The 57671-nt window shown below is 28.4% G+C and carries 52 protein-coding genes (1 of these 52 running past the window's edge); 3 read left to right on the forward strand and 49 right to left on the reverse strand.

Annotated features, from left to right (window positions below; translation table 11 throughout):
• From BLP75_RS11405 to lgt, 31 genes are all read right to left on the reverse strand, one after another.
• A protein-coding gene (locus BLP75_RS11405) for a DUF512 domain-containing protein (RefSeq protein ID WP_092726183.1) crosses the window boundary here: on the reverse strand, nt 1-639 show its start. It extends 690 nt beyond the left edge of the window; only the first 639 of its 1329 coding nucleotides appear in the window; its start codon is at nt 637-639; its stop codon lies off the left edge, out of view.
• 105 nt (nt 640-744) lie between these two features.
• Nucleotides 745-945: a capping complex subunit for YIEGIA gene (locus BLP75_RS11410; RefSeq protein WP_092726184.1), complete on the reverse strand. Its 201-nt coding sequence runs from the start codon at nt 943-945 to the stop codon at nt 745-747.
• A 2-nt stretch (nt 946-947) separates the two neighbouring features.
• Nucleotides 948-1880, reverse strand: coding sequence for a YIEGIA family protein (locus BLP75_RS11415; RefSeq protein WP_092726186.1), 933 nt, complete (start codon nt 1878-1880; stop codon nt 948-950).
• A 12-nt stretch (nt 1881-1892) separates the two neighbouring features.
• On the reverse strand, nt 1893-2831 hold the full coding sequence (locus tag BLP75_RS11420; protein ID WP_092726188.1) for a YIEGIA family protein: 939 nt from the start codon (nt 2829-2831) through the stop codon (nt 1893-1895).
• Between the two features lie 91 nt (nt 2832-2922).
• Nucleotides 2923-4209: a HAMP domain-containing sensor histidine kinase gene (locus BLP75_RS11425; RefSeq protein ID WP_092726192.1), complete on the reverse strand. Its 1287-nt coding sequence runs from the start codon at nt 4207-4209 to the stop codon at nt 2923-2925.
• A 27-nt stretch (nt 4210-4236) separates the two neighbouring features.
• Entirely contained in the window at nt 4237-4926 is a 690-nt protein-coding gene (locus BLP75_RS11430; RefSeq protein ID WP_092726193.1) for a winged helix-turn-helix domain-containing protein, read from the reverse strand.
• 18 nt (nt 4927-4944) lie between these two features.
• Nucleotides 4945-5655, reverse strand: coding sequence for a peptidoglycan editing factor PgeF (gene pgeF, locus BLP75_RS11435; protein WP_092726194.1), 711 nt, complete (start codon nt 5653-5655; stop codon nt 4945-4947).
• Nucleotides 5656-5657: 2 nt separating this feature from the next.
• Nucleotides 5658-6116 carry a transcriptional regulator NrdR gene (nrdR, locus tag BLP75_RS11440; protein ID WP_092726196.1) on the reverse strand — a complete coding sequence of 153 codons (459 nt, stop codon included), beginning with the start codon at nt 6114-6116 and terminating at the stop codon, nt 5658-5660.
• Nucleotides 6117-6137: 21 nt separating this feature from the next.
• Nucleotides 6138-6401: a YlmC/YmxH family sporulation protein gene (locus BLP75_RS11445; RefSeq protein ID WP_092726198.1), complete on the reverse strand. Its 264-nt coding sequence runs from the start codon at nt 6399-6401 to the stop codon at nt 6138-6140.
• A gap of 73 nt (nt 6402-6474) precedes the next feature.
• Nucleotides 6475-8178, reverse strand: a complete 1704-nt coding sequence (locus tag BLP75_RS11450) for a bifunctional diguanylate cyclase/phosphohydrolase (protein WP_092726200.1) — start codon at nt 8176-8178, stop codon at nt 6475-6477.
• Between the two features lie 77 nt (nt 8179-8255).
• Nucleotides 8256-8375, reverse strand: a complete 120-nt coding sequence (locus BLP75_RS11455) for a cyclic lactone autoinducer peptide (RefSeq protein WP_170139179.1) — start codon at nt 8373-8375, stop codon at nt 8256-8258.
• A 74-nt stretch (nt 8376-8449) separates the two neighbouring features.
• The gene (locus tag BLP75_RS11460; protein ID WP_092726203.1) at nt 8450-9097 is read right to left on the reverse strand and encodes an accessory gene regulator ArgB-like protein; all 648 of its coding nucleotides are present in this window, start codon (nt 9095-9097) and stop codon (nt 8450-8452) included.
• Between the two features lie 4 nt (nt 9098-9101).
• A complete protein-coding gene (locus tag BLP75_RS11465) occupies nt 9102-9572 on the reverse strand; it encodes a hypothetical protein (RefSeq protein ID WP_092726205.1) in 471 nt (156 codons plus the stop codon).
• 129 nt (nt 9573-9701) lie between these two features.
• The gene (sigG, locus tag BLP75_RS11470) at nt 9702-10475 is read right to left on the reverse strand and encodes an RNA polymerase sporulation sigma factor SigG (RefSeq protein WP_092726207.1); all 774 of its coding nucleotides are present in this window, start codon (nt 10473-10475) and stop codon (nt 9702-9704) included.
• 87 nt (nt 10476-10562) lie between these two features.
• Nucleotides 10563-11285, reverse strand: a complete 723-nt coding sequence (sigE, locus tag BLP75_RS11475; RefSeq protein WP_092726209.1) for an RNA polymerase sporulation sigma factor SigE — start codon at nt 11283-11285, stop codon at nt 10563-10565.
• 26 nt (nt 11286-11311) lie between these two features.
• Entirely contained in the window at nt 11312-12154 is an 843-nt protein-coding gene (locus BLP75_RS11480; RefSeq protein ID WP_092726210.1) for a sigma-E processing peptidase SpoIIGA, read from the reverse strand.
• 433 nt (nt 12155-12587) lie between these two features.
• Entirely contained in the window at nt 12588-13739 is a 1152-nt protein-coding gene (gene ftsZ / locus BLP75_RS11485; protein WP_092726212.1) for a cell division protein FtsZ, read from the reverse strand.
• A gap of 105 nt (nt 13740-13844) precedes the next feature.
• Nucleotides 13845-14198: a small basic family protein gene (locus BLP75_RS11490; protein WP_092726214.1), complete on the reverse strand. Its 354-nt coding sequence runs from the start codon at nt 14196-14198 to the stop codon at nt 13845-13847.
• A 65-nt stretch (nt 14199-14263) separates the two neighbouring features.
• Nucleotides 14264-14953, reverse strand: coding sequence for a DUF881 domain-containing protein (locus tag BLP75_RS11495; protein ID WP_242872421.1), 690 nt, complete (start codon nt 14951-14953; stop codon nt 14264-14266).
• A gap of 3 nt (nt 14954-14956) precedes the next feature.
• The gene (locus tag BLP75_RS11500) at nt 14957-15649 is read right to left on the reverse strand and encodes a DUF881 domain-containing protein (RefSeq protein ID WP_242872422.1); all 693 of its coding nucleotides are present in this window, start codon (nt 15647-15649) and stop codon (nt 14957-14959) included.
• Nucleotides 15650-15676: 27 nt separating this feature from the next.
• Nucleotides 15677-16405, reverse strand: coding sequence for a cell division protein FtsQ/DivIB (locus tag BLP75_RS11505; protein WP_092726215.1), 729 nt, complete (start codon nt 16403-16405; stop codon nt 15677-15679).
• Nucleotides 16406-16477: 72 nt separating this feature from the next.
• Nucleotides 16478-17758 (reverse strand): UDP-N-acetylglucosamine 1-carboxyvinyltransferase, encoded by a 1281-nt coding sequence (murA, locus tag BLP75_RS11510; RefSeq protein ID WP_092726218.1) that lies wholly within the window; start codon nt 17756-17758, stop codon nt 16478-16480.
• Nucleotides 17759-17833: 75 nt separating this feature from the next.
• Complete coding sequence (murG, locus tag BLP75_RS11515; RefSeq protein ID WP_092726219.1) at nt 17834-19051, reverse strand: undecaprenyldiphospho-muramoylpentapeptide beta-N-acetylglucosaminyltransferase; 1218 nt, start codon at nt 19049-19051, stop codon at nt 17834-17836.
• Between the two features lie 14 nt (nt 19052-19065).
• On the reverse strand, nt 19066-20196 hold the full coding sequence (gene spoVE, locus BLP75_RS11520) for a stage V sporulation protein E (protein ID WP_092726221.1): 1131 nt from the start codon (nt 20194-20196) through the stop codon (nt 19066-19068).
• 35 nt (nt 20197-20231) lie between these two features.
• Nucleotides 20232-21590 carry a UDP-N-acetylmuramoyl-L-alanine--D-glutamate ligase gene (gene murD / locus BLP75_RS11525; protein WP_092726222.1) on the reverse strand — a complete coding sequence of 453 codons (1359 nt, stop codon included), beginning with the start codon at nt 21588-21590 and terminating at the stop codon, nt 20232-20234.
• A 16-nt stretch (nt 21591-21606) separates the two neighbouring features.
• Nucleotides 21607-22575 carry a phospho-N-acetylmuramoyl-pentapeptide-transferase gene (mraY, locus tag BLP75_RS11530; protein WP_092726225.1) on the reverse strand — a complete coding sequence of 323 codons (969 nt, stop codon included), beginning with the start codon at nt 22573-22575 and terminating at the stop codon, nt 21607-21609.
• Between the two features lie 38 nt (nt 22576-22613).
• The gene (locus BLP75_RS11535; protein WP_092726227.1) at nt 22614-23987 is read right to left on the reverse strand and encodes a UDP-N-acetylmuramoyl-tripeptide--D-alanyl-D-alanine ligase; all 1374 of its coding nucleotides are present in this window, start codon (nt 23985-23987) and stop codon (nt 22614-22616) included.
• A gap of 173 nt (nt 23988-24160) precedes the next feature.
• Nucleotides 24161-26140: a stage V sporulation protein D gene (locus BLP75_RS11540; RefSeq protein ID WP_092726229.1), complete on the reverse strand. Its 1980-nt coding sequence runs from the start codon at nt 26138-26140 to the stop codon at nt 24161-24163.
• 12 nt (nt 26141-26152) lie between these two features.
• Nucleotides 26153-26509: a hypothetical protein gene (locus BLP75_RS11545; protein WP_092726231.1), complete on the reverse strand. Its 357-nt coding sequence runs from the start codon at nt 26507-26509 to the stop codon at nt 26153-26155.
• A 291-nt stretch (nt 26510-26800) separates the two neighbouring features.
• A complete protein-coding gene (gene rsmH, locus BLP75_RS11550; RefSeq protein ID WP_092726233.1) occupies nt 26801-27736 on the reverse strand; it encodes a 16S rRNA (cytosine(1402)-N(4))-methyltransferase RsmH in 936 nt (311 codons plus the stop codon).
• Nucleotides 27737-27767: 31 nt separating this feature from the next.
• Nucleotides 27768-28511: a prolipoprotein diacylglyceryl transferase gene (gene lgt, locus BLP75_RS11555; RefSeq protein WP_092726234.1), complete on the reverse strand. Its 744-nt coding sequence runs from the start codon at nt 28509-28511 to the stop codon at nt 27768-27770.
• A gap of 259 nt (nt 28512-28770) precedes the next feature.
• Between lgt and BLP75_RS11560 the strand changes: the two genes are divergently transcribed.
• Complete coding sequence (locus BLP75_RS11560; protein ID WP_092726236.1) at nt 28771-29412, forward strand: GntR family transcriptional regulator; 642 nt, start codon at nt 28771-28773, stop codon at nt 29410-29412.
• Nucleotides 29413-29481: 69 nt separating this feature from the next.
• On the opposite strand, the gene BLP75_RS11565 is transcribed toward BLP75_RS11560, so the two are convergent.
• From BLP75_RS11565 to BLP75_RS11580, 4 genes are all read right to left on the reverse strand, one after another.
• The gene (locus BLP75_RS11565) at nt 29482-31029 is read right to left on the reverse strand and encodes a BCCT family transporter (protein ID WP_092726238.1); all 1548 of its coding nucleotides are present in this window, start codon (nt 31027-31029) and stop codon (nt 29482-29484) included.
• Nucleotides 31030-31273: 244 nt separating this feature from the next.
• The gene (gene yfmH, locus BLP75_RS11570) at nt 31274-32566 is read right to left on the reverse strand and encodes an EF-P 5-aminopentanol modification-associated protein YfmH (protein WP_092726240.1); all 1293 of its coding nucleotides are present in this window, start codon (nt 32564-32566) and stop codon (nt 31274-31276) included.
• A 16-nt stretch (nt 32567-32582) separates the two neighbouring features.
• Entirely contained in the window at nt 32583-33848 is a 1266-nt protein-coding gene (yfmF, locus tag BLP75_RS11575; RefSeq protein ID WP_092726242.1) for an EF-P 5-aminopentanol modification-associated protein YfmF, read from the reverse strand.
• 1 nt (nt 33849) lies between these two features.
• Nucleotides 33850-34968, reverse strand: a complete 1119-nt coding sequence (locus BLP75_RS11580) for a ferrochelatase (RefSeq protein WP_092726243.1) — start codon at nt 34966-34968, stop codon at nt 33850-33852.
• Between the two features lie 192 nt (nt 34969-35160).
• Between BLP75_RS11580 and ychF the strand changes: the two genes are divergently transcribed.
• Nucleotides 35161-36258, forward strand: coding sequence for a redox-regulated ATPase YchF (ychF, locus tag BLP75_RS11585; RefSeq protein WP_092726245.1), 1098 nt, complete (start codon nt 35161-35163; stop codon nt 36256-36258).
• 84 nt (nt 36259-36342) lie between these two features.
• On the opposite strand, the gene BLP75_RS11590 is transcribed toward ychF, so the two are convergent.
• From BLP75_RS11590 to deoC, 13 genes are all read right to left on the reverse strand, one after another.
• Nucleotides 36343-37779: a carbon starvation CstA family protein gene (locus BLP75_RS11590; protein ID WP_092726247.1), complete on the reverse strand. Its 1437-nt coding sequence runs from the start codon at nt 37777-37779 to the stop codon at nt 36343-36345.
• Nucleotides 37780-37908: 129 nt separating this feature from the next.
• Nucleotides 37909-38652: a LytR/AlgR family response regulator transcription factor gene (locus BLP75_RS11595; RefSeq protein WP_092726248.1), complete on the reverse strand. Its 744-nt coding sequence runs from the start codon at nt 38650-38652 to the stop codon at nt 37909-37911.
• 13 nt (nt 38653-38665) lie between these two features.
• Nucleotides 38666-40324 carry a sensor histidine kinase gene (locus tag BLP75_RS11600; protein ID WP_242872423.1) on the reverse strand — a complete coding sequence of 553 codons (1659 nt, stop codon included), beginning with the start codon at nt 40322-40324 and terminating at the stop codon, nt 38666-38668.
• Between the two features lie 132 nt (nt 40325-40456).
• Nucleotides 40457-41956 (reverse strand): UDP-N-acetylmuramoyl-L-alanyl-D-glutamate--2,6-diaminopimelate ligase, encoded by a 1500-nt coding sequence (locus BLP75_RS11605; RefSeq protein WP_092726251.1) that lies wholly within the window; start codon nt 41954-41956, stop codon nt 40457-40459.
• 184 nt (nt 41957-42140) lie between these two features.
• Nucleotides 42141-42860, reverse strand: a complete 720-nt coding sequence (cuyB, locus tag BLP75_RS11610) for a cysteate racemase (protein ID WP_092726253.1) — start codon at nt 42858-42860, stop codon at nt 42141-42143.
• 15 nt (nt 42861-42875) lie between these two features.
• Complete coding sequence (locus BLP75_RS11615; RefSeq protein ID WP_092726255.1) at nt 42876-44090, reverse strand: carboxylate--amine ligase; 1215 nt, start codon at nt 44088-44090, stop codon at nt 42876-42878.
• 444 nt (nt 44091-44534) lie between these two features.
• Nucleotides 44535-46592, reverse strand: coding sequence for a glucose-specific PTS transporter subunit IIBC (gene ptsG / locus BLP75_RS11620; RefSeq protein ID WP_092726257.1), 2058 nt, complete (start codon nt 46590-46592; stop codon nt 44535-44537).
• A 292-nt stretch (nt 46593-46884) separates the two neighbouring features.
• Nucleotides 46885-47727, reverse strand: coding sequence for a BglG family transcription antiterminator LicT (gene licT / locus BLP75_RS11625; RefSeq protein WP_092726259.1), 843 nt, complete (start codon nt 47725-47727; stop codon nt 46885-46887).
• Nucleotides 47728-48037: 310 nt separating this feature from the next.
• Complete coding sequence (rbr, locus tag BLP75_RS11630; protein ID WP_092726261.1) at nt 48038-48631, reverse strand: rubrerythrin; 594 nt, start codon at nt 48629-48631, stop codon at nt 48038-48040.
• A gap of 77 nt (nt 48632-48708) precedes the next feature.
• On the reverse strand, nt 48709-50670 hold the full coding sequence (locus BLP75_RS11635; RefSeq protein WP_092726262.1) for a fructose-1,6-bisphosphatase: 1962 nt from the start codon (nt 50668-50670) through the stop codon (nt 48709-48711).
• Nucleotides 50671-50766: 96 nt separating this feature from the next.
• Nucleotides 50767-51120 (reverse strand): hypothetical protein, encoded by a 354-nt coding sequence (locus BLP75_RS11640; protein WP_092726264.1) that lies wholly within the window; start codon nt 51118-51120, stop codon nt 50767-50769.
• A gap of 280 nt (nt 51121-51400) precedes the next feature.
• A complete protein-coding gene (gene nifJ, locus BLP75_RS11645; RefSeq protein WP_092726266.1) occupies nt 51401-54943 on the reverse strand; it encodes a pyruvate:ferredoxin (flavodoxin) oxidoreductase in 3543 nt (1180 codons plus the stop codon).
• 313 nt (nt 54944-55256) lie between these two features.
• On the reverse strand, nt 55257-55928 hold the full coding sequence (gene deoC, locus BLP75_RS11650; protein WP_092726268.1) for a deoxyribose-phosphate aldolase: 672 nt from the start codon (nt 55926-55928) through the stop codon (nt 55257-55259).
• Between the two features lie 497 nt (nt 55929-56425).
• On the opposite strand from deoC, the gene BLP75_RS11655 reads away from it, so the two are divergent.
• Entirely contained in the window at nt 56426-56800 is a 375-nt protein-coding gene (locus BLP75_RS11655) for a winged helix-turn-helix transcriptional regulator (protein ID WP_092726269.1), read from the forward strand.
• A 223-nt stretch (nt 56801-57023) separates the two neighbouring features.
• Here BLP75_RS11655 and pduL read toward each other — a convergent pair whose 3' ends face one another.
• Complete coding sequence (gene pduL / locus BLP75_RS11660) at nt 57024-57593, reverse strand: phosphate propanoyltransferase (RefSeq protein WP_092726271.1); 570 nt, start codon at nt 57591-57593, stop codon at nt 57024-57026.
• Nucleotides 57594-57671 lie beyond the last annotated feature (78 nt).

Consider the following 57671-nt stretch of genomic DNA (forward strand, 5'->3'; position numbering starts at 1 on the left):
TAAATCACTTATAGTTCTTGTTAGTTCCTCTTTATCATTATAACCTGGACACAATACTATTTGACAATTCATTTGAATCTGTGCATCTGCAAGTCTTTGCATTATGCTATATAATTTTCCTGCAAATCTATTATTTATCATTTTTTGTCTCAACTCAGGATTAGTTGTATGTACAGATATATTTATAGGACTTATTCTATACTTAATTATATTATCTATGTCTTCTTCACTCATATTTGTAAGTGTTACAAAGTTTCCTTGTAAAAATGATAATCTTGAATCATCATCTTTAAAATAAAGAGTCTCTCTCATTCCTTTAGGAAGTTGATCTATAAAACAAAATACACATTTATTTCTACAACTTTTTGCTTGATCTATTATAGGATTTGTAAATTCAATTCCTAAATCATCATCATAGTCCTTTTCTATTTCATATATATATATTTCTCCGTTGATTTTTTTTATTTCAACTTCTAAATACTCATCACTCAATAAAAATCTATACTCTATTATATCATGTATAGTTTGCCCATTTATAGACATAAGTAAATCTCCGACTTCAATGCCTAATTCTTCTGCAATACTATTTTTATATACTTTGCTAATTACATTATTTACTTTTTTAACGTTTACTTCCATATATTATCACCACTTTTCTTTAGTAAATACATCATATTATAATACCATGTTTTGATAAATATAGTCAATATTCCCGATAATTCAAAAGGTACCTAAAGGTACCTTTTAATGTTTGACTATAATTAGAGTTCCATTTGTCATATCATGAACCATTCCACCTACACTTTTCGCCATTAACATTGCTTTATGTTGTAGGTCATTATTATCCTCTGCATAAAATATTGGACAACCTCCACCACTTTTAAGGTTTTTATCCATTGTAATTATAGCTAATGCATATTCATTTAATCCTACATTCATTGCCATTTTTATGCACTTCCTTTCTTACCTATTGGAGTATTTTTTAATGATAAGTTTTTACCCTTTGCACTTGAAAGTATTGGGCATGATTTAACTGCCTCTATAAGTTTATCCATGTCCTTTTCCACAGGCATATACGCCAAAACTAAACTTTCCTTTTGAGCATTTCTTCTTGGTAATGGATAAAAAGCTGGTTCATTATGTTCTCTAAGTATTCCCATTCTAGAATAAATATTATACAGTATAGCTTGTCTTTGTCCTGGGTCCATTAATATACCTGCATTGCTATAGCTTTTATCTTTAGGTATTATTTCTATACCCAATCCTTTTGAAAGATATCTTTCTCTATCTGATTTTAAACCTACATTAGTTATTCCTTTTACATCTCCAACTTTCATTATAAATTCATCTACAAAAGTTATTTCTACAGGAACAACATCTGCTACATCTCCTATGCTTTCTCTTTGAAGCATTTTTTTAAGAATTAAAGCTAGCATAATACCTGCTACCGCACTTATCGTTAACGCTACATTATAACTTAACTTTAATTCAGATATTATAAGATAGTGTAATCCTACAGTTGAAAAAGATGTTATTATACACATATAATTTCTAACTTCGTATGTTCTAGCTATTTCCTCTATAAACGCTTCTCCTCTTTGAACCAATTGAACATCTTCTAAATTTTGTAATGTATTTCTTCTATTTTCTCTAACTTGTCTAAATTGCTCTGCTGCTAATGATAAAAATGTTATTGATGTATAAGAACGGTCTTTTAATGCTGGTACTAATAGTGCCCCTAATGCTGATGCAACTGCTGCTAAAACAATTTGTGTCATTAATATATTAGGTTGAGTAGGATATTGTCTTTTATCTAAGTTTAACATTATCACTCTAGATGAAATACCAATAACTAATCCTACAAAAAACACTGTATCCATTTAATCACCTCTTTATTGTTTATTTATTTTTATCTTATAATCACTCTGATGACCTTTTGCTGTTTCTATAATAGGAGTGCTTTTAATTACTTCTATCATAGAATTCATATCTTTTAATATAGGTATAAAAGGTAATACGACTGTATTTTTATCTAAATCTGTTCTTGAGATAGCTAATATATCTTTTTCATCAACATCTTTATTTATACCTAGATGTAAAAATATATTATGTAATATAGCTTCCCTTTGGCCTTCATCATTTACAATTCCAAAATCACCAAGATTATTTGGTATTATTTCCACAGCTAAACCTTCTTCAATATATTTTTTTCTAGTGTCTTCTAATCCAATATTAGTTATTACTACATTATTAACTTTTAATAGTGGTCCATCAAAATTTATTTTGGCCGGTATTATTTTAGCTATATCTCCTATGCTATCACGTCTTAAATATCTTTTAAATATTAATCCTACTATTGCCCCTCCTATAATAGCTCCTATTGTACATGCAAAAAATCTAAAGTTGTATTTTTTAGACATAAATATAAATATTAGCGATGCTGCTAATGATGAAAATAAACTTATATAGCTTCTCGCTTCATATGTAGATGCTATTTCCTCTACATATGATGATCCTTTAGGAACCATTTCTGATTTGTCTATATTTTCTAATGTTATTCTTTCCTGTTGTGCTAACCCTTGGAATTGTTGTATGGCTACTGCAAAGAATGTTAATGCAGAAAACTCTTTATCCATAAGAGCTGGTAGTGCAATAGCTCCTAACGATGCTGATAGCGCTGAGATTATTATTTGTTCTAAATAATCTTGAGGTCTTGATGGGTATTGTTTATCAGTAACCCTCAAAACTAATCCCCTGCATAATATCCCTATCACTATAGCTACTATAAATGATCTCCTAAACAATTCTTCATTTAGAAAACTCTCTTTCATCTTATCACTCCTTTTTACAAACTTATATCTATCAACACTTTTATCTTTAGCTTAGATTAGTTTGTGCAAAAACAAAAAAAAATTTCCTTTATTAAAGGAAATTTTTTTGAGGTATTATAACAATAAATTCACTACCTTTGCCTAATTCACTTTTTACACGTATATTTCCACCTAAAGATTTAACTATATGTTTTGTTATAGCTAATCCTAGACCCGTTCCACCTACATCTCTACTTCTAGCTTTATCAACTCTATAAAATCTTTCAAATATTCTTTCTATATCTTCTTCTGGTATCCCTACACCTGTATCTTTTACACTAATACATATATTACCATCTAATGAACTAACATGTACGTGAACTTCTTTATTTTCAGGAGTATATTTTATTGCATTGTCTATTAAATTTAAAAATACTTGTTTTATATAATCTCTATTAGAACAAACTTTAATAGATTTATCACTAAATTCATATGTTAACTTTATATTTTTTGATTTAGCTATATAACTAGTCATATCATAAATTTCTATAAAAACTTCATAAATATTAACACTGTCTACCAATGAATTTTCCTTATTTTCTATAAAAGATAATAATAATATATCTTCTATAAGTCTTTTTAGCCTATTAGACTCACTCTCTATAATACCTAAAAATCTATTTCTAGTTTGAGGATCAATATCTTCATTTAACTTTAATGTTTCTACAAATCCACTAATTGATGTCAATGGAGTCTTAAGTTCATGACTTACATTAGCTACAAAATCACTTCTCATATTTTCTAATCTTACTTTTTCTGTTATATCTTCTATATTAACAATAGAACCTATAATTATATTTTTAACATCTTGAAGATATATTGGGTCTAAACTGATTTTATATACTAAGTCATCATTTATCTTTAGCTCTTTGCTTTTATTTTGCTTAGAACCTTTAAAAGAAACTATTTCTTTAAGTAACTTTTCTTCATTTATTAGTACATTTACATTAAGACCTTCTATCTGCTTTTCAGAGTTACACTTTAACATTCTTTTAGCCTCTTCATTTATTAGCATTATGTTGCCATCAATATCTATAGCTAATATTCCATGAGATATACTTTTTAATATAGATGTCATTTGAAGATGGCTATATTCAACCTCACTAATTGTACTATCCATTATTTCTATCATTTCATTAAAGTTTTTAGCTAATTCGCCTAATTCTCCTTTTGCAGAAATATTTAATCTTGAGTGAAATTCTTTATTACTAATTTTTTTAGAAACATAAATAAACTCTTCTAGATACCTTCTCAATCTCAATGTATACCTAATAGATAATATTGCAACTATCACCGAAACTAATATAATAAAGAAGATTATAGTCATTAATTCTTCCATAAAATAGTTCTCCTAAATATATTTATTCTAATCAATTTTATATCCAACTCCACGTATTGTTTGAATATATTTTTCAGATGTACTTTCATCTTCTATTTTTTTTCTTAAATATCTAATATGTACATCTACAGTTCTAGTTTCTCCATAATATTCATATCCCCAAATTTTATCTAATAAATGATTTCTAGAAAGAACTTTTCCTTTGTTTTCTAAAAGTAACTTTAATAACTCAAATTCTTTAAGTGTTAAATCTATTTTTTGATTTCCTTTATACACTTCATGCTTATATAAATCAACTTTTAAATTACCTGTTGTAAGTATAATATCTCCAGGCTGAGTTTTAGTATTACATCTTCTTAATATTGTATTTATTCTTGCTAATAACTCTTTTATACTAAATGGTTTAGTTATATAGTCATCTGCTCCAATTTCTAGACCTTCTACTTTGTCATTCTCCATATTTTTAGCTGTTAACATTATTACTGGAGTTTGATTTAAATCTTTATCTGCTCTAATTTTTTTTAATACATCAATACCGCTTATATTTGGTAGCATCCAATCTAAAAGGATTAAATCTGGTTTTATTTCTTTAGCCTTTATATATCCATCTACTCCATCATACGCATATTCTACTTCATAGTTAGACATTTCTAAATTAAATTTTAAAAGTTCTACTATATGTATTTCATCATCTATTACAAGTACCTTAACTTTCATATTTAGTTAATCTCCTCTCTATTTTATCTCTAGTATCATTCCTATTCTTCCATCTGTTTTATCATGTTTTCTATAAGAATGGAAGCTGTCACATTTGCAACTAGTGCATATATTTAAATTAATTATATTTTCACTTTTAATTCCAGCGTCTCTTAAGATAATTTCATTAATTTTCCATAAATCTAGGTAATATTTACTTTCTTTTATTATATAGAAATTTTCACCTTTGTTTGTAAGAATTGTGTTAAATTTTTCAATTAATTCTTTTGAAACTTCATAGCAACAAGGTCCTATTGATGGACCTATGACACATGTAATATCTTCTAAGTTTGAGTTATATTTAGATACCATATTATTTATTGTTTTTTTTCCTATTTGATCATATGTTCCTCTCCAACCAGCATGGGCTAAACCAATAGCTTTATTTTTTTTATCTATAAATGCTATAGGTACACAATCTGCTGTAAATATCAATAACGGTACATTTTTAACATTAGTTATTAAAGCATCTCCTTCTAGCTTTTGCCCTATATTTTTTATATCTATAGAATTAACTATATCTGAATGAATTTGTATATTACTTGTTAAATTTTCAAAAGTAAAATTTCCTTCATTACATACTTTTAACATATCTTCTTTTGATTTAGCATTAATGCACTTAAGTGTTATAGCTAGGTTAACAAAATCTATATTGTCTTTTATATCTTTAACATTTATAAATTTATCCATTGTTAGTCTCCTTTTTCCATTAGTATGTTTTTTAATTCTGTTACAAATGTATTTATGTCCTTAAATTGTCTATATACCGATGCAAACCTTACATATGCAACTTCATCTACATCTTTTAATCTGTCCATAACCATTTCACCTATTTTTTGCGCTTCAATTTCAGATATGTAACATTTATTTATTTCATTCTCAATGTATGAAACAATCTCCTCTATCTGTTCTAGAGAAACAGGCCTTTTTTCACAAGATTTTAATATCCCATTTTTTATTTTTTCTCCATCAAAATATTCTCTACTATTATCTTTTTTTATAACCATTACCGGAGTTGTTTCTATTTTTTCATAGGTAGTAAATCTTTTTTTACAAGATTCACATTCTCTTCTTCTTCTAATAGATTTACTATCTGTATGTCTTGAATCTATTACTTTTGATTCTTTGTAATTACAATAAGGGCATTGCACTTTTTATTCCTCCTTAGTTTGCTATATATTAAATTCGTCTATATTAAGTTCTGAACCTATATTTACTATTATAGTATCACATCCTATTTTTATTATATCATTCCAGAATATAACTTGTCCTTCACCATTTCTAGAAAATATACCTCTTCCTAAATCTCCTGTTATAGTAAAAGACATTATCTTACCTTCATTCGTGTCCATATCTATATCAGTTATGAATCCCATTCTCTTTCCATTTTTTACATTTATTATTTCCTTTTCCATTATATCAGATACTCTTATCATTATAATCCCCTCCCTTTAAAAATTAATATGTGCTTGGACAAAAAAAAATGACCTTTCTAGGTCATTTTATATCTTAAAAGTTATCTTTATACTTTTCTAGCATTTCTATAAATTTTTCTACTAGTTCTGGATCAAATTGTGCACCTGCATTTTTTCTTAATTCTTCTATACCTTCTTCATGTGTCTTTCTTATATTATAAGGTCTATTTGATGTCATAGCATCAAAACTATCAGCTATAGTAATCATTCTAGCTAAATAAGGTATTTCATCGCCTTTTAGCTTATCAGGATATCCATACCCATCATATCTTTCGTGATGATATTTTATTATTGGCACAAATGCCTTAAATGGTTTTATATGGCTTATTAAATCTACACCTACTTGAGGATGACTTCTAAACATTTGAAACTCTTCATCTGTTAATTTCCCTCTTTTATTTAACACATTTTCTGGTATTTCTAATTTACCTATATCATGTAAATATGCAGCTACTTGTATTTGTATCTGTTCTTCTTCTTTTAAATTTAACATTTGAGCAAACCATTTTACATAAATTACAACTCTTTCTGTATGACCATAAGTATATCTGTCTTTTAAATTTATCATACTTATAAAAGTTTTTAATGATTTTATGGTATCTTCTTGTATATTCATTTGCTTACATAAATCATCTAATACACTATGATATGATTCTACTCTATTTTTATTAAATGACTTAGCTCTATATAAAGCATCATCCGCAGTATTTATAAGTTGAGACTTACTAATTGCTCTTGTTGGATAAGAAGATACGCCTATAGATATAGTTATATTTTTATCTGGCTGATTTTCCTGACCCCTAAATGTAGTATTTTGTATAGCTGTTCTTATTCTTTCACCTATTTTTATTGCATCTTGTTCGTTTGTGTTAGGAAGTACAGCTGCAAATTCTTCTCCACCATATCTAGCTACTATATCATTTTTTCTTACACTTTTTTTCAATATTCTACCTATTTGTTTTAATAATAAGTCTCCTGCTTGATGTCCATTTATATCATTATAATTTTTAAAATAATCTATATCCATAAATAATAAAGAGACTTCTTTTCCATTATTTTCAGCATTAGTAATTGAATTTTGAAGATACTCTTGAAAAAATCTATGATTATAAAGTCCTGTAAGTTCGTCTTTATTTGCTAAATTTTTAAGTTCTTCACAATGCTCTCTTTCTATATCTACATACATACCAGTTATAAATGCAACTATAAATATTGCTGTTATTAATATTAAATCTTTTTCAAAGTATATGCTTATTTGTTTTTGTGTTAATGCTGTATTAGAGAAGTCTATAAGCATTATAAAAATAAAACATAACACAGATACAGCAATACTATAATTTTTACCAAACTGTATCGCACTTATTAATACTATAAATATTCCTATTAATTTATAGTCACTTTTCTCAACACCTGTAATAACTAAAACCCCATAAAATATTAATAGCATCACAAGAGTTTCTATATAATCTATAATTCCAGGTTTAACACCATCATGCTCGATAATTCCAGAATTAATGGATTTCTTATTATCATATCGTTTTGTCATAATCACAAAATATATCATCATAAAAATTAAAATTGAACTTCCAACTAAAGATATCATGATTATATTTTTTTCATTCATTTTTGGGCTTAAATAACTAAGTATCGCTATTAAACTTAAAACAATATAAATAACCTTTAATACAACTATTATTTCAAATACTTTTTTATTTCTCACCTGATCAAAATTACTCATTTATTCCACCTAAATTGATTTTTAATAATAATTAAAAACCAAAAGAGATAGTTCTCTTTTGGTTTTTTGAGTTATATCTACTCTTCTCTTAAAGATTTTGGTACTTCTGGCTCATAAAATACAAACGCGCAGAAAGTAGATGCTCCATCGCTTACCTTTGTTAATAATTCTGAAAATGAGTTAAATAAAAAATCCATTTTTTTACCCCCTTGTAAAAACATTAATTTATTTAAAATAATACATTATTAATTAATAATCTATTATTTTATCGCTAAATTTTAAAAATATTATAAATTAATTCAAATCCGCCTATTGTTAATTCTGCTGCTTTTGTTAATGAAAATACTTGTAATAGGACACCTAATAAAATTGAAACTGTAATTGTTTTAAATACAACTACCCCAGTATATATATTTAATAAATAAAAAATAATTATAATTCCTGTATATATATTTATTAATTTAAATGCATTTTTTCTTAATTTTTTCCTCGTACTTTCTTTTTTCAATGGTTTATTTGCGCATGGTACTGGACATTTTCTATATAAAATAAAATAAGAAAGCATAATCCCTAATATTAAAATTATCCCTAAATTCATATTACTTACTTTATAAAATCCAAACTTACATACCATAGCTAAAAATAAAGAAAATATTATACCTGTAATCAAACACCTAGAAGGTGAGCTTGAATGAACGCCTCCTGAATACCTTTTCAATAAGGCTGCTATTATAGATATAATCATAATTTCGATTAATGTATTTGTTAATATACCTACAACAAATGTTGAAATTATAGCAATACTAGTATGAATAAGTATAAACAATCCATAATTTAAAACTGCTACTTCTTCTTCACTCTTATTTAATCTTTGCCCCATCTTGTTAGAAATACTTTTTGAAACTGTTTCTATTCCCATATATTTAATCCCTCGCCAATAAAATATTTAACTTATCCATTACTAACTTAATTAAAATAGCTATACCTATTAAAATTAACAATGATGGTAATGTAATTATTGCCCCATATGCTTGAGTATTAGTTAAATGCTTAAAAGGCACACCTAAAATTTTAGTTGCTATAAGAATATATATTCCTTCACTCAAAGCTAATGATATCCATATACAACATGTAGCTATTATGGACTTTACTAGTTGCTTACTGGAACTTTTATATAAAATAAATGCTAAGACTATCATAGCTAATATTGTGTGAACCCCAAAATTAATCGGTAACATTCTTATAGCAGTTATCACTACTCCTAAAAATATACCTTTTTTAATCAAATTTTTTATATCTATTTTAATTCCTAATAAAATCATTCCTACCAGAATTATAACTAGACTCTCTGGAAATGTTCTTATTAGAATATAACTCAATGGTAATCTTAACATATTTCACCTCTTATACATCTCTGTTGCAAAGTAATTATAACATTTTATTCCACCATTTTCAAATTAAATAATAATAAAACAATAAAAAACATCGATTATTGTAATCGATGTTTTTTATTGTTTTATCTGTTATATATATTTTTTCATGTTTTTCAAAGCATTTTTTTCAATTCTTGATACTTGAGCTTGAGATATACCTATCTCATCTGCCACTTCTATTTGAGTTCTTCCTTTGTAAAATCTTAAATCCAATACTAACTTTTCCCTATTATTTAATTTTTTTATAGCTTCTTTTAATGCTATTTCTTGTAGCCAATTTTCATCGGTGTCTTTTTTATCTTGGACTTGATCCATTACAAATATAGCATCTCCATTATCTTGATACACCGGATCAAACAAAGATATAGGGTCTTGAATTGCATCTAATGCCATAACAACGTCTTCTACTGGCAATTCTAATTCTTTTGCAATTTCTGATACTGTCGGTTCCTTTGCATTTGATCTTACTAATCGTTCTCTAACTTGTAATGCCTTATATGCTATGTCCTTTAACGATCTACTGACTCTTATAGGATTATTGTCTCTCAGATAACGTCTTATCTCACCTATAATCATAGGGACTGCATAAGTTGAGAATCTTACATTTTGACTTAGGTCAAAATTGTCGATAGCTTTTATTAGTCCTATACATCCGATTTGAAATAAATCGTCGATGTTTTCCCCTCTGTTATTAAATTTTTGTATTACACTTAATACTAGCCTTAAGTTCCCTCTTACGAATTGTTGTCTTGCCTCTTCATCGCCACCTTTTATCTTCAGAAGAAGCTCCATCATTTGGTTGTTTTTAAGAACTGGAAGCTCAGATGTATTTACACCACAGATTTCAACTTTGTTAATTTGCATACATTTCAGTCCTCTCTTAAAAGTTTTATCTATATGAAATTATTTACACATCATATATTTTTATACTTTTAAGAGGGAATTATTTATTTATACAAATTTTTTCATTTCTTTTTTTAATCTTGAAATTATCTTTTTTTCTAACCTAGAAATGTATGATTGAGATATTCCAAGGATATTAGCTACTTCTTTTTGAGTTCTCTCTCTACCTCTATTAGTTAATCCAAATCTTAATTCCATAATTTGCTTTTCCCTATCTGATAATCTGTCTAATGCCATAACTAATAAGTCTTTATCAATTTCTTCTTCAATAATTTTATAAATTTCATCATTTTCTGTTCCTAATACATCTGATAATAATAATTCATTACCGTCTAAATCTACATTTAAAGGTTCGTCAAATGATACTTCTATTTTCTTTTTATTATTTTTTCTTAAATACATCAGTATTTCATTTTCTATACATCTTGATGCATATGTTGCCAATTTTATATTTTTGTTAAGTTTAAATGTATTAACAGCTTTAATTAAACCTATTGTCCCTATAGATATTAAGTCTTCCACATCTATCCCTGTATTTTCAAATTTTCTTGATATGTAAACTACTAGTCTTAAATTTCTTTCTATTAAAACAGTTTTAACACTTTCATCATTTTCTAAGTTTTGTAATAGTTCATTTTCTTCTTCTGCATTAAGTGGAGGTGGTAATATATTAACTCCCCCCATATAATAAATACCTTTTGGTTTTATAATTCCTAATTTAATTAATACACCTAAAAATTTGTTAAATAACTTTGATATTAAAGCTTTCATTTTATCTCCCCCTTTATTTTTTATATTTAAACATACGGCAATATACTAGGATTTAATATTGCATTATAATCTGAATCATCAAAATCTGATATGCCTATTATTATATTTCCTATTTTATTATCATCTATTTCTATATAGTCTGCTTTCAGCCCTAATATTATGTTTCCTGAACTACTACCTGCATGTTTATACGGTATTAATCTTACTCTAGATGAAATATCATCATCTAGAAAATTTATTATTTCTTCTGCTTTAATCACATCTATATTGTCATATTTATACTTAAAAAATGAGTCAGGTAATATTTCTTTTAATGCATTTGATTTAACTATAACAACGTCATTTTTGCTTATAGGATCTTTTAACAAATTTCCACTATCTAACAAAGCCTTACATGTACAATTATTGTTTAATAAGCTAATATTTATAGTCTTAGTTAAATCAGTTAACTGTTTTAATGTCTTTATATCATTGTATATGTACTTAAGCAACTCACCGCTTATATAAGCGCATACTATTAAAAAAGATATCTTCATATGACTTATACCTGTAAAATAAATTATAAAAAAAGTAACCCCTGATATAAAAATATTTACTGCATAAAAAGCAATCATTATGCGAAAATATTCTTTTTTATTTTTATATGTAAAAGAGATAAGGGTTATAAAAGTCATAATTACTATTTTAAATGGTAATGTAAACAATATATCAAATTGAGGATATACATATGCTAATGAATACATAGCTCCAAGAAATGCTCCTATCCATTTATTTTTTTTGCTATTAATTGTTTTTGTTAGAATAGAAGTACAACTTATAATAATATAATTTATTAATAGGTTTTCTATAATGTAGTACTCAATATACATTAAATAGTCCCCCTTTGCCTTTGTAATATATTATAAGTTAGCTGCATCTCAATTTTATGTCATTTTTAATGGTCGAAATGCATTTATTTTACTATAAAAAATCACAAAAAAAGAAAGCATTCTGCTTTCTTTTTATTAATTAATTTATAACTTATTTTATTTATTTTTTATTAAACCCCTTAGAGTTACTTTGTTTCTTATTAATATTTATTCTATTTACTAAGATTTTATGCTTGTTTTTTATTTATTTTTATTTGAACTAATTTGTAGAATAATTTATTTAGAAGTAACAATTTAGAAATATTTTTAAGTTATTTATATTCATACTTATTATTTTTTATGTATTTTCTAATAATTATTTTATATTTTAATATACATTCTACATTCATAATAATTTTACAAATAAAAAAGAAGCCGTATAGACTTCTTTAACTTATCTTCTTCTTCTTAAGAATGTAGGAATTTCCATATCGTCATCTTCCATTACATTCACTTTTTTAGGCTCTTCTTTAGGAACTACTATTTCCTCTTTTTGCTCAATTGGAGCAACTGGTTTTTGTACTGGTTGTGGATTTAAAGTAGGTCTTGGAGTAGCTTTTGGCTTTTCAATTATATCAAAACCTATATCTTTATTATCATCAAACCCTGTAGCTATTACAGTTATTTTTATTTCTTCTCCTAAATCTTCTCTTATAGAAGCTCCGAATATTATATTTGCTTCAGGATCACATGATTCATTAACTAATGTTGATGCTTCATTTATTTCTAATAACCCTAAATCATTTCCACCTGTTATATTAAGTAATACTCCTCTAGCTCCTCTTATTGAAGTTTCTAATAATGGAGATTGGATAGCTTGTCTAGCTGCCTCAAGCGCTCTATTTTCTCCACTAGCACTACCTATACCCATATGAGCTAGTCCCTGTTCCTTCATAACTGAAGTAACGTCAGCAAAGTCTAAGTTTATAAGACCTGGAACTGCTATTAAGTCTGATATAGACTGTATACCTTGTTTTAGTACATCATCAGCCATAGAGAATGCATCTAACATAGATGTGTTCTTTTGAACTAATTGTAAAAGTCTATCATTAGGTATTGTTATTAAAGTATCAACCTTTGATTTTAACTCAGATATACCGCTTTCTGCATTTTTCATTCTTACTTTACCTTCGAATAAGAAAGGCTTAGTAACTACCCCTACAGTAAGCATACCCATTTCTTTTGCAAGTTGAGCTATAACTGGAGCTGCACCAGTACCAGTTCCTCCTCCCATACCTGCAGTAACAAATACCATATCAGCACCTTGAAGTACTTTTATTATTTCGTCCTTACTTTCTTCAGCAGCCCTTTTTCCAACTTCTGGATTAGCCCCTGCTCCAAGTCCTCTTGTTAATTTTTCTCCTATTTGAATCTTATATTCAGCTTTTGATGTAAGTAAAGCTTGCTTATCTGTGTTAACGGCTATAAACTCAACACCTTGAAGTTGTGCTTCAACCATTCTATTTACAGCATTGTTTCCTCCGCCACCTGCGCCGATTACCTTGATTTGCGCAAGACCATCTGTTTCTACGTCAAAGTTTAGCATCTATAAACCTCCTTATTTTATGATTGTAAGTAAATGTATGTATTAATTATATCATTTAATCTTTAAATTTTGTTAATATTTAACTAAGTTATTCCACAAAAATATTTATTTTCCTCTTTTTTTATTCCTCATATTTGTAACAATATGTCTCCTAATTATCGATAAATTGTCAAATAATCTCGACCCAAAGACTAATATAGCGACATAATAAAGCGGTAGACCTAACCTATCTCCTATATATGTCAATATTATAGCCAACAAAGCATTACCTATAAAACCAGTCAAAAATATTATATTATCGTATTTACTTTCAAATCCTGACTTAATTGCTCCAAATATAGAGTCCATTGTTGCAAGTATTGCCACAGACATATATAATGAGTAATCTATAGAATATGTAAATGGAAGGTAGTATCCAACAACCACCCCAAGTGCTAATCCCGCTAATATCCATATCATAAATGCTCACCTTCTTTATTTTACTTTGAAACCTATACCTTTTTCAAGTTTTTTAATGTTTTTTATTAAGATTTTTTATAGGAATTTATTGTTATATAATCTTTTGCTTCAACTTTTATATAAATACCGTATCCCTCCTTTAATAAATTAGCATAGGACTCGGGTGAAATCACTGATGCAGCAAGAGTTTCTTTATCCCCTATAGCCTCTATTATAAATGGCTGTCCGTAAGTTGTATCATTTACAGTTATAGTAGCCCCAGAACATTTTATTTTACTTAAAGGTAATAATCTTTCTCCATTTATTGCTATGGACATAGCTCCAGATTTTTTTAAATCATTTATTATTCTTAATATATCTATATCATGAACAATCAAATCATTCGGATTTTGATTTGATTTTAAATCTTTCTCACTATCCTTTATAATTATTTTTACACCCTCACCCTTTTCTAATGAAAATCCACATTCTCTCTTTAAATTATTTAAGTCTATAGTTACTAAATCTACTATAGATTTAGTACTGTCACCTACTGCTTTATTATAATAATCAAGTTTATTTTTATATTCTAAGTTAACTGTTTTTAACCTTACTATTTCATCTTTTGTTTTTTGTATTTTATTCTCCATTTCCTTTTTTTCATCAAGTGTCATATATGTATTTGTATTATCTAATGATTTTACATAAATTGATATCAAAATTCCTAATATAAATGCTCCTAATATAACCATCTTTTGTTTTATATTTTTATACATGTATTACCTCTTACTTATGTAATAATCTTCTATATTTAAAGCTTTATCACTTCCTTTAATTTTTAAGGTATCATTTTTCTGAATTTCTACATTAGCATTATAATATTCTTCCATTTCCCAAACTACACCATATTTTATTTGTAAAGCAGATGCCATTGTATGCGGATTTCCAATAGCTTTAATTATTATAGGTTGATTTATTTTTTTTTCATTCATATATAATTCATTTCCTTTTAAATTAAAATGTGTGTTAAAAACAACTCTTTCATCATTTACAGATATTGCATTTGCTTGTGCTGAATTTAATTTATTTATCATTGATAATAATAAATCATAGTTATAAATTATGTTCTCACTTGAGTCAGATTTTGCTTCATCTATTTTAATTTGTATTCCATCTCCTTCTACGTCAGTATACCCTGAAAGAATTTCATATTTTTCTATTTCAGATTTTAAGTCTGTATCCCCTTGATTTTTTCTATATTCATCTATTTTAGATTTTATATTTTCAATTTCTATGTTCAAGTTTTTTTCTTCTGCTTTAAGACCTTTTAGCTCAATAGCTAACTGTTCTCCTCTTTTGCTAGTTGATAATCCATTGTTCTCTAAATTTATTGTTTTTAATTGTAGACTTACTAAAAGTCCAAGTATTACACTACAAACTATTATACTTTTATACTTCATAGCATTATGCAATAATATCACTCCTTATTTTTTAATTAACTAAGGCTTATATATCGGATTATTTCCTAAAGTAAAATCTACACTTCCACTTCGTACATATTTACCTTGAAGATCTGACAAAATTGCCCCTAACATAGATATGTTATAATTTAATTTGCTATCATTAGGTAAAATTATTTTTATATTTTCTTTTGTTGTCATTTCTATTGTTTCATTCTTAAAAATTATTGTTTTTATTTTTTTATTAAGATTTTCTTTTTTTAAGCATTCTAATAAGTTTAATAATATTTTTTTATGTTCTTGATTCTCAAATTTAATACTTTTATCCTCTTGTAATTCATAATTAATTTTTACTATAACTCCTTTTTCTACCTTATCAGATTTATCAACGCTTTGTATGAATTTACCATCTTTATCTATATAAGTATAACGAAAATCATTATCTAATATTGCGACAATTTCCTTTTCTATAATTATTATATGTAATTTATTAGGCATACCTATTTTAACTTGTCCACTTTCTATATAATTATTTTCTTCTAACTTCTCTTCCATCTGTTTCTTATTGTATTTAAATATGTTTTTATCATCTCTTATGTCTAAATTTTTAATTATTGCTTCTTTAGATACTCTATTATTACCCTCTATTTTTACATTGCTACTACTAAATATACTACTATTTAGCAGTATATAAGCAAATATTATTATCATTAATACAAGGCTTAATAAAGTTATCAGTTTAGATGTATTTAATCTTTTCCTTTTCATAATACGCCTCCTTTTAGGTATAAATAATAAATACAACTAATTCTATTCTTTTCCTTCAAAAAAATAAAAGGCTTAACAGCCTTTTATTTTTTCTAGATTTTCTACTTTTAAAATGTCAGCTCCCAAGCTTCTTAAAGTTTGTTCTATATTTTCATAACCTCTTTCAACATGATAAATATTAGAAACCTCAGTTTCTCCATTTATAGTAAGTGCTGCTAATATCAACGCAGCTCCACCTCTAAGATCTGGAGATTTAACTTTTGCATTGTGAAGATTTGCTACTCCTTTTATCATACAAATATTTTCTGTTATATATTTTATATTAGCCCCTAATCTAGTTAGTTCTGCGCAATGCATAAATCTATTTTCAAAAATTGTTTCATGGAATACACTAGTGCCGTTAGATAGTGCCATTAATGACATTAATTGAGCTTGCATATCTGTAGGAAATCCAGGATGTGGAGAAGTCCTTACTAGGTCTATCGCTTGTATAATTTTAGGGGGTGTCATCACCAATCCATTTTCTTTATATTCTATGCTGCAACCTGCTGCTCTTAATTTATCACTTATCGGTTCCATATGAGGTATTATAACCCTATCAACTTCTAAATACCCTCCTGTCATTGCTGAGGCTACCATATAGGTTCCTATAGCTATTCTATCTGGTATAACAGTATGTTCCACTTCATGCAGAGTTTCAACACCTTCTATTTCTATATAATTAGTTCCTGCTCCTCTTACTTTTGCTCCCATAGAATTTAAAAAATCTTGTAGATCTTCGATTTCAGGTTCCCTAGCTGCATTATATATTTTAGTAGTACCTTTTGCCTTTACAGCTGCTAACATTGTGTTTTCTGTTGCTCCTACACTTGGAAATTCAAAATTTATTGTACTTCCAACTAATTTATCCTTATAACATTTTATAAATCCATCATCTTCCTCTATTCTAACACCTAATTCCTTTAATGCCTTTAGGTGCAAGTCAATAGGTCTAGAGCCAATGGCACAGCCCCCCGGATGGCTTATTTTAGTATAGTCTAATCTTCCTATCATAGCTCCCATCACGATTATAGATGATCTCATTTTTCTAACATAATGTTCATCTATTTCCATAGAACTTATATTAGAGCTATCTACGACTAATGTTCCATCTTCATATTTAACTTTACAACCAATACTTTCTAAAATTTTTATCATAACATATACATCAGATATATCAGGCACATTATGAATTGTGCTTACACTTTCATTAAGTATAGTTGCTGCTATAATTGGTAATATAGAGTTTTTAGCGCCTCTTATTGCCAACCTTCCTTCTATTTTGTTTCCACCCCTAATTGTATACTTAGACAAAGTTAACCCCCCTAGCGTTGTATATTAAATCATAATGCCTATAATTTAAATATTATGAACTAGAGGGGTTATATGTTACTTTTTCTTTATTCCTATTATTTTAGGTTCACTTTCATTATTTTCAGAACCTTGAGAGGTTTCAACTACTTCTTTTTTATTTTCTTTTTTATTTGAAACTTTTTGCTTATTATTAGCTTTATATATATTCATTATTTCATTATATATAAGGTCTATAGCTTCAGGCTTTCCTATTTCCATACTTGCGTTAGCCATGTCAATTAACTTTTCTTTATCACCTAAAAGTTTAAATACCGTTTCATTTAAATTTTGAGGTGTTAAATCTTTTTCTAATATAGCTATACCAGCACCTTGTTTTTCTATACTTTTAGCATTATACTCTTGGTGATTCTCTGCTGTATAAGCCTTCGGTATTATTATTGATGGCTTTCCAAGAGCTGTTATTTCTGCTAAAGATATAGCTCCTGCACTACCTATAACTAAATCACTTGCAGCTAATGCATTAGCCATATCCTCTAAATATGGTACTACTCTTTGGTATGGCTTCAACTGTATATCTGAAATACTATTTGAAAATTCTTCATAATAATATTTTCCTGTTGCAAATATAAACGCAATATCATCTTTAACCATATTTTCAATAACTAATTTCATTGCATTGTTTATATCCTCTGATCCTCCACTACCGCCATAGCAAAGTACCATCTTTTTATCTTCTGTTATTCCTAAATTTCTTCTTGCAGAATTCTTTCTTGCCATTAATATCTCTTTTCTTACTGGATTTCCTGTAAGAACTAATTTGTCCCTTGTTCCTTCAGGGAATCTTTGATGTGAATCTTCAAAACTTGTTAAAACTTTAGTTACCATTTTAGCAAGTATTTTGTTTGTCACTCCAGGAAAAGAGTTTTGTTCATGTATAACAGTTGGAACTTTATTCATAGATGCATTAAATAATACAGGACCACTTACGTATCCACCTGTACCTATAACTAAATCCGGCTTAAATTTTTTAACAACTCTTCTTGATTGTTCTAACCCTTTAAATAATTTAAAAACTCTTTTTACATTATCAAAGTCTATTTTTCTTTTAAATCCTTGAACTGTAACAGTCTTTAGTTCATATCCATATTTAGGAACTATTTCTGATTCAATTCCTTTAGCAGTTCCTACAAACACTATTTCAGCTTCAGGATGCTCTTCTTTTATTCTATTTGCGATGGCTATAGCTGGATAAACATGACCTCCAGTACCTCCACCTGATAATAAAACTTTCATTTAATCATCTCCTGTTAGTTAATTTTGACATTTTTTGAGATGTTTAACACTATACCTATAGCGCTCATAAATATTACAAGGGATGTACCTCCATAACTTACAAACGGTAGGGCAACTCCTGTAACAGGCATTGATGAAGTTGCTACAGCTATATTTAGCGCTGCTTGTATTCCTATTTGAGCACCTATACCCATAACAACCATACATGCAAATACATTAGAGCATTTTAAAGCAATTCTTACACATCTATATACTAATATTACAAATAGCATTATAACTATTGCACATCCTATAAGTCCTAACTCCTCACCTATTATAGCAAAAATAAAGTCATTTTGTGGTTCTGGTATATAGAACCATTTCTGTTGACTTTTTCCTAGGCCCATTCCAAATAGTCCACCTGATCCAAGAGCATAAAGACCTTGTATAACTTGATATCCATTACCTAATGGATCTTGAAATGGATCTAAGAATGATAATATACGTTTTAGTCTATACTCTGATGTCAATCCAAGTGCTAAGAATAATGCAACCCCACACCCAAACATGGCTCCTACAAATTTCATATCCATTCCAGCAACAAATATCATGACAAATGTTACTAGTATTATTGTCCCTGCAGTTGACATATTAGGTTGAAGCATTATTAATCCAAAAAATAAGCATGGTATTAATATTAGTGGTAAAACACCTTTTGTCAATGATTTAATTTTATCATATCTTTTTTCTATTAATTTTGCAGTTATTATTATTGTAGCAAATTTGGCGATCTCTGCAGGCTGAATTGTAAATGCACCTACTCCTAACCATCTTCTTGCACCGTTAGCCTTTATCCCTAACGGAGTTAATACTAATAACAATAATACTATAGCTACAATACCTATAGTTTTGGCATTTTTCTCCCAAAATCTATAATCAATATTAGACATTATTATCATACTAATAAAACCTAGTATTGCATAGATAGTATTTCTTTTTAGAAAAAAATAAGCATCATGGTGCTTAAACGAAGATTGAACAAAACTTGCGCTAAACACCATGATGATTCCTATAAATACTAAAAGCATTGTTGTATAAAATATTACACTGTCAAATTCAGTCTTAATTCCCTTGTCAATTCGTTTTTTCAGAGCTTCCTTAGGCATTTTGACAAACTTACCTCCATTCCCGAGGTAAGAGGTTATTTTAAATTGTGTACATTCTCTTTGAAGTCATTACCCCTTACTTCAAAACTTTTATACATATCCCAGCTTGCACAAGCCGGAGAAAGAAGTACTACTTCATTTTTATTTGCAATTTTATAAGAAGTATTTACTGCTTCTTTCATATTTTTCACTATATAGATTTCTTCAAATCCTTTTTCTTTTGCACACTTTTCTATCTTAGGTGCAGTTTCTCCTAATAAAACAAGTGCTCTTACATTATTTTTAGCAAGTTCTAGTAATTCATCAAAACTACTTTGTTTATCCATTCCTCCAGCTATTAGTACTATCTTATTTTTATAAGATTGTATAGCTTTAATAGTTGAATCAGGATTTGTTCCTTTTGAATCATTAACAAACATGACTCCATTTAAATTTTTTACAAACTCTTGTCTATGCTCTACTGCAGCAAATGTCTTTAATACCTCTTTTATAACTTCTATATTAACATTACATACATAAGCTATACCAACAGCAGCCATACAATTTTCTAGATTATGATTACCTGGTAAGCTTAAATCTTCTTTGTTTAAAAGAACTATTTTTTCATTTATGTCTATAACTATATTATTGTCTTTATCTAAATATATTCCTTCTTCTAACTCTTTTTTTCTTGAGAAGAATATTTTTTTAGCCTTAACTTTTTCAGATAATGCTCTAACTTTTTCATCATCATAATTTAATATACAAAAGTCATCACTATTTTGATTCATAAAGATTCTAGATTTTGCCTCTATATAATTTTCCATAGTGTGATGTCTATTTAAATGGTCTTCTGTAAAGTTTAATATTGCACTAACTTTTGGTTTAAATGTATCTATACTCTCCAATTGAAAACTACTTAATTCTGTAACTAAAACAGATTTTTCATTGGCAACGCCAACTGTATCTATAACTGGATTTCCAATATTCCCAACAATATATGTATCAGCTTGAGATTTTTTAAATATTTCACCTACTAAGCTTGTTGTTGTTGTTTTTCCATTTGTTCCTGTTATACCTATAAATGTAGGATTTTTAGAAAGTGTATATGCTAATTCTACTTCACCAATTATTTTTATATTATTATCTTTTAGTTTTAATATAAAAGGCAAATCTAGTGGAACTCCTGGTGATACTACTGCTAAATCTATATCATCTACATTTTCTGGATGATATCCTAGTATATATTCTACACTACTTAAATCTTGCAGTTCTTTAAGTATTTCACTTAATTTTTCCTTATCTTTTATATCATTAACAATTATATTTGCACCTAATTTATCTAAATGCTTGATTGTAGATATACCTGTTTTTGCAAGCCCTACTAATAAGACTTTCTTATTTTTTAGGTTCATTTTTATACCCCCAACTTTAGAATATTGCTATTATACCTATCCATGCTAATATTACAGTAGTTATCCAGAATATGAACACAACTCTTGTTTCTGGCCATCCACATTGTTCAAAGTGATGATGTATTGGTGCCATTTTAAATATTCTTTTCTTTCTTAATTTGAAAGAACCTACTTGAAGTATTACTGAGATAGCTTCTGCAAAATATATACCTCCAACTAAAGGTATTAATAATATTGAGTTTGTTAATACAGAGAATGCAACAACAGCACCTCCTAATGCCATAGAACCCGTATCACCCATAAATATCTTTGCAGGGTAAGAGTTAAAGCCTAAGAACCCTAGACAGGCTCCTACAGTGGCTGCTGCTAATACTGCAATATCCGGATTTACCGTTACAGATGATGCAAGTAGCATAAAGAATGTTGATACTATTAAAGTTACTCCTGATGCTAAACCATCTAATCCATCTGTTAAATTTACTGCATTAACTATACCAACGATTATAAATGTCATTATTGGAACATATAATGTTCCTAAGTTTATAACAGCATCAGTAAATGGTATCACAAGTTGTGATGCACTTGGCGATGATGTATATTGGTAATATGCTATATATAAAGCTAAAGCAAATTGAAGTACTATCTTTTGCCATGCCTTTAATCCCAATGATCTTCTTTTCTTTATTATTATAAAGTCATCTATAAACCCTACTAAACCAAATCCTACGATTGATATTAATCCTACCATCATATCTGGACCAACTTTACTTCTAGTAAGTCCTGTAACTAATATCGCTACTATCATTAATATTCCACCCATAGTAGGCGTTCCATTTTTAGCTAAATGCGTCTGTGGTCCATCGTCTCTAACGGTTTGACCGAATTTAAACTTAGTTAACATAGGTATAAATATTGGGCCTAATATAACTACTATTAGAAATGAAATCATTGCTGTATAAGTAAGTTCTGTTATTCCTAACATAATATATCTCCTCTCCCTTGTTGGCTATTTCTTTCGTTTTATTATTTATTTAGATATTCTACTATTTTTTCTAATTTCATACCTCTCGATGCTTTTACTAGTATTACATCTTCATCTTTTAGTAAATTATCAATTTCATTAATAGCATCTTCTTTTGTATCAAAATGATGTATGTTTTCTTTATTAAATCCTAATTTTTCAGCTTCTTTTCCTATAAAATTAGAATCTTTTCCTATAGTTAACAATACATCCGTATTATTTATAACTGATTCTCCTACTAATCTATGCCCATATTCTGCATGAGTTCCCATTTCAAACATATCTCCAAGTATAGCAACTCTTCTATTTTTATATCTTCCAAGAATTTTTAATGCTGCTTTCATTGAATCAGGACTAGCATTGTATGCATCATTTATTATTGTAAACTTATCAGTTTTAACTATATCTAATCTCATTTTTGTCGCTTTAAAGTTTTTTAAACCTGATTTTATTTCATCCATAGAAAGTCCAAGGCTTTTTCCAACTAATATAGCTGCCATAGCATTATATATATTATGTTCTCCTACTGTAGGTATAAATATTTCATCTTCTATACCATCTATTATGCATGTAAATATAATACTATCTTCTGTCATTTCATATTGCTTACAGTATATATCATTATCTTTGTCAAATCCAAATGTCTGTAATTTAAATACGTGATTTTGATTTTTTAATGTAGATAAAAATTTATCGTCTCCATTTACAACTAGAGTACTTGAAGAATCAAAATTAGTTGTTATCTCCATTTTAGCCTTTAAAATTCCTTCTTGAGAACCTAAATTTTCAATGTGAGATAAACCTATATTTGATATTACACCAATTTTAGGATTTACTATATTAGCTAAATATTCAATTTCATTAAATCCTGACATTCCCATTTCTATTACTGCGCATTCATGACACTCATTTAATTTAAATAATGTTAAAGGTACACCTAATTGATTATTTAAATTTCCTTCATTTTTTAAAGTATTAAATTTTGCACTTACAGTCGCAAAAACCATATCTCTTGTAGTAGTTTTCCCTACACTTCCTGTTATTCCTATATATGGTATTTCAAATTTAGACTTATAATATTTTCCTATATCTCCAACAGCAATCTCACTATCTTTGACTTCTATTAAATTTATGTCCGAACTATCTAAATTTATGCTACTACTTTCATTTTTTATAAAAGTTTTGCATCCATTTTCATAAGCAGACTTTATAAATTTATGTCCATCTAAGTTTTCTCCTACTATAGCTACAAATACATTATCTTTATTTGCAAGTCTACTATCTATAACAACGTCATGTACAAGGTCATTTTCATTACCAATTACTAAGTTACCTTTCGTTGCAAGTACTAACTCTTTTATTGTTAGACTTTCCATTTTTAATCCTCCTTTAAGTCTTTTAGGCTATTGTTAGCTAAATTTCCTAATAAAGGGCAATGTATACCCAAATATACATTGCCCCAAACTAATCTTAACTTAATAATTATATACTATATTTTTATTTTTTTGAAGGTATTTCTAACTATATGTTAAGAATCTGTTACTTTTAATTATTTAAAGTATAACATTATGCCAGAACCTTCAGCTACTTTTACACCTGGTTTTGGGAACATATCAACAACTTTTGTGCCTTTTTCTATATTTATATCTGTATCTAAATTAGGATTTAATTTCGCTTCTTCTAATACTTTCACTGCATCCTCTATAGATATATTTCTTACATCAGGCACTTCAACTTGTGTTTTTTCAAACTCTTTCTTTTCTTCTTCACTGTACTTTGGCTCTACTCCTAAATATTTTAAAGAATCATTCATAACTTCTTTTACTATTGGACCTGCTGTGCTACTACCAAAAGCCATTACCCCTGTTGGCTCATCAACAATTGCTAAAACTACAATCTGAGGATCATCAGTAGGAGCTATTCCTATAAATGAACATATATATTTTCCAGAAGCATATCTTCCATCTATAACCTTCTGAGCTGTACCAGTTTTCCCACCTATTCTATATCCTGGTATATAAGCTTTATTACCAGAACCTACACTTACAACTGACTCTAATATTGACATCATCTTTTCTGATGTTTTTTTAGATATAACCTGTCTAACAACCTTCGGAGGTATCTCTTCTATTATATTTCCTTTATTATCAGTATATCCTTTTACAACTCTTGGCTTCATTAAATTTCCATCATTAGCAACAGATGATATTGCTGTTATTAGCTGTATCGGTGTTAATGAATTTGCTTGACCAAAAGATATAGTAGCTAATTCTACTGGTCCTACATTTTTTTCATTATGTAATATACCTTTACCTTCTCCTGGAAGATCTATTCCTGTTTTATCCATAAAACCAAAAGCTTCTATATAGTCATACATTTTTTTAACACCAAGTCTTTTTCCTACTTCCATAAATACAGGGTTGCATGAATTTTGAACACCTTGTTCAAATGTTTGTGCACCATGAGGTCTATAATGTCTCCAACATTTAAGTCTTTGACCTGCAATTGTTACACCACCTGTACAAGTGAATTTTTCGCCATCTTTTATTACATTTTCTTCTAAACCTGCAGAAGATGTAATTATTTTAAATGTAGAACCTGGTTCATATGTATCACTTACAGCTGGATTTCTCCACATTTGATAATATCCTTTAATTTTGTTTTTATCATCATATTTATCTAGTTCTTCCTCATAATAAGGATATATAGGCGTTCTTGGATCATTTGGATTATAATCTGGCTTTGATGCAAGTGATAGTATATCACCAGTTCTTGGATCCATAGCTACAACAGTAACTCTTTTTGCATTATTTAATTCATAAGCTTTTTGAGCTGCTTTTTCTGAGTAATGTTGAATTACCTCATCTATAGTAAGAACTAATCCATCACCTTGAGTAGGCTCATAGTATTTTTCCATTCCTCTTGGGATTTCTCTACCAGAAGCATCTGTACTAACAATTAATTTTCCTGATTTTCCTTTCAAATGTTTATCATACTTCATTTCTACACCAGCTATTCCTTGTGAATCTGTCGATGTATGCCCCAATACATAAGGAGCAAAGTTTCCATATGGATAATATCTTTGATTGTCTTCTGCTACCCATATACCCGGTATTTTTGCCTCTCTTATCTTTGTTGCTTTATCATCATCTATCCATCTTTCAATTTTAACTAAAGCCATGTTTTTTTTGCTTACAAGTTTAAAAACATCTTCATATTCCTTGCCTATAATTGTAGATACTTTTTTAGCTGCTTCTTTTTTATCCTTAACTTCTACAGGTTTACACCATACTGTATATTTAGTTACACTTACAGCTAATTCTTTCATATTTTTATCATATATTGTACCTCTTTTAGGTTCTATTGGAATTTCTCTTGTTTGTTGATCTGTTGCTTTTGTACTTAGCCATTCACCCTTTATTAATTGTAGATATCCAGTCCTCATAGTTAAACCTAAAAATAGAGCACATGCTAATATAAGAACAAGTACTAATCTTTTTTTACTTACTCTTTTTATCTTTTTACTCAAGTGCCTTCCCCCTTACTTTTTAACCTCAATGTATCTTATTTGATTTTTATTAGGATAGTCCATATTTAATTCTTCTTTAGCTTTAGTTTCAATTTCTTGTATAGATGTGCTTGTATCAACCTTAGCTTTTAGTTCTTCTAATCTTATTTCTTCTTGTCTTAAATCTTTTTTTAGATAATGAATATCATATTTTAAATCTGAAACAACTGTGTATCCACAAATATTACCTATTACGACGCCTAAAGTAATTACCGATATAAAAATTATAGACACTCTTTTTTTTAATTTTTTCTTTCTTTTATTGTTATGTTTATTCTTTTTTTCTTTTTTATATTCATTCATGTCCTTAATTTTATTATTTTTTTTCATAATTACCACCCTTATAGTCCAAATTGAAATTTTGTATTATTTAATATAAACTCGTACTTAATTTAACTATCTATATTATATTTGTTACTTGGAAACAAGCTTCCTTTAAACTTTTCTCGTAAAATTAATACATAAAAACACAAATTTAAGTATATTTACTTATAAAATATTAAATTAACTTTATTTAAAACTTTTTTACTAAAATTTCAAATATAACATGTAAAATTTAAATTTTTACATAAAAAAAGCTACAACCTAAGTAAATTACTTAAATTATAGCTTTAATTTAATCTATTTTCTTTCTGCAACTCTTAATTTAGCACTTCTACTTCTTGGATTTACTTGAACTTCTTCATCAGTAGGAAGTATTGGCTTTCTTGTTATTACTTTTACAAGAGATTCTTTATCACATTGACATATAGGTAAATGTGAAGGACATACACAATCAAGCGCTAAATCTCTAAATTCATTTTTTACTATTCTATCTTCTAAAGAATGGAATGTTATTATACAAACTCTTCCACCTTCATTCATTATAGATACAGCATCATCTATCATATTAGTTATTACACCTAATTCATTATTAACTTCTATTCTGATTGCTTGGAACGTTCTTTTAGCCGGATGTGGTCCATCTATCCTAGCTTTCTTAGGTATAGCTTTTTTTATCACGTCTACAAGCTCTCCAGTTGTCTCTATAGGCTTTTCTTTTCTCTCTTCTACTATAAATTTAGCTATTCGCTTTGCCCAGTTGTCTTCTCCATAATCTTTTATTATTTTTGCAAGTTCCTCTTCGCTGTATGTATTTACTACATCGTATGCTGAGAAATCACATCTAACATCCATTCTCATATCAAGAGGAGCATCTTGCATATAAGAAAAACCTCTATCAGCCTCATCCAATTGATGAGATGATACACCTAAATCAGCAAGTACACCATCTATTTTATGTACACCTATTTTAGCTAATTCTTCTTTTATATTTTCAAAATTACTATGAACAAACTTTACTCGATCGCTATATTCACTTAATCGTTCTTTAGCTGTTGCGATTGCATTTTTATCTTGATCAAATCCGATAAATAATCCTTTATCTGATAATCTTTTTACTATTTCTTTTGAGTGACCAGCTCCACCCATTGTACAGTCTACATACACACCATCTGGCTTTATATTTAAATTATCTATACACTCATTTAAGAGTACTGATACGTGATGAAATTCCATTTTGACTATTCTCCTTAATTACTTACTATTTTTATTCTATTGTACTTTGTTTATTTTTTTTTGACAAATATATATGGGCTATAATACCGCCTACTACTCCTACCAAACTTATCACTTGGGCCATTCTAAGAGGACCTATCATAAGGCTATCAGTTCTTAATCCTTCTATAAAGAATCTACCTAATGAGTATAGTGTAATATAAAATACTATCAACTGTCCCTCATATTGTTTTTTCTTTCTAAATAACCATAAAAATATAAATATTCCAAAATCCCATACAGATTCATATAAGAATGTTGGATGAACCTTTAATCCATCTACCATTATACCCCATGGTAAATTAGTTGGACCACCGTGAGCCTCTCCATTTATAAAATTACCCCATCTACCTATAGCTTGAGCTAAAGGCATACCTATCATAACTGCATCTGCCATTTTTAAAAAATCTATCTTTTTTACTTTAGTAAAAATATATCCTGTTAATATTCCACCAATAAGAGCTCCATGTATAGCCATTCCTCCGCCCCTAAAGTTTAAAATTTGAGATATGTTTTGAGAATAATATTCCCAATTAAATATTACATAATACAATCTAGCACTTAATAATCCTATAGGTATGGCAATTATTGCTAAATCCAGTACATCATCTTCCTTTATACCCACTCTTTTAGCTTCTTTTAAAGCTAATAAAGTACCAACTATCATACCTGTAGCCATTAAAACACCATACCACATTACGTCTATTCCAAATACACTAAATGCCACTCTATCCATAATCTCACCTCTTATTTCATATTTTAGAATCAAATTTATTTTATACCTATATGTAATACTTATACGCATCATATATAGTCATAGAGTTTATTGTAATATTATAACAGTTTAAAGTTAATAATAACATATATTATAAATAATTAGATATTTAAAATTTTACTAATATTTAATATATTCTACTTATATTTTATTTTATAGACATACTGATGTATGAGGTATAGAATAATATATGATTAAAATATATACTTTAGGAGGAAATATGGAAAGAAATAGCTCATTGCCTATATATCATAAGATTGCTTTAGATATTGCTAATAAAATACATATAGGCGATATTCAGGAGGGCAGCTTACTTCGTGGAAGGTCTTCTTTAGCTGGAACATACAATGTTTCGCCAGAAACAATACGTAGAGCTATGAAGGTATTAGAAGACTTAGAAGTTGTTTGTAGCGTTAAAGGAAAAGGTATCTTAGTTTTATCATCTGAAAAAGCATTATCATTTTTAAACAAAAATCAGAATATGACTAATGTATCTTCATATAGATTAAACTTACAACAATTACTAGCCTCAAAAGCTAAGTTAGAGAATGAAATTGTTGATAATATAAATAAAATAATAGATTATTCAAGTAGATTATCTAATATAAATCCTCTCGTTCCATTTGAGTTTAAAATAACAAATGAATGTAAATTTATAGGTAAAACAGCTGGTGAGATAAAGTTTTGGCAGCATACTTCTGCTACTATTGTTGGTGTTAAACGTGATGGTAATTTAATAGTATCCCCAGGACCTTACATAGAGTTCAAAGAAAATGATATTCTTTTAGTCGTTGGAGAAAGTAGTATTCACCATTCTGTTCCTGCATTTTTATATGGAAATTTAGATATAGATCAAGATTAATACAGTAACTTTAAAGTATAAATAAAAAAGAATGACTATATAGTCATTCTTTTTTATTTATACAATTATTTAATCTAGATTTATATTTGCTTTATTTATAACTTTACTATCTTTTTTAGTATAAAATTTTTCACATTGCTCTTGTGATGTTTTTACTTCTTCTCTAAGAGCTTTAATAATTGATATTATACTTACAATTACTATTATAGTAAATGGAAATGCCGACACTATTGATACAGTTTGTAAAGTACCAAGGCCTCCTGACATTAAAAGTGCAATCGCTAAGCAAGCTTGAATAACTCCCCAAAGTATCTTTTTAGGGTTGCTTGGATTTAAATCTCCATTAGATGTAAACATTCCTAATACATATGTTGCTGAATCTGCTGATGAAATAAAGAATGTACACAGTAATATCATCGCTATAACTGATAGTATTTTTCCAAATTGATAATTTGAAAATACTTTAAATAATGCGGTTTCTGTAACTGATGTAGCTGTTGTCGCAAATTCAACCCCTAAATCCATGCCTAACGTTCCAAATACAACAAACCATATTATACACACTATGGCTGGAACTATGGTTACTCCTATTATAAATTCTCTTATTGTTCTTCCTTTAGATATTCTTGCTATGAATATTCCTACAAATGGTATCCATGCTATCCATAAAGCCCAATAAAATACTCTCCATTGACTAATCCACTCTTTAGTAGGATCCATGTATAAACTTTGCGATATAAATTCATTTAAGTAAGCAGATCCTCCTGCAAAAAAGTTTTTCATCATACTTACTTTAGGACCTATTAATATTGCTCCTAATAATAACGCTGTAGCTAAAATTAAATTTGCATTAGAAAGATTTTTTATTCCTTTGTCTAATCCACTTGTTGCACTATACATATATAATACAGATGTAATAGCTATTATTATAAGTTGAACTGTAAAAGTATTTTTTATATTAAATACATACTCTAAGCCTCCAGCAATTTGCATTGTCCCCATACCTAATGATGTTGCAACACCTGTTACTGTTGTAAATACAGCTAATATATCTATAGACTTTCCAATAGGCCCTTTAACGCCATCTTCTCCTAGTATCGGTAAAAAAACACTACTTATAAGGCCTGGTGCGTCTTTTCTAAATTGAAAATATGCAAGTGCCAATCCCATAACAGAGTATGCAGCCCAAGGATGTATTCCCCAATGTATGAATGATTGTTGCATTGCGAAAGTTGCTGCTTCACTAGATCCAGGTTGAACTCCGATTGGATTTATAAAATGTTTCATTGGCTCTACAGATCCAAAGAAAACTAATCCTATTCCCATACCTGCTCCAAATAACATAGAAAACCATGAAAGATTACTAAATTCAGGTCTATCAGTATCTTTACCTAATCTTATATTTCCATATTTGCTAAAAACTAAAAATAAAGCAAATACAACAAGTATAAGCATTCCCACTATATATACCCAACTAAAATTACTAATGATTATATTAAACATCTTATGAGATACACTATCAAATATATTTGGAAAAGCAACACCTGTTACCACCACTAAACTTGTTAATATTATTGATATAATAAACACGAAATTAATTTTATGTGTCTTATTCATATGTTAACTCTCCTTTCAATTCCAAACTAACAACTTAATTCAATATTTAAGTTTTTACTTGTTACAACTTAATTATATATATAAGTTGTTACCTATGTCAAATAATCACTCTAATTGTTTCATAAGTTGAGATTGCTTAAAGTACTGCTATTACAAAGACTTAATTTATTAAATTTTATTTTTAAAATATTTAAATTAGTAAACAAAAAACACCTTTTTAAAAATTTAAAAAGGTGTTTTTAATTTATTTTGTTGTTGGCTCTACTATAGATATAACACAGTATTCTTCTTTTAGATGAGATTTTAATCTTGCATCAACTTCTTCAAACTTTATTGATTTAAGTTCATCTAAATAATCTAATAAATTTATATCTTTAAAATTATATGATAAGAAATTATTAGCTATAAAATTCACAGAATCAAAATACTTTAAGAAGTTTCCAATTTTTTTCTTTTTAACTCGTTCAAACTCATCCTTATTTAGCCCTTCTTCTTTATAAGTTTCTATATAATCTAATATAATCTTTTTAACTTCTCGTGGGCTTCTAGACTCTCCTCCTATTATAGTAAATGCATAATCTACCTGAGATGAGAATCCTCCTCCAAAGTTGTCATTTATAAGACCTTGCATATATAAGTCCTCAAATAATTTGCTACCTCTTTTAAAAATCATATCCACTAATATTTCAGTTACTATTTCTTTTCTTAAAAGTTCTTTACCTTTTATGCCTACATTATCATCTTTAAATGCTATGTTAAATACAGGCATTGATATTGGAAATTGAGCTACTATTTCTTTTTTATTTACTTCTTTAGGCTCGTTAGGATAGAATCTTTGTATTTCATGAGATAGCTTCTCTACATCATCGTTATTTACTTTTTTAACAGAATCTAAAACTTTATCAGCCTCTAAATCACCTACTACAAATAGTGCCATATTTCCCGGGTTATAAAATGTATTATAACATTTATATAGTTCTTCTTTTGTTATTTTGTAGATACTTTCCACTGTTCCTGCTATATCGACTCTTACTGGATAATTAACATACAATGCTTTTAGGCAATTAAAGTATACATTCCAATCTGGATCATCATTGTACATTTTAATTTCTTGCTCTATTATACCTTTTTCTTTTTCAACATTTTCATCTGTAAAATAAGGAGTTTGTACATAATCTATTAAATGTTCTAGGCTTTCATAAAAATTTTCTGTAGCTGAAAATAAATAAGCTGTCATTGTAAAGTTTGTAAATGCATTAGCACTTGCTCCCCATTTAGAGAACTTATCAAATGCATTTCCTCCATCAGGTTGTTCAAACATTTTATGTTCTAAGAAATGAGCTATACCTTCATTAACTCTTATTTTTTTATCTTCACCTATTGGGATAAATTCTAATTCATTTGACCCATAGTTAGTAGCTAGTATTGCATATTTTTTAGTAAAACCAGGCTTTGGCATAAAATACAAATCTAATCCATTTTCTAATTTTTCATAAAAAATTTCTTCTTTTAATATTTCATTAGCTATTTTTTTCATCTCTACGTCACCTCACTTAGTTTCTTAAGAAATAAATAGTATCTAATTCTATTTTTTCAAAAGATTTAACTATATCTTTAACTTCTACTTTATTTATATTTTCTATCATCTTGTCTATTGTAGTATTTGTACCACCCATAGTCTGAGCAAAGTAGAAATCAGACATTCCTCCTATGCTATCAGCCAACGATTTCATAGAATTTATTAAACCACTTTTGCTATTTTCTATCTCATCTGATGATATTTCACCTTGTTTTATTGCCTCTATTTGCTTCTTAATTAAATCAACTGTTTTTTCATAATTTTGAGCTTCTATTCCTGATGATATATATAATATTGATTTATATTTTTCTACTGAAGAATATATATAGTAGCATAAACTTTCTTTTTCTCTTATGTTTATGAACATTTTAGAATGAGGTCCTCCACCTAAAACACTACTACCTACAACTAATGGATAGTATAGTGATTCATCTTTATAATCAATATTAGTTCTATAGCCCATAACTAGTTTTCCTTGAGTTATATCCATATTTTCTTCAACTATATTAACTTCTGTTATGTCTTTTGTGAATTGTTCTCTTGGTATATCTATAATTTCATCTCTTTCAAATGAGAAGTTTTTACTTATTACATTTACAACTTCTTCTTCATTAAAATCACCTTCTATTACTATATCTATAGGAGATGTTTTTATTATATTTTTATAATGTTCATATAAATCTTTAGCATCTATTTTTTCTAAATCTTCTTCATATCCTATTTCACTTATACTAAATCTCTCACCTTTACACATCTCTTCAAAAGATCTTTCAAGTGCATATCTACTTTTATCATTTATTTTGGCTTGTATTCTATCTTTTAAGTTTGTCTTTTCTATATCTAAATATTCTTTATTAAATCCGCCATCTACTACTAGAGTATCATTTAATACATCATTGAAAAATTCAATTACATTTGTAAATATTTTTTCATCTAAATATCTTTCATTTGTACTTATTATTTTAAATGTAATTACTTGTTTTTCTCCTCTTTTTGATACATCGCCATACATTGAAGATCCATATAAATCGTCTAATTTATTTGATATTTCTCTTAAACTTGGGTACTTTGTGCATCCACTAGTAATTATTGTAGGCAATAATGCATTCTTAGTAGCTTCTTCTCTGTCTAAGTTTCTTTGTATATATATACTAACAAGATTAGACTTGAACTTTTCAGCTGGTATTAATGTTAAATTAATATCTTTGCCTAAGTTTATTTTTTTTATGTCCTTTTTCATTTTATCCTCCTATTTGATTCATTAATGATATTCTTGTAAAAAGTTCATCTACTATTGCATCCATCTTCTTTTCTGGATCTATGTAGTAAAACTTAGTATTTCCCATATCTAGATCTTCAAGTATACTTTCTACTAAATGTTTTGTATACATAGTATCTATTGTACATGTAGGTAATACAACATACAAAGTATCAATTCCATATTCTAACAATTCCTCGCCTGATTTTATTATATCTTTTTTATTATTTTCTAAAAGAGGTAATTTTATTTGAACGTCTAAGTTTTTTTCTTCATGATTTATATATTCTTTTATTTTTTCTCTAAATAATATGTCCTCTTCTAAATTATTCTTATTATGTAATCCAATTAAAAGTAACCCTGAATCTTTATCTAAAGCTCTAATATTTTTTAAAATTTCATTTTTATATACCATAGCTAAATTATTAGATTTATAAAAAGGATCTAATATTTCTATTCCAGCTAAATTATAAGAAACTAGGTTTAATTTTTCATATCTTTGTTTGAAAATTTCATAGTCTTTTCCATCTGTCATAAATAAAGGGCATATAATTATTTTTTTATATCCTTTAGATACTATATCTTCCAAGCTATCTTCAAAATAAGGCTTAGTGTACATGTAAGAATTTACCACTTTATATCCGTCGCCTAATTGATAACTTAATTTTTTAGTTACTTCTTCAGTCTTTTCTTTAAAATCACTTTCTCCTAGCTGATTATAATAATTTTTATAAGTATATAAATCTTTAATTCCTGTAAATAAAGATTTATAGCCCTTTTCATAATAAATTTGAGTTGAACGCTCTTTTAGATTGTATTTTTTTGATTCTCCTTCTGATACTAATAAAACTAATGTATCTTCTTTTTCTATCCCCGGCTGAACGTCTTTAAAACTTATGTAATTTCTAAACCCAAATAGTATCATGCAATTTACCCCAATAAATGAAATAATTAGAGCATAAACCATATATTTATAATCTTTCTTAGACGTTATTTGCTTATAAATCATTACTGTTGCTAAAACTATAAATATATTTTCCATATACCCATTGAAAATTAAACTTAAAGCTAAAGATATAAAAAAAATTATCCAAATAAGCATAAAATCAACCCCAATAATTTTTTTGATGTAAATGCATAGTTTACATCTATTATATATATGATGTATAATCAGTATGTATGTCTATAATGGGATTTTTTGAATTTGTTCAAATTAACCTATTGAGCTAATTTAAAGCCTATAATAGGTTGTTTAAATTTATATATAAATATGACTAAAGAGAGGACGATGACTATGAAATTAGGTATAGTTGGTTTACCAAACGTAGGTAAAAGTACCCTATTCAATGCAATAACTCAAGCAGGTGCTGAATCTGCAAACTACCCTTTCTGTACAATAGAACCAAACGTTGGAGTTGTTTCTGTTCCAGATGAAAGATTAGATAAATTAAAAGAATTATATGATTCTAAAAAAATTGTTCCTACTGCTATAGAATTCTGTGATATAGCAGGTCTTGTTAGAGGAGCTTCTAAAGGTGAAGGTTTAGGAAATAAATTCTTATCTCATATAAGAGAAGTTGACGCTATAGTACATGTTGTTAGATGTTTCGAAGACCCTAACGTTGTTCATGTTGATGGTTCGGTTGATCCATTAAGAGATATAGAAACTATAAACTTAGAATTAATATTCTCTGATATCGAAATATTACAAAGAAGAATACAAAAAAACACTAAAGCTGCTAAAGCTGACAAATCAATAGCTGCTGAACTTGAATTCTTAAAAGAAATAATGGTTACTTTAGAAGATGGTAAATGTGTTAGAACTATGGACTTTAATGATGACCAAAAAGTATTTGTTGATTCATTAAACTTACTTACTTCTAAGCCAGTAATATATGCTACTAATGTAAGTGAAGATGATTTAGCTGATGAAGCTGAAAACAATCAATACGTTAATACTGTTAGAGAATTCGCTGCTACAGAAGCTGCAGAAGTTGTTGTTGTTTGTGCTCAAATAGAAGCAGAAATATCTGAACTTGATACAGAAGAAGAAAAGAAAGAATTCTTAGAAACATTAGGCTTAGAGCAATCGGGATTAGATAAATTAATCAAATCTTCTTATGCTTTACTTGGACTTGTTTCTTACTTAACAGCTGGACCTCAAGAGGTTAGAGCTTGGACTATAAAGGTTGGTACTAAAGCTCCTGCTGCTGGAGGAAAGATACACTCTGATATAGAAAGAGGATTCATAAGAGCAGAAACTATATCATTTGAGGATTTAGCTCAAGTTGGTACTATGAGTGCTGCTAAAGAAAAAGGTCTTGTTAGACTTGAAGGAAAAGAATATATCGTTAAAGATGGAGACGTTATACTATTTAGATTTAACGTTTAATAAAAAAGCTTACAGTTTATCTGTAAGCTTTTTTGTTATAAATTAAAATGGCCCAATCTCGATTTGAGATAGGCCATTTTTATATTAAGCTATATTTTTATCTTCTACATTTTTTACTAATTTATCTTTGCTTATCATAAATGCTACAAATAATATTACAGCAGCTCCTACACCTACTGCATTAGAGAATGTAGCATTTAATTTAAATCCTTCTGGAGCTTGTAGTATATAAGCTACACATACAGCAGACATAAATGTTGCTGGTATTAAAGTCATAAAATAGCTAGATTTATTCTTTAATAAGTATACTGTTGAAGCCCAAAGAACTATCATTGCTAATGTTTGATTAGACCAAGCAAAATATCTCCATATTATGTTAAAGTCTATTGTAGTTAAGAATATACATACTAAGAATAATGGTATTGCTAATATAAATCTATTTTTAAATCCTTCTTGTTTTATATTAAATGCATCAGCTATAGTAAGTCTAGCACTTCTAAATGCTGTATCTCCACTAGTTATAGGACAAGCCACAACTCCAAGTACTGCAAGTATTGCACCCATTGGTCCTAATAATTCTTTAGACAATAAACTTACAACTCCTGATTGGCCTCCAAATTGATTTAAAGCATTTTGTATAGATAAGCTATCTCCAAAGAATGCTATCGTAACAGCACACCATATTAAAGCAACTATTCCTTCTACAACCATTGCCCCATAAAATACTTTTTTACTTTCAGATTCATGGTGTATACATCTAGCCATCATAGGTGACTGAGTAGCATGGAACCCTGATATAGCACCACATGCTATTGTTGTAAATAAGAATGGGAATAAATTTAATCCGTCTGGATGTAGGTTTTGTAATGACATCTCAGGCATTACCATAGATCCATTAACATGTCCTACTATCATAGCTCCACATAATCCTATAGCCATAAATAATAGTGCTGCTCCAAATACAGGATATATTTTACCTATTACCTTATCAACTGGTAAAACTGTTGCAGCCATATAATAAATTATTATTAATACAACCCATACAGTTTTATTTATTCCAGTCATTGATGTTAATAATCCTGCTGGAGATGTTACGAATACTGTTCCAACTAATATAAGAAGTATTACAGAGAACACTCTCATAACAGATTTCATACCATCACCTAAATAAATACCTACTATTTCAGAAACTGAAGTCCCTTCATGTTTCATAGATATAACTCCTGAGAAGAAATCATGTACTCCTCCTGCAAATATTGTACCAAATGTTATCCATAAAAATGCAACTGGCCCAAATAAAGCCCCCATTATTGCACCAAATATAGGACCTGTTCCTGCTATATTTAAAAATTGTATTAAGAAAACTTTGTGCCAAGGCATTGGCATATAGTCTATTCCATCCTCTAGTCTTACAGCTGGTGTTTGAGTTGAATCACTTAATTTTACTGATTTTTCTACTATCTTACCATAAGTAAAATATCCACCGATAAGAATTGTTAAGCATACTAAAAATGTTATCATACCGTTTTCTCCTTTGTTAAAAATGTTAATTTCTTGTTAAATTTATTATTACAATATTAGAATAACGTTTCTTTTAATTTAGGAGATTTAAATTTACATGAAATGCATAATTTCATACATTAAATACGTCTATATATGCATAACTTTTCTAAACTCTTTTATTTTACTTCGACTTACCGGTACTTCTAAATTTATATCTTTCAATTTTAACTTATAGGTATTGTTAAACCAAGGTATAATTTCTTTTATTTTAGAAGTATTTACTATATAAGATCTATGAGTTTTAAAAAATTTAGAACTAGGTAGATTTTTTTCAAATTCAGTTATAGAGCTTTTAACAATATACTTATCCTCTTTTGTAAATACTATGGTTTCTCTTTCATTTGCTTCACAATAATATATATCATTTATTTTTACTACTATCAATTTATCATTTTTCCAAAGGCTAACCTTATCTAAGCTGCTTTCATCTAATAGATTTTTATCACGTCTTTTATTCTCTATAGTTTTTGATTTCTCACTACTCTCAAGCTTTTTTAACATAGAAACTATTCTTTCCTCTGAATATGGCTTTAACACATAGTCAAATGCCTCAAGCTCAAATGCATCTACTGCATGTTCTTTATAAGCAGTTATAAAAACTATTTTAGGGCTAATTTTAAATTGTTTTATTGTCTTAGCCAATAACATTCCGTCTAACATAGGTATATTTATATCTAGAAATATTACATCTATCGTATTTTCTTGTATAAATTTTAATACATCTACTCCATTATCAAATTCGTTTATTATTTTTATATTACTAAAGTTATTTATAAAATATTTAAGTTCTTCTCTTGCTGGGAATTCATCTTCAACGATTATACACTTCATAATGTCCTCCAATTTAAATTTCAAATTCTATTTTTGTTCCTGGATTTAATCTATAAATATTTAGGCCTTTACCATAAAGTAATTTTAACCTTAAATGAACATTGTAAAGTCCTATCTTATTTTCAGGCATATCATCCTTATAAACCTTTTGGATTATTTCTTCATCTATAGTTACGCCATCATTTTCTACCCATATTTTTACATTCATTCCATTACTTTTTATTCCGATTATTACAGTTCCATGGCCACCATTTTTTCTTATTCCATGTATAATTGCATTTTCTACCAATGGCTGTATTATGAGACTAGGCATTTGAATTTTTATATCTTCATCAATTTTATAAATTACATTTAATTTATCCCCAAACCTTGCCTTTTCAATTTCTATATAAGCCTTTACTTGTTCTAGTTCTTTACTTATATCTATTAAGTTATCACTTACCTCTAAATTATATCTCATATAAGTAGATAGATTTATTATAAGTTGCCTTGCCTTATCTGGATTTATTCTAATAAATGATGTAATTGTATTTAATGCATTAAATAAAAAGTGAGGATTTATTTGGGTTTGCAAAGCTTTTATTTCCGCTTTATTTTTAGCTTCTTTTATTTTTTCTATTTTTGAAACTTCCATTAATGTTGAAATTATTTGTGATAAACCTATAGCTAACGATTGCTTAGAGTGACTCATTTCATATTTTTCTGTATAATATATTTTTAAAGTTCCTATTACGCCACTAGAATCTGTTAAAGGAATGATCATAGCTGTTTTTAAATTAACTATTTTACTTAAAGAATGTTCATCTTTGTTTACTTTTATATTTAAGATTTTATTTTGATACATAGCTTTTTTAGTAGTATAACTTAATTCCTTTGTACACTCTGAGTATATATCTTCACCTACTCCTACATATGCTAATACTTTATCTAAATCTGTTATAGCAACTGCATCTGAGTTTATTTCGTCTTTAATTATATTGCATATAATTTTTAATGACTCTTCATTTATGGATCTAAAATATGGAAGAGTCTTATTTGCAATATCTAGTGCTAGCTTTGATTGAAGAGCCGCTATTTCCTCTTTTTCCTTTTTAATAGCTTGTACTATTGTAACTAAAAATCCTATACCTATTTGTCCTACTATCATGGGTATATATATTTTTGTTATTATCGAAACAGCTACATCATGAGGTTTAGATATAAAAAATATTAAAATCATAGTTATACTTTCAGATATCATTCCACATATAATACCAACTAACCATTTGTATTCTTCTTTTCCTCTTTTTGATGCATACCCTGATAATATACCTGCAAATATGCTAGATATAAAACATGGGATAGAAGTTATTCCATTTAAATCTATTAAAAGCCTATGAGTTCCAGATACAATTCCTGATGTTATACCAACTACAGGTCCAAATAATATACCTCCAGAAACTACAGAAATTATTCTTGTATTTGCTAATGATCCATTCACTTTTATTCCATTATAAGTTCCTAATATTGCTAGCAAACTAAATATTATTGATATAATTACTAAATCTCTCTTTCTATATTTTTCTTTTTGAAATATGTATTTAAACCCTTTGATTTTACTTATGATTATAAATAGTACTATTATTAAACTAGATTTTTCTAATAAATTTAAAAATATATCTCCCTTATTCACTATGTCACCTCTCTTACCATAATTAAAATAAGTTTTAAATCACCTTAAAATAAAAAAACAATAAAAATTTGTTAATACCTAAAAAAGAGAAGTTATAAACTTCTCTTTTTTAGTGATTTATATTAGCCTATTTTATGATAATTGTTTTTCCATCTTTTTTTCTATTATATTTCTAGCAGCTTCTTTTGCTATTTCAGTTTCACTGAAAGGTATCCATTCACCCTTTATAAGCTGTGATTCTTCATGTCCTTTACCTGCAAATACTATCATATCACCTTCTTGAGCTAATTCTATAGCTTTTTCTATAGCTACTTTTCTATCTGGTTCTACTATATATTCACAATCTGACCCTTTAAATGAATCTGCTATATCCTTTATTACATTCATTGGATCCTCAAAATCAGGATTATCACTTGTTAGTATGCATAAATCACACTCTCTTGATGCTACATCACCAAGTTCTTTTCTTCTTAGCTCTGTTCTTCCTCCAACTGAGCCAAATAAACATATCAATCTATTATGATCATACTGCTTTAGTGTTTGTAATATACTTTCTAAACTAACCCCATTATGAGCATAATCAATTATTATAGTTGCATAATCTAAAACTGGTAATACTTCTACTCTTCCTTTTACTTTAGCACTTTTTAATGCCTCTATCATTATGTTTTTCTCTATTTTTAAATACTTACAAACAGACATAACAGCTAATGCATTGTATATACTAAATGTACCCGGTGCACATATATATGCATTAAATGTCTCATCTATTGTTTTAACATCAAAACTTACACCTAATGAATCTATTGCTCTTGAATATTCTATGTTTTGAGCATTTAAATCAGCCTTATTATCTATTCCAAAAGTTTCTATATCACAAGTAGCTCTTTCTATTATTTGATCAGCATATTTATCATCTATGTTAATTATTCCATGCTTAGCTAATGTAAATAGTTTAGCCTTACATCCTAAATAGTGCTCAAATGTTGGATGTTCTTTTGGGCCTATATGATCCGGAGATAAATTAGAGAATATAGCTGTATCAAAGTCTACATCTTTAACTCTTTCCATCATTATTCCACCAGAAGATACTTCCATAGATACACACTTAACTCCACCATCTATCATATTTCTAAATATCCTATGAAGTTCATAACTTTCAGGTGTTGTGTTTAATGTCTTTTCTTTTTTTCCATTATAAAAAGTTCCATTTGTTCCTATAACACCTGTATTTAAACCTGCTTTATTTAAAACTGAGCTTATATAATTAGTTATAGTAGTTTTTCCCTTAGTACCCGTTACTCCTATTACCTTTAATTCCTTCGATGGATTACCAAAATAATTAGCAGACATTTTAGATAATGCTATTCTACTGTCATTTACAAATAATTTTATAGCATCTTCATCAAGCTCTAAATCATTTTGTAGTATAAATACTCTTGCACCTCTTTCATATGCATTTTGAGCATATTTATGGCCATCAACAGTCTCCCCTTTTATTGCAACAAATATATATCCATCCTCGCATTTTGAAGAATTATAAGCGATATCTTTTATTTCTGTATTTTGTATTTCATCCCAAGGCTTATTTGAATTGAATTCAACTTCATTCATTATATCTAATAATCTCATTTTTTAGCCCTCCTAATAAGTTATATCGTATGTAGTATACCACAATAAAACATAAAATTTAAATGTATGTTATTGCTAATTCTACACTAATTTAATAAATTCTAGAAAAATAGAGTAGTTTCAACTACTCTATTAATCTGTTCTTAGTCTTTATTGATTATGTCTTTGTGTATTTATTATATAATTAAATAGCTTCTTTTTTCTTACTTTTCTTTTCACATGCGCTAATAGTTTTTCTAGCTAATACTTCTAATGAATCTATATAAAATTCGTCATCTAAGTTATTATCATTTTTTAATATAGAAAGTTCTGTGCATCCAAGTATCGCACCATCACAGTTACTTTCTTTTAAATAGTCTATAACAACATTAAACTTATTCATGTCTGCACTTTTACCGCTTTTTATATCTTTATATATAATATCCATTACTATTTTTTGTTTTAATTCATCTAAAACTTCATAGTCTATATCATATTTTTCACACATGTTTTGGTATAACTTTGTTTGTACATTTCCAGTTGTCGCTAATATACCTAGTTTTTTATGCCCTTTTTCTTTTGCATATTTAACAGTTTCTTCTACTATATTTATAACCGGTATATTTACACTATTTGATATTTTTTCATAGAAATAATGTGCCGTATTACACGTTATAACTAAAAAATCTGTACCATATTGTTCTAACTTTTTAGCGTCTTTAATAAGTATATCCACCGGATTTTCTGAGGAATTACCTATTATATAATCAGTTCTGTCTGGTGTCGTTGCTCTATTAGCTATTATCATATCGATATGATCTTGATCTATTGTTGCATCAGTCAATCTAACAACCATATCAAAGAAATAAACTGTAGCCATAGGACCTAATCCACCCATCACTCCAACTGTCTTATTATTTTTCATAAGCATACCACCCATCTATTTGCAGTATTTTTTAAACTTTCTCATTTGGTTTATATTGTATAAGAATATATACCATCTTCTCTTGAAGTTTCCTTGTAAATCTTTATCATATCCAAATGATGTTGCACTCTTACCTTGACTAACTAATGATTTAGCTTTATTTACTAAAGCTTGATCTTTAACATATTTATAAACAACATTATTTGGTATAACATGCCAGAAGAAAGGATCCTTTTGTACCTTTAAGTCTAATTCTTTATTGTATACTCTATCTTCAACAACATATTTAGCTATATTATTTCCAGAACTTGTTACATAGTAGTTACTTCTACCTTGTCTTAAGTTAATTTCAAATACTTTATACGTATTATCTCTACTATCGTATTTTATATCAAAGTTTGAGAATCCTGTGTAATTTATATCTTCTAAAAAGGCTTTGAACTTTTTCATAAGTTCTTCATCATACTCTGTTATTATAGCAGCATGATTACCTATACCTTTTGGAGTATGTTCTTCTAATAATACATGTCCTAGGCACATCATTTTAACTTTTCCATGTTGATCTGAATAACAAGTTAAAACTCTCATATGTGAGTCATCGCCTGGTATAAAATCTTGTATTATTAAATTTTTGTTATATTTTCCATTGTATATTGCTGTAGTTATTTCTATAAATTCATTTTCATCTTGTGCTACATATGCTTTTTTCATTCCTTCAAATGGGAATTGCCAATATAACACACTATCTGAAGGTTTGATTATAACAGGGTAGTTAAATCCAAAATCTTCTATTTTATCACCTTTTGAATATATAAAAGTTTTAGGGTAATCTAACCCTTTTTCTTCACACATTTCATAGAATAATTCTTTTTCTATTAACTTATCCTTTAATTCACTGTCTATATATGGAACTATATATTTTTCCTTTAATACATCTTTGTGATCTATTATTAATTCTGCATATTCATCAGTACATCCCATTATTATTAATTTCTTGTTAGGTGCTGCTAGTTCATCTGCAGTTTTTAATAGAACTTCTATAAATTCTTTTTCCTCTGTTATTCTTGGGTCTATTCTAAAATCTATTATGTTACTATCTTTAGTCGCTCCTAATGCATATCTACCGAAAGCTATTGACTTAACTCCATAAGCTTCGTGGTATGCTCTTGCTACTGAGTAGCAGTTTATATCTCCACCAACCAGTACAGGTTGTATTACTATATTATCCACGCTTTCCACCTCTTTTAAATCATCATCTATGATTAAATTCACCTACTAATTATACTGTATTTAACCTATTATGTCAAAATTCTAACTTATTCGATTATGATTATATTTAGTGTTTTTTGTTAAGATTTTAGTTTTTTTAAAATATTCACTTTTTAACTTAATTAAAGTTAGTAAATAGCCTAATTTTCAATAATTTTATAATCTTATACAATAAATAAATTAAATTTTAAATAGATTAATACTAATTTTTATTTCGATATCATTTTGTAATATATGACCTTTTATTTTAATTTGCCTAACATTTTTACCATAAAAGTTTTTGTAATTATTAAACTGCTATGCATTTATTTTTTTGATTAAATTTTTATAAGTAAATATACAATTTGCTTAAGCGTAAAAAAACTAGCTACATGTATAAATACATGTAACTAGTTTTTAATTTAATTATTTTACTATACTAACTCTGTTTGCTTCTTTTGCCTTGATAGGTCCAGCTTTTATGCTGATTTTTTCACTACCTTCTAAGTTAGTAAATACAACTGGACTTATCGTTGATGTAGCATTTTTTTCAATATAATCTAAATCCATCTTAACTAACTTATCTCCAGCTTTAACTTTTTGTCCAACTTCTACAAATACATCAAAGCCTTTACCTTCTAACTTAACTGTTTCTATACCTAAATGTATAAGAACTTCTCTACCAGTTTCTGTTTCTATTATTATGGCATGCTTTGTAGGGAATATAACGCCTACTGTACCACTTACAGGAGAATATATATCTCCATCATTTGATTTTATTGCAAATCCATCTCCCATTAATTTTGTTGAGAATACTTCATCTGGAACTTCTGATATATCCATTAGTTCTCCGTTTACTAATGATATTATTTCTTCGTTTGATGCTGATTTTGTTGCTGCTATTTCTTCCTTTACTTCTTGCTTCTTAGGTGCTTCTTTAGGCTTAGCTACCTTTACTTTACCTGCTATTATTTCATTTATTTCAGATTTTAATGTATCTGATTTAGGTCCATATATAGCTTGTAAGTTATTACCAACTACCATAACTCCTGCCGCTCCAAGAGATTTAAGTTTATCTTGATCTACTTTATTTATATCTTCAACTGCAACTCTAAGTCTTGTTATACATGCATCTAAAGATTTTATATTTTCCTTATTTCCTAAAGCTTCTAATATTCCAAATGCTAATTCGCTATTACTTAATGTAGTATTTGAATCTGATTCAACATCATCTTCTCTACCTGGAGTTTTTAAGTTGAATTTAGTTATTAAGAATCTAAATCCGAAGTAGTAAACTACTGCAAATACTGCACCTACAACTAATACTAAATACCAAGGAGTTCTATTTGGTAAAACTCCAAATAACATGAAATCTATAAGACCTCCTGAGAATGTCATACCGATTTTAACACCTAGTATTTGCATTAACATAAATGATATACCTGCGAATACACAGTGTACTGCAAATAATACTGGAGCAACGAATAAGAATGCGAATTCTATTGGTTCAGTTATACCTGTTAAGAATGAAGTAAGCGCTGCCGATGCCATTATACCTGCAACAAACTTTCTCTTTTCTGGTTTAGCAGTGTGTACCATTGCAAGTGCCGCTGCTGGAAGACCAAACATCATGAACGGGAATTTACCAGTCATGAAAGTACCTGCTGTAAATGCTACTCCATCTTTAAGTTGTGCCATAAATATACTTTGATCACCCATTACTAATTGACCAGCTTTATTTGTGTATTCACCAAATTGATACCAGAATGGGTTATAGAAAACATGGTGTAATCCAAATGGTATTAACGCTCTTTCAACTATACCAAATAATAATGCTGCTAAAGTTCTATTAGCATCTATTACTGTTGTCGAGAATGAAAGTAATCCATTTTGTATTGGAGGCCATATAAATGATAAACCTATACCTACTAATATAGCACTAGCCGCTGTTACTATTGGAACGAATCTCTTACCTGCAAAGAATCCTAAATATTGAGGTAAATCAATTTTATAGAACTTCTTATAAAGCCCTGCTGCAATTATACCTATAATGATACCACCAAATACTCCAGTCTGAAGAGTTGGTACTCCAAGAGCCATAGTATACATTGGGTTTCCTTTTAAACCTGGAACTGCTCCAGCCAATTCTGGAGTTACCCCAGCCATAATACCCATAGATGTATTCATTATTAATAAACCAACTATTGCAGCTAATCCTGCAACACCTTCACCCTCAGTTAAACCAACTGCAGTACCTACTGCAAATAGTAAAGGTAAGTTATCAAATACTACTCCACCTGACTTTTCCATTATCTTTATTATAAGTTGGAAAGTATTGTTGTCTAAGAAAGGCATTATTTCTAGTAATTGTGGGTTAGCAAGTGCATTACTAACACCTAGAAGTATACCTGCTGCTGGAAGTAATGCAACTGGTAGCATTAATGCTTTTCCTACTTTTTGTAAAACACCAAATAGTTTTTTCATTATTCTCTCTCCTTATTGTATTTTAAATTTATTTTAGGAATTCATTTTCCTTGTCAACATAACTATTTTCATCATAAAATTTATTATATATGTGCTTATTTTTAAAATTTGTATAAAAAAAGACTTAACCCTATAAAAATAGTTTCTGTCTTATTAGTAAATAATATTTACATTAATAGTACTTAAATTAAGCACTATATAAATTTTACACTAATAAAATCTAGTTCTATTTTTATAAACTCAAGTCTTGCCTGCTCTATCAGTAACAACCTTTTACAGTTTATAATATCTATTAATTTTTTATAGCTGCTATAACTCTATTTATGTGCAAAGTTAAATATAAAAGTTCATCTTCTGTTACTAAATATTCATGATTATCTTCTATATATTGCTTTACTTTACATGCACAGTTATATGCTTTTTCATATTGTATCTTTATTATATTTATAAGTTCATTATCTTTATCTTCAACTTGCTCTTTTTTTATTAATCGTTTTGCAAAGAATTTTAAATGAGTAACTAGTCTATCATAATTAAAATCATATTGTTCAAATTCTACAGAATAGTAATACCTTATTATATTTAAAATTTCCTTAACTATTTTAGTCATTAAAAATGATTCATTAGTACTTTCCTTATAGTTTGCATTTACTATATGCATCGCTATAAATCCTGCTTCATCAATTGGAAATTCAACATTGAATCTATCATTTATATATTCAATTGCCCATTTTCCAACTTCAAATTCTTTTTTGTGAATTCTTTTGATTTCATATAATAAATCATTCTTGATTTGAATTTTTTCTTCATACCTTTTAAAGGCAAAAGATAAGTGGTCTGTTAAAGATGCATATATATAGTCATCTAATTCTGAGTTTAAATATTTTTTTGCATATTCTATTATTTTAGAACTAGCTTCAAATACTTCTTCATGGACCTCTGTTACTACTTTAGTTATCTTTTGAGTTAGGCTTTCATCTTCAGTAATAAACTTTTTTTCTATTTTAGATTGATCTACTGGCTGACCTACCTTTTTTTGGAATCCAATTCCGCATCCAGTGAGTACTAGTTCCTTATTGCTTTCTTTATCTATAACCAATACTACATTGTTGTTATAAATTTTTTCTATAATCATTCGTCTACTTACTCACCCCTTTAGTTAAAATTATTTATTACTAGGATTTAATAGTTTAATTATTTATCTATTAAACTATAAAATACCTAAACTAAGGCATACAAAATAACACTTGCCTTAACTTAGGTATTGCCTGCTCAATCAGTAACAATCCAATTTTATCAATTTATTTTAAAGTAGATATTTGTATTACCTTCTTTCTAAAATAATTTTATAATAATTGCATAATTCTGTCAAGCTTTTTGAAAACTATTTCCCTGTATATTTTTAACATTTTTTAGTTTGTGTATTTTCTGAATTTAAAAGTTTTTTAGTTTACAAATGGAGATTTAGAATATAATATAAAGTACCCTTGTTCATGTTGACATACTGGACATTTTTTCGGAGCTTCAGTACCTTTATGTATATGACCACAGTTTAGACATAACCATTCTTCTTCTTTGTCACTTTTAAACAACATTCCACTTTCTAATTTATCTCCAAAATATCCAAATCTATCACCATGTGATTTTTCAATTTCTGAAATTTGTTCAAAACTCTTAGCCACAGGCATAAAGCCTTCTTCTCTAGCTATATTAGCAAAATTTTTATATACATCCTGGTATTCTTCATATTCTCCATGTTGAGATGCCTTTAATGTTTGAGCTAAGCTATCATATACATCTACAGGATATCCTCCATCAATTTGAATAGTTTCACCTGATAATTCTTTTAAATGATCATAAAATATTTTAGCATGAGCAAGCTCTTGGTTTGCTGTATATATAAAAGCCTTCTCAATTACGTATAGTTTTTGTGTTTTAGCTTGCTCAGCACCAAAAGTATATCTATTTCTTGCTTGACTTTCTCCTGCAAAAGCTCTCATCAAATTTACTTTAGTTTTACTATCTTTTAATAAGTTCATTTTTACCTCCTAATATAATTAAATATAATATTAGGATTACCTAAGTTTTTAACTTAATGCATTACTCTTTTTTCTTTTTATATTTCTTTTATTAGACCTTTCTTATAAGCTAACAATAACATTTTCAAATCATTAACTTCTTCCTGCAATTTTTTACCAGCATCAGTATCTCTTACTGTTTTTCTTTTATCTTTATGTTCCACGATTTCCGTTGTAGATAGTATATCACTTTCATTTACTATAGCTTCTTCTGCACTTGTAAATGGATTATGTGAAACTAACTGCAAGCTATATGAATTATATATTAATGTATATCCTGCAATACCAGTTTTCTTTTGATAAGCTTTAGAAAATCCTCCATCAATAACTAAAATTTTACCATTTGCTTTTATCGGACTCTCTCCATTTTTACTTTCAACCGGAACATGACCATTTATTATATGTGCATCTTTAGTATCTAAATTAAATTCTTCAAATATCTTTTCACACATTTTTTCATCTTCTCTTAGTTTGAAATATGGGTTTTTGTTTTCTTTATGAGCTTCTTTATCTACAATAAAATATCTTTCAAATGTAGTCATATCATCTTTTCCAAATAACGATGAACATTTACCTGTCCATAAATACCACATCATATCCATTCCAAATTGTTTTTGTGTAGTGTTTTCCTTAAAGAAATACCCTTCCCTAGCTACTGACTCCATTTTATCCATTAACTCTTTACCTTTATATTCTATACCTTGTATTTTCATCTTCATAAAGCTTGAGTCTTGATTCAAAGGGACACATCCATGAATTAATAAATTAGAATTTGCAGTTAAGTAAATGCTCCCCTTTGAAAATAAGAATGAAACGTGTTTTTGCAGTTTTTCACTATTTTTAAAAGAAGATACTAATTTTTCTATTACAGATTCTTCTTCTTTAGTAAATTTATATGGATTAGATTTATCTATAGTTGGGAAATAGGAATCTTTTAGCTTATAGTTCTTTCCTTTTATATTTATAGTTCCCTCGTCATAATTTATATTATTTAATAATAATCTATGTTTCATTTCAAACTCAGGTCGTCTACTTATAATTTCACCCTCAAGTTTAAACTGAATTATACTTATAGCTTTATGCATTTTTGCAATCAAAGATTTTTCTTTAGTTGATACATCTTGATCACTTATCTTAGGTATAAATGAATCACAAGAATCATCCTTATAAATCTCCATTGCGAATGTAGCTAATGGAAGTAAATTTATTCCATATATATCCTCAATTATATCTAGATTTGCATATCTAGCCGAAATTCTTAAGGCATTAGCTATACAAGTTTTTTCTCCCGATGCTGCACCCATCCATAATATATCATGATTGCCCCATTGTATATCTACTGAATGGTAATCCATTAATGTATCCATAACTATATCAGGTCTTGGGCCTCTATCATATATATCACCTAATATATGAAGTCTATCCACTACCAATTTTTGTATTACTTTAGATATTGCTATTATAAACTCTTTTGATCTATCCGTTTCTATTATACTTTCTACTATGCTTTTATAATAATTTTGTTTATGGTGACTATCTATATTTTCATGCAATAATTCTTCTATTATATATCTAAAATCTTCTGGTAATAATTTTCTTACCTTTGATCTAGTATACTTACTTGAAGCATATTTGCATAGTTCAATTAATCTATATATATTTATTCTATAAAAATCATCTATATTTTCTTCTTCCTTAATTATTAAATCTAGTTTTTGCTCTGGATAATATACTAGAGTTGCTAAAGCCTTTTTTTCACTTTCTCTCATAGTGCTAGAAAATAATTCTTCTATTTTTCTTTTTATAACACCCGACCCATTTTTTAGTACATGCACAAAAGGTTCATACTCTCCATGTATGTCTGTTATAAAATGCTCTGTACCCTTTGGTAAATTAAGTATTGCCTCTAAATTTATTATTTCTGTACTTGCTTTTGATATGCTAGGATACTGTTTAGCTAACAACTTCAAGTACTTTAACTCACTCTCAACAGTTTTCATGCTTTTACCTCCAACTTATCCAACTTACAACTATATTATATCACATTAATAAAAAGTGTACACTAATCATCTTTTAGTGTACACTTTTTATATTACTTAGTTAGGAAGCATTAGCTCACCTGTATAAATATTTATTTTATGAACACCTATACTATGGTCATGCTCTCCAACATCTTCGGATTCATCTTTCAATACTACATCTACTATATATTCTTCTCCAACTTTCTTTATATCTTCTTTTGATACAGATATATAATCACCATATTCAGCTTCTAGAATTTTAATTGCATATTCCTTAGAAAGAGGATTCACTTTATCTTTATAATTTGATTCACTATAAATATTGCTCTCTACTTTAGATTCTTCTTTCTGTTTACTATTTACTATTGCAGTAAAACCTAATAAAAAAGTTGCTATAACTACTAAAGATATTATTTTTTTATTTTTCATATTGAATTACCTTTCTTTTAGATTTTTAATGTAATTACTTCTTTAATCAGAATGTATTTTTATAAATTTCATTTTATTTTAAAACAAGTCTATAGCTTATACTATTGTATATTAGTCATAAAAACCAAAATTCCTTTATTTTATAAATACGACAATATTCTACCATTCTTTAATATAAATGTATAATCATTTAAATCAATTAATTAATTTAATCTAAATTTTTTAACAAAAAAAGGATGAACTAAAAGTTCATCCTTTAATATATTTACTATAATTTTTATTAGCAGTTTTCAGCTAATCTCTTATAGTTATTGTATCTTTCATTAGCATTTTCCTCAGCTGATGTAAATAACTCGTCAGCTATTTCTGGGAATTGCTTAGCTATTGCAGCATATCTTACTTGACCTAGTAAGAAGTCTCTGAAACTTTCTGTTGGTTCTTTAGAATCTAATGTAAATGGATTCTTACCTTGAACTTTTAGAGTTGGGTTGTATCTGTATAAGTGCCAGTATCCAGCCTTAACAGCTTTTTCTATATTAGCTTGAGCTCTACCCATACCTTCTTTTATACCATGAGATATACATGGAGAATAAGCTATTATTAATGATGGTCCATCATAAGCCTCAGCTTCTAATACTGCCTTCATTAATTGGTTCTTATCTGCACCCATACCTACTTGTGCAACATATACATTTCCGTAACTCATTGCCATCATACCTAAGTCTTTCTTCTTAGATCTCTTACCAGCAGCAGCGAACTTAGCCATTGCAGCAACTGGAGTTGACTTAGAAGCTTGACCTCCTGTATTTGAATATATTTCTGTATCAAATACAAGTACGTTTACATTTTCTCCTGAAGCAAGAACATGATCTAATCCACCGTATCCGATGTCATAAGCCCATCCATCTCCTCCAAGTATCCATTGAGATCTCTTAACTAGGTAATCTTTTCTCTCATCTATTTCTTTTAATAATGGTTTTATTTCTTCGCTTGCGCAACCACAATCATCAGTTAAAACTTTTAATACTTTATCAGATGCCACTTTAGAAGCTTCAGCATCATCTTTACCTTCTAACCATGCAGTGAATGCTTCTTTTGCACAATCACATATCTCCATAGTTAATAAAGTTTCCATATTATCAGCTATTTTGTTTCTCATTTGTTTAACAGCTAACATCATTCCGTATCCATATTCAGCATTGTCCTCAAATAATGAGTTTGCCCAAGATGGACCTTTACCTTCATGGTTAACAGTGTATGGAGTTGATGGTGCAGATCCTCCCCAGATTGAAGAACATCCAGTAGCATTTGCTATCATCATTCTATCCCCAAATAATTGAGTCACTAACTTAATGTATGGAGTTTCTCCACATCCAGCACAAGCTCCTGAGAATTCCATTAATGGCTGTCTAAATTGACTTCCTTTAACTGTATTTGGAGCCATTACATCTACCTTTGGAGATACTTTTTCAGTATCAACTGCAAATGCCCAGTTTTCTACTTCAACTTCTTGAGTATCAAGAGGTTTCATAACTAAAGCTTTTTGCTTAGCTGGACAGATGTCTGCACAGTTTCCGCATCCTGTACAATCCATTGGACTTACTTGCATTCTATATTGTAGTCCTTCTAATCCTTTACCTATTGCTTTCTTAGTATTGAAGTTTTCAGGAGCATTATTTGCTTCTTCTTCATTTACTAATACTGGTCTTATACATGCATGTGGACATACATAAGCACATTGGTTACATTGTATACAGTTGTCTACTATCCATTCAGGAACATTTACTGCTATACCTCTCTTTTCGTATGCAGCTGTACCACATGGGAATGTACCATCTTCTATTCCATTGAATGCACTTACTGGTAAAGAATCTCCTTCTTGTGCGTTCATTGGTCTTAATATATTTTTGATGAATTCTGGCTCATCAGAATCTACTGCCATTTCTAACTCTTCTGCATTTGCCCAGTTAGATGGAGCATCTATTTTAACTAATGCATTCATACCTGCTTCAACAGCATCAAAGTTCATCTTAACAATTTTTTCGCCTTTTTTACCGTAAGCTTTGTTTATAGAATCTTTTAAGTGTTCTACAGCTTGCTCTGTAGGTATTATTTCAGCTAATTTGAAGAATGCAGATTGCATTATCATATTTATTCTTGTTCCAAGACCTATTTCTTGAGCTATCTTAGTAGCATTTACAGTGTAGAAGTTTATTTCTTTTTCAGCTATGAATTTTTTCATTTTTGCTGGTAAGTTAGCTTCTAACTCTTCAGGACTCCATATAGTGTTAAGTACGAATGTACCACCTTTTTTAAGTCCTTTTAGTAAATCATATTGATTAACATATGATTGATTATGACAAGCTATATAATCAGCCTCATCTATTAAATATGTTGATCTTATTGGTTCATCTCCAAATCTTAAGTGAGACATAGTTATACCACCAGATTTCTTAGAGTCATATGCAAAGTAAGCTTGAGCATATTTGTCAGTGTGGTCTCCTATTATTTTTATAGCTTGCTTATTAGCTCCAACAGTACCATCAGAACCTAATCCCCAGAATTTACATCTTATTGTTCCTGGAGTAACAACTTTTATTGTTTCAGATGGAGTTAATGAAGTATTTGTTACATCATCAACTATACCTAATGTAAAGTTATTTCTAGGCTTATCTGCAACTAAGTTGTCAAATACTGTTTTTATTTCAGATGGAGTAACATCTTTTGATCCTAATCCGTATCTTCCACCTATTATCATAGGAGCATTTTCAATTTCATAATATGCAGCACGAACATCTAAGTATAATGGCTCTCCTATTGAACCAGGTTCCTTAGTTCTATCAAGTACACATATTCTCTTTGCAGAAGCAGGTATAGCTTCTAATAAATGCTTAGTTGAGAATGGTCTAAATAAATGAACTTTAACTAAACCGAAGTTTCCGCCTTTAGCATTTACATAATCTATAGTTTCTTCTATTGCTTCTGTAACAGATCCCATAGCTATAACTATGTTTTCTGCATTTTCTGGTCCATAGTAATCGAATAATCCATGTTTTCTTCCAGTTAATTCGCTCATTTGATTCATATACTTTTCAACTATTCCTACTATATCATTGTAGTACTTGTTTGAAGCTTCTCTAGTTTGGAAGTATATATCTGGATTTTGAGCAGTACCACGAGTAACAGGATGGTTTGGAGATAAAGCTTTATTTCTAAATGCTTCAACTGCTTCCATGTTTAATAGTTTTGCATAATCTTCTGTCTCTAATAATTCAACCTTTTGAATTTCATGTGATGTTCTAAATCCATCGAAGAAATGTATAAATGGTAATTTACCTTCTATAGCAGCTAAGTGTGCAACAGGTGCTATATCAGCAACTTCTTGAACTGATCCAGAAGCTAATAATACGCATCCAGTTTGACGAGCACTCATAACGTCTTGATGGTCACCAAATATAGATAATGCTTGAGATGCAAGAGCACGAGCACTTACGTGGAATACTCCTGGAAGTAACTCTCCTGCAACTTTATACATGTTAGGTATCATTAATAATAATCCTTGTGATGCAGTGAATGTTGTAGTTAAAGCACCAGCTTGTAGTGAACCGTGGAATGCTCCAGCAGCCCCTGCTTCTGATTGCATCTCTACAACGCTAACCTTTTGTCCGAATATATTTTTTCTCCCTTGAGCAGCCCATTCGTCAACCACTTCAGCCATGTTTGAAGATGGTGTTATTGGGTATATAGCAGCTACATCTGTAAATGCATAAGCAACATGTGCTGCAGCTGTATTTCCGTCAAGTGTTTTCATAAATTTAGCCATAATGTGTATCCTCCTTATTTATTACTCTTATGTACTCAAATGTTTTAACATAAGCAATGTGTATCGTTAATTCAATGTACATACAAATACATTGTATTCCCCCAATACACAAGTATTACATAATTATAAAATATTACATAATAAACAAAATATTCTATATATTACTAAAATAATCCTTCTTTTTTGTTTATAAAATAATATATTTAATTTTTAATTTTTTTTTATAAATAAATTTTTTATTATTGCATTAGTTATATACCCAACAAATAATAAGTTTAATCACCTAAGCTAAAAAATATGTCATTATTTGTTTTTAATAATCACTTTTACTTATTTGACCACTTACTATTGCTATTGATGCACTAGCTCCTATTCTACTAGCTCCTGCTTCTATAACAGCTATTGCATCCTTTTCACATCTAACTCCACCAGAAGCTTTAACTCCTATATTTTCTCCTACTGTTTCTCTCATTAACTTTATATCTTCAGGAGTAGATCCACCTGTCCCAAATCCAGTTGAAGTCTTAACATAATCAGTTCCTGCCTTAACAGCTAACTCACATGCTATTTTCTTTTCTTCATCTGTTAAATAACAAGTCTCGATTATAACTTTTACTAATGCAGCTTTATTTGCAGCATCTACTACTGCTTTTATATCTCTTTCTACTAATTCGTAGTTTTTATCTTTTAAAGCTCCTATATTTATAACCATATCTACTTCGTCTGCACCTTTAGCTATAGCATCTTTTGTTTCGAATGCTTTAACTTCTGGAGTATTTGCTCCTAAAGGGAAACCTATTACTGTACAAACCTTAACATCACTGCCTTGTAATTCTTTTTTTACAAGTTCTATTTGAGTAGGATTTACACATACTGAGAAAAATCCATATTCTTTTGCTTCGCTACATATTTTCACAACTTCTTCCTTAGTAGCCGTTGCTTTTAATATTGTATGATCTATCATTTTTGCTATTTTATTATTCATTTATGTATTCTCCTTTTTTTACACTAAAGTTTATATTATTCCATAATATGTTATCATATTACGAAAACTATATAAACTTATTTTTTCCTAGAGAATATTTAGCATTCATGATTTTTCATTAGATTTTTTATTTGGGTAATATTTATATTTATATGATAGACCTTGCATATCATTGTAACAAGTAGGCACTTTATTTATATGTAGGATATTTTTTTATATATAGTATACTTTTTGATACTATATATATTTTTGTATACTTTTAATTTGAATTTTATTGTAGTTCAGTAATTTCAATTATCTAGGCTATATTTATATAATTAATATAGTCTATTAGGATTCAAAATGGATTTTATATATGATTAGTTTTGTGTTATAATTAGTAAAATTAAATTTACATATTTTAGAATTTATTGGTTAAATTTTACTTTATAATTTATATTTTGATAAATTTTAATATTCATTGTAAATATAATTATCTATTAAGAGAGGTGCTCATTATGGAAAAAGCTTTAACTTATCATCATAAATGCCATATGAATAATCGTTGTGCCAAATACAACACATGTCCAATGATTTTATTTCATAAATTAGTTTCAGGTAAATGGAAAATTCTAATCCTTTGGTATTTAAGTAGTGGATGTCTTAGGTTTAGCGAAATTAAAAGAAAGTTACCTGATGTGACTCAGAAAATGTTGACTAATCAACTCAGAAGTCTTGAGGAAGATGGGTTAGTTCATAGAGAAGTTTTTCCTGTAATACCTCCAAAAGTGGAATACAGCTTAACTGAAATGGGCGAAAAAATGATTCCCTTGCTAGAACAAATGTATAATTATGGAATAGAATACGGAGAATCTATTAAACATTCTAAATAGTTTTTATTAATTTTTTACTAAAAATGCAAATAAAAATTTTCTTTGCTTCAGTAACTGTGTGTCGTTAACGGCTTCACCCGTTGCTTAAAATATATTTTTTATGTTATTCATAATCTTTATTATCACTAAGTTCTAATTATTATGTATAGATTTTTAGGTATAATAATTTCCTTAAACGTAAAAAAAGCTATCTCCTAATGAGATAGCTTTCTATTATATATAATTATTCAGCTATTAATTCTACTTCTTCACCATTTCTAACACCTGCAGCGTTTCCTTCTTCAACGTCAACGTGCATTTCTAAAGCGAAGTTTGCATTAGCTCTAACTAATACATTTTCAAATACTACAGCTCTTGGTCCGAAAGTTCTAACTTTTACTATTTGCTTATCAGCTACACCGAACTTAGCTGCATCATCAAGGCTCATATGTATATGTCTAGATGCAACTATTACACCTTCTGATAATTCAACTTCTCCAGCTGGTCCTACTAATTTAACACCAGGAGTACCTGCTATATCTCCAGATTCTTTTATTGGAGCTTTAACCCCTAAAGTAAATCCATCTGCTAAAGATATTTCTACTTGTGTATTTGGTCTAGCTGGTCCTAAAACTCTAACACCTTTTATAGTTCCTTTTGGTCCTACTAAATCAACTTTTTCTTCACAAGCATATTGACCTGGTTGAGATAATGGCTTGAAATGAGTTAACTCATGTCCAGCTCCGAATAATGTTTCTATATCAGCTTGACTTAAATGAACGTGTTTATTTGATAATGCTATTGGTAATTTCATGGAAAAAATCCCTCCTAAATTCTTTTTTTGTATACAACATACAATTATACATAATATTCCTAATTAAATCAAATTATT

Source organism: Romboutsia lituseburensis DSM 797, from assembly GCF_900103615.1.
GTDB classification, from domain to species: domain Bacteria; phylum Bacillota; class Clostridia; order Peptostreptococcales; family Peptostreptococcaceae; genus Romboutsia_F; species Romboutsia_F lituseburensis.

Excerpts from the sequence above, each read along its gene's own strand:
- BLP75_RS11560 (WP_092726236.1), top strand. The coding sequence starts at position 28,771 with ATGGAAAGAAATAGCTCATTGCCTATATATCATAAGATTGCTTTAGAT.
- BLP75_RS11445 (WP_092726198.1), bottom strand. The coding sequence starts at position 6,401 with ATGATAAGAGTATCTGATATAATGGAAAAGGAAATAATAAATGTAAAA.
- BLP75_RS11595 (WP_092726248.1), bottom strand. The coding sequence starts at position 38,652 with ATGAAGTGTATAATCGTTGAAGATGAATTCCCAGCAAGAGAAGAACTT.
- BLP75_RS11410 (WP_092726184.1), bottom strand. The coding sequence starts at position 945 with ATGGCAATGAATGTAGGATTAAATGAATATGCATTAGCTATAATTACA.
- murD (WP_092726222.1), bottom strand. The coding sequence starts at position 21,590 with ATGAACCTAAAAAATAAGAAAGTCTTATTAGTAGGGCTTGCAAAAACA.
- BLP75_RS11565 (WP_092726238.1), bottom strand. The coding sequence starts at position 31,029 with ATGAATAAGACACATAAAATTAATTTCGTGTTTATTATATCAATAATA.
- cuyB (WP_092726253.1), bottom strand. The coding sequence starts at position 42,860 with ATGAAAAATAATAAGACAGTTGGAGTGATGGGTGGATTAGGTCCTATG.
- BLP75_RS11590 (WP_092726247.1), bottom strand. The coding sequence starts at position 37,779 with ATGATAACATTTTTAGTATGCTTAACAATTCTTATCGGTGGATATTTT.
- murG (WP_092726219.1), bottom strand. The coding sequence starts at position 19,051 with ATGAAAGTTTTATTATCAGGTGGAGGTACTGGAGGTCATGTTTATCCA.
- BLP75_RS11460 (WP_092726203.1), bottom strand. The coding sequence starts at position 9,097 with ATGGGAATAGAAACAGTTTCAAAAAGTATTTCTAACAAGATGGGGCAA.
- BLP75_RS11505 (WP_092726215.1), bottom strand. The coding sequence starts at position 16,405 with ATGAAAAGGAAAAGATTAAATACATCTAAACTGATAACTTTATTAAGC.
- rbr (WP_092726261.1), bottom strand. The coding sequence starts at position 48,631 with ATGAACTTATTAAAAGATAGTAAAACTAAAGTAAATTTGATGAGAGCT.
- ptsG (WP_092726257.1), bottom strand. The coding sequence starts at position 46,592 with ATGAAAAAACTATTTGGTGTTTTACAAAAAGTAGGAAAAGCATTAATG.
- lgt (WP_092726234.1), bottom strand. The coding sequence starts at position 28,511 with ATGGATAGAGTGGCATTTAGTGTATTTGGAATAGACGTAATGTGGTAT.
- BLP75_RS11605 (WP_092726251.1), bottom strand. The coding sequence starts at position 41,956 with ATGAGATTATTAGATATAATGAATGAAGTTGAATTCAATTCAAATAAG.
- BLP75_RS11430 (WP_092726193.1), bottom strand. The coding sequence starts at position 4,926 with ATGAAAGTTAAGGTACTTGTAATAGATGATGAAATACATATAGTAGAA.
- BLP75_RS11415 (WP_092726186.1), bottom strand. The coding sequence starts at position 1,880 with ATGGATACAGTGTTTTTTGTAGGATTAGTTATTGGTATTTCATCTAGA.
- BLP75_RS11640 (WP_092726264.1), bottom strand. The coding sequence starts at position 51,120 with ATGAAAAATAAAAAAATAATATCTTTAGTAGTTATAGCAACTTTTTTA.
- BLP75_RS11580 (WP_092726243.1), bottom strand. The coding sequence starts at position 34,968 with ATGCTTATTTGGATAATTTTTTTTATATCTTTAGCTTTAAGTTTAATT.
- nifJ (WP_092726266.1), bottom strand. The coding sequence starts at position 54,943 with ATGGCTAAATTTATGAAAACACTTGACGGAAATACAGCTGCAGCACAT.
- ychF (WP_092726245.1), top strand. The coding sequence starts at position 35,161 with ATGAAATTAGGTATAGTTGGTTTACCAAACGTAGGTAAAAGTACCCTA.
- BLP75_RS11545 (WP_092726231.1), bottom strand. The coding sequence starts at position 26,509 with ATGAAAAAAAATAATAAAATTAAGGACATGAATGAATATAAAAAAGAA.
- sigE (WP_092726209.1), bottom strand. The coding sequence starts at position 11,285 with ATGAAAGCTTTAATATCAAAGTTATTTAACAAATTTTTAGGTGTATTA.
- BLP75_RS11655 (WP_092726269.1), top strand. The coding sequence starts at position 56,426 with ATGGAAAAAGCTTTAACTTATCATCATAAATGCCATATGAATAATCGT.
- ftsZ (WP_092726212.1), bottom strand. The coding sequence starts at position 13,739 with ATGCTAAACTTTGACGTAGAAACAGATGGTCTTGCGCAAATCAAGGTA.
- licT (WP_092726259.1), bottom strand. The coding sequence starts at position 47,727 with ATGATTATAGAAAAAATTTATAACAACAATGTAGTATTGGTTATAGAT.
- spoVE (WP_092726221.1), bottom strand. The coding sequence starts at position 20,196 with ATGCCTAAGGAAGCTCTGAAAAAACGAATTGACAAGGGAATTAAGACT.
- BLP75_RS11450 (WP_092726200.1), bottom strand. The coding sequence starts at position 8,178 with ATGAGTAATTTTGATCAGGTGAGAAATAAAAAAGTATTTGAAATAATA.
- BLP75_RS11425 (WP_092726192.1), bottom strand. The coding sequence starts at position 4,209 with ATGGAAGAATTAATGACTATAATCTTCTTTATTATATTAGTTTCGGTG.
- pgeF (WP_092726194.1), bottom strand. The coding sequence starts at position 5,655 with ATGGATAAATTTATAAATGTTAAAGATATAAAAGACAATATAGATTTT.
- yfmF (WP_092726242.1), bottom strand. The coding sequence starts at position 33,848 with ATGAAAAAGGACATAAAAAAAATAAACTTAGGCAAAGATATTAATTTA.
- BLP75_RS11480 (WP_092726210.1), bottom strand. The coding sequence starts at position 12,154 with ATGTATATTGAGTACTACATTATAGAAAACCTATTAATAAATTATATT.
- deoC (WP_092726268.1), bottom strand. The coding sequence starts at position 55,928 with ATGAATAATAAAATAGCAAAAATGATAGATCATACAATATTAAAAGCA.
- BLP75_RS11495 (WP_242872421.1), bottom strand. The coding sequence starts at position 14,953 with ATGTATAAAAATATAAAACAAAAGATGGTTATATTAGGAGCATTTATA.
- BLP75_RS11490 (WP_092726214.1), bottom strand. The coding sequence starts at position 14,198 with ATGATATGGATATTAGCGGGATTAGCACTTGGGGTGGTTGTTGGATAC.
- BLP75_RS11465 (WP_092726205.1), bottom strand. The coding sequence starts at position 9,572 with ATGTTAAGATTACCATTGAGTTATATTCTAATAAGAACATTTCCAGAG.
- BLP75_RS11420 (WP_092726188.1), bottom strand. The coding sequence starts at position 2,831 with ATGAAAGAGAGTTTTCTAAATGAAGAATTGTTTAGGAGATCATTTATA.
- BLP75_RS11455 (WP_170139179.1), bottom strand. The coding sequence starts at position 8,375 with ATGGATTTTTTATTTAACTCATTTTCAGAATTATTAACAAAGGTAAGC.
- sigG (WP_092726207.1), bottom strand. The coding sequence starts at position 10,475 with ATGCAAATTAACAAAGTTGAAATCTGTGGTGTAAATACATCTGAGCTT.
- rsmH (WP_092726233.1), bottom strand. The coding sequence starts at position 27,736 with ATGGAATTTCATCACGTATCAGTACTCTTAAATGAGTGTATAGATAAT.
- yfmH (WP_092726240.1), bottom strand. The coding sequence starts at position 32,566 with ATGAAAAAAATAGCTAATGAAATATTAAAAGAAGAAATTTTTTATGAA.
- pduL (WP_092726271.1), bottom strand. The coding sequence starts at position 57,593 with ATGAAATTACCAATAGCATTATCAAATAAACACGTTCATTTAAGTCAA.
- BLP75_RS11535 (WP_092726227.1), bottom strand. The coding sequence starts at position 23,987 with ATGGAAAGTCTAACAATAAAAGAGTTAGTACTTGCAACGAAAGGTAAC.
- BLP75_RS11635 (WP_092726262.1), bottom strand. The coding sequence starts at position 50,670 with ATGAAAACTGTTGAGAGTGAGTTAAAGTACTTGAAGTTGTTAGCTAAA.